This is a genomic window from Paucimonas lemoignei (assembly GCF_004342585.1).
In the GTDB taxonomy this organism is placed as follows: domain Bacteria; phylum Pseudomonadota; class Gammaproteobacteria; order Burkholderiales; family Burkholderiaceae_D; genus Paucimonas; species Paucimonas lemoignei.
Genome location: NZ_SLZQ01000001.1, coordinates 343,452 through 401,122 on the forward strand (window position 1 = coordinate 343,452; position 57,671 = coordinate 401,122).

Genomic DNA, 57,671 nt, shown 5'->3' on the forward strand with positions numbered 1-57,671 from the left:
TGCATAGTTCAAGCAGGCTGATTGCGTCGAAACTGCTGCCGGACAGTTCATCCAGATAACGACCGGCGCTATCCGCGAGAGATAGATTGCCGCGCGCATGCGCATATGCGACGAGCGTTGCGGTAAACACCTTGCTGACCGAGCCAATCTCGAAAAGCGTGTTTTTGGTGACCTTGGTTCCTGTCTCTTTCGAGGCTACGCCATATTGAAAGAATTGGCGCTTTCCTCCAAAAGTGATGGCAACGGCCATTCCCGGCACGTCGTTCTCCGCCATCACCGAATGGATAGTTGTATTGACAACTTTCTCGATAGCCGGGCGCTCAGCGGTCTTGCCGGCGAACGCATTCGCTGCAAGTAGCGCGACAGCAGTGGCGATGAGGCGATTAAGGCGCGATGGCATCGACGCGTTTCACCAGCAACTGGTCAATACGGTAGTGATCCACGTCGACCACTTCGAAGCGCATGCCGGCATATTCGACGCTGTCGGTCGGCTTGGGCACTTTGCGCAGCATGTACATCATGAAACCGGCGGCGGTTTCATAATTTTCCTCTTCAGGCAGCGATCCCAGGTCGAGCATGCGCTTCATGTCGGCCACCGGCGTGCTGCCGTCGACCAGCCACGAGCCGTCATTGCGCTGCAGGATCTGGTTATTGACTTCAATCGCGCTTCCCCAGTTGCCCATTACGGTCAGCATGATATCGCTGAGGGTAATCACGCCGACGACGAGCGCATATTCATTGATCACTACCGCGAAGGTTTCCTTTGTCGCGCGGAAGCGGTCGAGCAGCTCCGACAGGGTCAGCGAATCCGGAATGATCAGGACGGTACGGATGCTGGATTCATTCAGCTGGAACACCGACTGCTTGTTCAGGAGTCGCACCAGGATGTCTCTCGTATCGACATAGCCGATGACCCGGTCGATCACGCCGTCGCACACCGGGAACTTGGATAAAGGATACGAGGCGATCTTCTGGCGAATGCCTTCTTCGCTTTCGTTCAGGTTGAAGAAGACGACGTTATCCCGCATGGTCATCGTCGAGGTGACGGAGCGGGATTCCAGTTCGAAGACGTTCTCGATGAAATGCTGCTCCTGTTTCTGCAGCACGCCGGCCTGCGCGCCGGCTTCGACGACCGCTGATATTTCATCGAAGGTAATCCGGTCTTCCCGCGTCGTCTCGATACGAAACAGCCGGAACAGGAGGTTTGCCACCAGGTTGAGCGCCCAGGACAGCGGCCGGCAGATGCGGATGATGAAAAGTACGGGATGAATCACGGCGACCGCGATGCGTTCCGGCGCGATCATCGCCAGGCGTTTCGGCATCAGGTCGGAAAACAGGATGAACAGCGTGGTGACGAACACAAAGGAAAGCGCGAAAGCGATGTTTTCGGCGCCTGGGCCATCGTACACCGCCGATAGCCATTCCATGAAAAAAGGACGCAGCGCGCCTTCGCCCAGAATGCCGCCCAGGATAGCGATCGCGTTGAGTCCGATCTGTGACGTGGCAAAGAAGTCGGCGGATTGCGTCTGCAGGGCCATGACCTTCAGGGCGCGCTCGTCGCCGGCTTCGGCCAGCAGTTTAAGTTTGATCTTGCGGGCGCCGGCTAACGATATTTCGGTCAGGGAAAGAAAGCCGGCAGCAAGCACCAGTACCGCCAATAGGGAGAGATGTTGGAACAAGCTCACAAGGCACCTGATACAGTAATTTGGGTCATTTGAATTGACCTGGAACCGCGTCATCCTGATTCACCGCACAGAAGCTTGGCAGTCTTGCCGAAAGAATCTTGAAGAATGGATAACGCGCCTATTACTTTAACATATGGCAAGTGTTTGAGTCGGTGGGCCAGGTCGAGCGCTATGTTTTATATGACAAATTTCCCCATGGTTTTATACCCATGTCTGCTTGCAGCTTCCCCATGCGAGCAGGCTTTGGCGCCAACCGTATGATTACGCCATCTGCTTCGGATGCAAATAGTTCGCATCCGAAGTAAAATGGCCGGTGATGGAAACCTATGACCAAACACTAATGGCGCTGACTATGGCGTTGACGCAAGTTTCGCGCTCCTATAAATCTGCAGCCGACAAGTTCGCGGCCGGCTACGAGTTGTCGCAGGCAACCGTGTGGCCGGTCATCATGATTGCCCGCCTTGGCGGTTGCGTGCGGCCCGGGCAGCTGGCTGATGCGCTGGGACTGGAGCCCTCGTCGATTGTGCGTTTGATCGACCACCTGGTTGACGCCGGCCTGGTCAAGCGCAGCGAAGACGCCAGCGATCGCCGCGCCAGAGCCCTCAGGCTGACTAGCGAAGGCAAGCGCCGGGCTGTGCAGCTGGAAAAAGCATTGGTCATCTTTCGACGTGAATTATTCCAGGGGATGCCGGAGTCGGACGTCAAGGCCTGTCTCAGGGTTCTGCATTCGCTGGGCGCGGCAGTTGATGGTTATGAGGCTAGAGCGAACGCCAAAGGCGCATAACCTATGAGCTGGCCCAACCGGAATGAGCTGATATATTCGCTGAAATGCTTTGCCGCGGCGATGCTCGCGCTGTACATCGCCTTGCGCATCGGCTTGGCGAGGCCGTTCTGGTCCATGCTGACAGCTTATGTCGTGGCCCACCCGCTGTCAGGCCCGGTGCGTTCGAAGGCGGTCTATCGCGTTGCCGGCACCTTCGTCGGCTCATCGATGACCATCGTCATGGTGCCGCTCCTGGCGAATGCGCCCGAAATCCTGTCCCTGGCTTTGGCTTTGTGGGTGGCGGGATGCCTGTATGTTTCTTTGCTGGACCGTACGCCGCGTGCCTATGCGTTCATGCTCGCCGGCTATACAGCTGCGTTGATCGGCTTTCCCGCCGTGATTGATCCCGCCACCATCTTCGACGTGGCGCTGGCCCGGGTCGAGGAGATCATGCTCGGCATTCTCTGTGCCACGGTGATTCACAGCCTGTTCTTTCCTCGCAGTCTAGGCCCGGTGCTTGCGAGGCGGCTTGAGCGAGCCGTCATTGATGCCAGAAAATGGATGCAGGATGCATTGCGGGGCGCATCGCAGGATGGGGAATCACGCGACCGCGGCAAGCTGGCGGCGGACATTACCGAGCTGCGCCTGTTGTCTACCCATCTGCCGTTCGATACCTCGCATCTGCGCTGGACGTCGAGTGCCATCGGCCAGCTGCATGACAGGCTGTCGGCACTGGTGCCCCTGTTGTCGGGGGTTGAAGACCGCGTGCGTGAGTTGCGCAAGATTCATCCCGAGTCGCTGTCAGGCCCATGGAGCGCGGCACTGGAGCAGGTAGAGCAGTGGGCGCTGCAGGATGCGAGCGATCTGGCAAGCGATGCTTCCCGCGCCGCGGAACTGCGCGACACCATCCTTGCGCTCGCGCCGCCAGTCAATGCCGATACGACCTGGGAAGAGGCGATGAAGATCAATCTGGCCGTGCGCCTGGTTGGATTGACATATGCGTGGCAGGAGTGCCGCCAGTTGCGGCATGAAATCGAAGCCGGGCTGAAGGGACATCCCGTGGCGACGAAGGAAGAGCGCATACGCCTGAGTCCTAGCGTGTTGCATCGGGATCGCGGCATGGCCTTGCTTTCCGCCGCGGCGGCAGCGATTGCCATCATGGCTTGTTGCGCATTCTGGATCGTTACCGCCTGGCCCCTGGGTTATGCGGCCGCCATGATGGCCGCCGTGTTTTGCAGTCTCTTTGCGACCCAGGACGATCCCGTGCCCGGAATGAAGCTATTCATGCAATTCACGCTATGGTCGATTCCGATGTCGGCGCTGTACTTGCTGGTCATCCTTCCAGCCGTACATAACTTCGAATCGTTGTTGCTGGTATTGGCGCCGCTTTATATCGTGCTGGGCGTGTTGATTGCGCGGCCGAGCACCGGAGGAAAGGCCATGGCCTTCCTGTTTGGCGTGTCCGGGACGCTTAGCATGATGGACACGGGCACGGCGGACTTGGCATCTTTCCTCAATTTCACAATCGGGCAACTTGCGGGCATTGGTGCCGCCATGTTGTTTACGCGCTTGTTGCGCACGGTGAGCGCAGAACATACGGCCCGCCGCTTACTGCGTGCCGGGTGGCGCGAGCTTGCCGGCCTTGCGCGTTCGGCGCGCCCGCCGTCCGTGACCGAGGTTTCCGCGCGCATGCTTGATCGCATCGCATTGCTCACGCCACGGCTAGCCATGGCGCCTGTCCATGAAAATCTTGTCGCAGTGGATGCGTTGAGGGACTTGCGCGTCGGCCTGAATATGACGCAGTTGATAACGAGCCCTGAGGAAATCCGCCGGCGGCTGCCGATTTTGCATGTTTTGCTAAATAGCTTGTCCGAACATTTTCGGACCATGCCTGATCGACCGGCAGCGGCTGAGCCGGGTTTGCTCGATAAGCTGGACGAGGCGCTGCAGGAAACTTGCGCCCTGGCCCAGCGCGACATGGTGGCGGCGCTGGTCGGCATCCGGCGGGATTTGTTCCCGGACGCCCGGCCATATCAGATGGCATCGGCAGTGGAGAAAGGACTATGAGCGGCGAGTTTAACCTGTATGGCTTGTACGTGCCCTGGCTGTTGGTGCAATCGCTGCTGGCCCTGGCGCTTTCCCGAGGCATGTCGTGGGTTCTGGCGCGTCTCGGCTTTTACCGCCTGGTCTGGCACCCGGCACTGTTCGATGCGGCGCTGTTCGTTCTTATTCTGGGCGCGCTGGTATTTCTTTCTTCGACCGGATTTTATTAAATGGCGAGCAAATTTTCTCTAGCGGCGATCGGCCGAATTTCGGTAACTCTGTTACTAGTGGCAGCAGCAATTCTGGTGGGCCAGCGCCTCTGGCGCCACTATGAGGTCGAACCGTGGACACGTGACGGAAGGGTAAAAGCCTATGTCATCCAGATCGCGCCGGACGTGACCGGTCCGGTTGTTGCCGTGCACGTGCACGACAACCAGCAAGTCAAAGCGGGCGATGTCCTGTTTGAAATCGACCGCGCGCGTTTCGAACTGGCGCTGCGGCAGGCGGAGGCCTCGGTACAGGGCGCGCGCGCCACCCTGGCGCAAGCCCAGCGTGAAGCCCGCCGAAACGCTCAATTGCGCGACCTGGTAGCGCAGGAAGTGCGCGAGCAGGGACTGGCGAAAGTGGATCAGGCGCAGGCGCAGCTTTCCCAGTCGCTGGTCAACCTCGAGACGGCCAAGCTGAATCTGGCGCGTACGCGCGTCGTCACGCCGGTTAATGGCATTGTCACCAATCTCGATTTGCGGCAGGGCGCCTATGTCACGGCCTCTCGTCCGGTGCTGGCGCTGATTGACAGCGATTCATTCTACGTAGAAGGATATTTCGAGGAAACGAAGCTGCCGGCGATTCATGTCGGTGACCGCGTATCTGTGTCGCTGATGGGGCAAAATGACGATCTTTCCGGGCATGTCGACAGTTTTGCGGAAGGCATCGTCGATCGTGACCGCAGCACGGGGAGCAATCTGCTGCCGAACGTGAACCCGACGTTCAACTGGGTACGGCTGGCGCAGCGGATTCCCGTGCGGATTGCCATCGACCGCATTCCGCCGGGCGTGCGCCTGGTGGCAGGGCAGACTGCTACCGTCAAGGTGCTCGCAGGCAGCAAGGAATCCCGACAGGCGCCGAAGGATGACGCGAAATCATGAGGAAACCCTTCATCTTGCGATGGCTTGTCTGGCGCACGCTGTGCGCTGTGGTTCTGTGTGCCGCCGCGACTGCCTGCACCGTGGTCGGCCCGAACTATCATGTTCCGGAAAATGCAGCCATCCATCGGAACGCCGCAGCCGCCGGATTTGATGCCGGCAAGGAGACATCCTTCTCGGCGAATCCTTTGCCGCCAAAATGGTGGCAGCTATATCGCGATCCGAAGCTCGACAGCTTGATCGAGAAAGCCTTCGCCGCCAATACCGACTTGCGCATCGCCGCCGCCAATCTGGCGCGCGCGCATGCAGCACTTGAGGAAGTGGCCGACGCGCGCAATCCTGTCATCACCGCCAACGCCGGACCGAATTATGGCCGCGAGTCCGGGGCAGCCCTTGGTTCGCCCGTGCCTTTGCCCAATCAGGGAGGATACGATGTTGGCGCACGGGTGTCTTACCAGGTCGACTTGTTCGGCAAGATCGCCAGGGCGGTCGAGGCTGCGCGTGCCGACGAGCAGGCGGCGCAGGCTGGCCGTGATCTGGCGCACGTGACGGTGGCAGCCGATACTGCCCGCGCGTATGCCGATGTCTGCTCGACCAATCGGCAAATGAGCGTGGCCCAGCGATCCATCGATTTGCAGAGCAAGTTTGTCGGGCTGACGGAAAAAAGCGTGCGAGCCGGGCGCGGCAGCCCGCTTGACGTCAGCCGGGCACGCGCGCAGCTCGAGCAGTTGCGCGCCGCCTTGCCGCCGCTACAGTCGCAGCATCGGGTCGCGCTTTACCGGCTTGCGGTGCTGACCGGCGAGGTGCCGGGCACGATCGGCAGGGATATTGCCGAATGCCGGACTCCGCCGCGCCTGAATACGCCAATTCCGGTTGGCGATGGCGCCGCGCTGTTGCGGCGGCGCCCGGACATTCGGCAGGCCGAGCGCGCGCTCGCCGGCGCGACTGCGCGCATCGGCGTGGCGACGGCCGACCTGTATCCCAGCATCAGCCTTGGCCTTTCCGCCGGCAGCACCGGCCTGCTATCGCAATTCGGCGCGGCCAATGCATTCCGCTGGAGCCTGGGTTCGCTGATCAGCTGGACTTTGCCAATGACCGGTCCGGCACGCAGCCGCATCGCGCAAGCGGAAGCGGGGAGCGAAGCGGCGCTGGCGCGTTTTGATGCGACTGTTCTGAATGCCTTGCGTGAAACCGAAAGCGCGCTGACAGTCTATGCGCGCGGACTGGATCGCAATGCGCGTCTGAGATCCGCGCGAGACCAGAGCGCGCTTGCTTCGCAACAGGCTCACAAACTATACGACTACGGACGCACCGACTTTCTCACGGCGCTCGACGCCGACCGCAGCCTGGCGAATGCGGAAAGCGCGTTGGCGTCGTCGGATGCGCAATTGGTGGCGGACCAGGTCGCACTGTTTCTTGCGCTGGGTGGGGGCTGGGAATCGGAATCCGGGTTACAAGAGTAATATATTTGCCAACCTCGCGTCCAACCTCGCCAGGGAGGGGATGCCGCGCTAGACGGCGAACTCAGGAGTGTTATTGATGAGTCTATTCCGCACCAAGAATATCGATGCCATGCTGGCAGTGGCTAGTGACGATGGCCTGAAAAAGGTGCTCGGCCCCGTGGACCTGGTGATGATGGGCATCGGCGCCATTGTCGGCACGGGCATTTTCGTGCTGACCGGAACCGGTGCGCTGACAGCCGGCCCGGCACTGACAGTGTCGTTTCTCATCGCCGCCGTGGCCTGCGGATTTGCGGCGCTGTGCTATGCGGAGTTTGCTTCGACGATCCCGGTGTCGGGGTCCATCTATACCTACAGTTATGCCGTGCTGGGTGAAATCGTCGCCTGGATCATCGGCTGGGACTTGCTGCTGGAATATGGGCTGGCCACGTCAGCCGTGTCGGTCGGCTGGTCGGGCTATTTCCAGTCGCTGCTGGCGGGTTTCGGCCTGAACTTGCCGGCCGCGCTTACCGCCGCGCCGGGAGCAGTGCCGGGCGTCGAGACGTTCCTGAACCTTCCCGCCTTCCTGGTCATGCTGACGATTACCTGGGTGGTGTCGTACGGTGTGCGCGAGTCCGCGCGGGTCACCAATCTGATGGTGATTATCAAGGTCAGCGTGGTACTGCTGTTTATTGCCGTCGGCGTCTGGCATGTGAAACCGCAAAACTGGCAACCGTTTGCGCCCTTCGGCGCGACAGGCGTGTTCAATGCTGCGGCACTGGTGTTCTTTGCCTTCATCGGCTTCGACGCGGTTACGTCCGCTGCGGAAGAAGTGCGCAATCCGCGCCGCGATATGCCAATCGGCATCATCGGCTCGCTGGCGGTGTGTACGATCCTGTACATGGCAATGGCCGCGATCATGACAGGCATCGTGCCGTTTGCCAAATTCGCCGGCGTGGACCATCCGGTTTCACTGGCACTGCAGTATGCCGGTGAAACCTGGGTGGCGGGCTTCGTAGACCTCGGGGCGATCGTCGGGATGACGACGGTGATCCTGGTGATGACCTATGGACAGACCCGCGTCATCTTCGCGATGTCGCGCGATGGACTGCTGCCCGAACGGCTGTCGTCGGTGCACCCGGTGCATGCCACGCCTTACTTCGCGACCTGGACGGTGGGTGTCGTGTTCGCATCCATCGCCGCTTTCGTGCCGCTGAATGTGCTGGCCGAGCTCATCAACATCGGCACGCTGGCGGCATTTTCGCTGGTTTCCATTGCCGTGCTGGTCTTGCGCCGCACGCGCCCGGATCTGCCGCGGGCATTTCGGTGTCCGGGTGGCGCGGTGGTGCCGGCTTTATCGGTCGCATTCTGCGTATTCCTGATGGCGCATCTGCAGGCGCTGACGTGGATAGCCTTCCTGGTCTGGATGGCGATCGGGCTGACGATCTACTTTCTGTATGCCCGCCGCAATGCTGTTTTACATAACCATGGCGGTTGATGTTGGCGGGAATAGTGCCTGACCAAGCTGTCATCCGGTGAGGGAAGATGTCAAGGCCTCGTCAAATCGGCATATTGCGGATGCTTGCGGACAAAACTGGCGATGAAGCGGCATGCTGGATTTAACTTCATTTGATTTCTCCTGAGATCGTTCAGCGCAAGTCTTGCCAACTCGTTCCCGTAACCTTTCCCTTTGTACTCATCCAGTACTTCGGTATGGGTAATCGTCATTGTATTGCCCGAAATTTGATAGTGAGCCGTACCGACCAGTTTATCGTTCGCCAGCAGCTCCAGGCGGTGGGCTACGGTATTGTCTTTCAGTATGGTGCCTTCCATGGTTCTCCAATGGGTGTTTCAGGTGGATGCAGTCGATCAGGAAATGTGACCAAATGCGTCTGAAGCTGGCTACTCGTACACGTCAGAATCGGCGTTGCGTATAGAAATTTGCCTGCCGCCGTGCTCGTCGCCTTCTTATCAGATAGCGTACCGCCAGGAAGACAATGCCCAGCAACAAAAGAGCCCCATATGGATTGCCTTCCGGCTGTCGAGCCTGTGGAGCGGCATTCGATTGCTGATTGTTATTACCGGTCTCGTCCGTCCAGTCGCCGCTGGCACCGCTACTCTGGGCCGCGTTATCTCGTGAGATCAAAGAGCCCAAGCCCATGCCTATCAATGCTCCGGTGAAGAAGCCGCCGAATCCGCTGTTGGCCTGCCTGCGAGGCGGCGGAGCTGGCACTGCCGGTTGCGCGGACTGAGGACTTGCTACGGGCGGAGCAGGCTGTCTTTGTTGGACCGGCGGTGCCGGTTGCTGGCGCTGCACTGGTGGCTGCGGCGCAGCGCGTTGCCGCATCATCTGCGAACTCCTGCCGAATGATCTGCCACCTCCAATGCGCCTGGCGTAGGATTCCGGCACGAGAAGGGTCAGCGCCGCGAAAATCAAAAGGAATTTTGCAATGGAGGCTCGCATCACTTGAATCCTGTCTATTTATTCCTTGATGCATGACTTTGTCTATTTCTTGGAGAGGCACCCTCTAAAAACGTTCTGGAAAATATGCGTATGTTCAGCACTGAGAATGACGGGATCGAGTGGACGGCTAGCTGAGTCGAAGAAATGAGTGTAGCCGGCAAAGAGCAAGAAAATTCCGTTTCGCAACCAGCGGAAATCAAGCTTGATATTTGTTATATTTAATAACTTTTTGTCCGAATTTTTTTGCCAGCCAGAAGGGGGAATGCTGTGCGCCTAGCCGACTTCATTCTTGATCAACTTGATGCCATCCTTTCGGAATGGGAGGACTTCGCACGTACAATGAAGCCTGCGTCGCTCACCATGACAAGCAAGGAGCTGCGAAACCACGCTTCGATCATGCTCAAGATCATTGCAGAAGATCTTCGCACACCACAGACGCTGGATCAGCAATTATCCAAGTCGCGCGGAGACGGAACCCGGACAACAGAAACCGACGCCGGCGAGCAGCATGGCATTGCCCGGCTGGAGTCCCGGTTCACGATAGAGCAGCTCGTTTCGGAGTATCGCGCTTTGCGTGCCAGCGTCCTGCGTCTTTGGGCGGAGTCGAACAAGTCACCTCGTGTGGCAGATATCGAAGACATCACCCGATTTAACGAATCAATCGATCACCTCCTCACCGCTTCGATAGTGAGCTTTGCGCAAGCAACAAGACGTGCGGCGGAATTGGAAAAGCAGCGCAAGGATGAATTTCTGGCGATGCTGGCGCATGAGTTGCGCAATCCGCTTTCCCCCATCAGCGCAGCCGCGAGCTTGTTAAAAGTCGCCAAAAACGACGTGGCAATGACGGTTAACGCCAGCAATATCATTGCGCGGCAGGTGTCGCATATGGCGACCCTGATCGACGACTTGCTGGACGTGTCGCGCGTCACGCGCGGCATGGTGAATTTGAACATGGAACTGTTCGACATACGCCGGATTATTGATGCAGCCTTAGAACAGATAGAACCGCAAGTTCGGGCCAAGCGCCATCAGTTAACCGTCTCAAGCATTTCCGGGGACGCCATTGTACGGGGCGATATGAAGCGCCTGGTGCAAGTCTTTGCCAATCTCCTGGGGAATGCCGTCAAGTATACGCCGGAGGGAGGCCTTATCCATCTGAGACTGAAGCTGAACAAGGAACAGGTATTGGTGACGGTGGAGGACAATGGCATCGGCATGTCGCCTGAGTTCGTTCCGCACGTCTTTGACCTGTTTGCGCAGGCCGAACGCACATCGGACCGCTCCGCGGGCGGCCTGGGCTTGGGGCTGGCACTGGTAAAAAGCCTGGTGGAGCAGCACGAAGGAGAAGTCAGCTGCGTAAGTGGGGGCGTAGGTAAAGGCAGCCAATTTACCGTGTGCCTTCCGCGCCAGTCTGGGCATGAAAATCAGCTTGAACGGCGCAGCATGCCGCGCGAACAGGTTGCCGCCGGCAAGGCGTTGAAGATCCTGGTGGTGGACGACAATATCGATGCCGCGCAGTCGCTCAGCCTGCTGTTGTCATCATCCGGGCATCAGGTCTTAACCGAGCATCAGGCATGGCCTGCACTAGAGGCGGCGAGAACGGAGAAGCCTGACGTATGCATTTTGGATATCGGCTTACCCGACATGGATGGTACCGAACTGGCGCGGCAGCTGCGTGCATTTCCGGAGACCGCCAAAACCTTTCTCATTGCGTTGACCGGGTATGGTCAGCCCCAAGATCGTGAGGATGCGCTGAAGGCAGGTTTCAATCACCATATCACCAAGCCGGTCAATTTCGCCAACCTTTTGAGTTTGCTTGCTTCCGTTCCTTCGGCATGATTGATAGCTGGTGCCGATCATCGTGAAACTCGCTTTATTTCAGGTTCAATCGAATCCCCAATTTGTCGCGCCGGGATTTCAATATGTAACATTTTCTCTCAACTGATTTTGGCAGAGGTACCATGCTGCTTTAAGCTCGCGGTACGTCATGAAAAAATCAGCATCTCTCTCCATCCTCGTTGCAATAGTGTTATCGGGATGTGGCGCGCTAGCGGCGCCATGCCGAGTGACCAGCGCCGCGATCAAGATCATTCCGGTGGTAGGTCATGCCGCGGCACTTCCTACGGATGCGTGCGCGGCAGTCATCGATCCTTGAAATGAAATTTATGCAGCGTCGCGAAAGAGATGGCGCGGTGCCGGCCAGTCACTTTCTCAGCTGGCGAACTCGATGAAATGGTTCACGAAAGTTTCGGGATTCTCGAACTGCGGACTGTGACCGGCATTCGGGTACAGCTTGAGAACAGAATCCGATATGTTCGCGTGGACGTATTCGGCCACTCGGGTTCCGTAAAAGCGGCTCGCGTCGCCGTATATGAGCAGCGTCGGCACGCTGATGGCCGGCAGAACATCGCGGTAATCGTTGGTGGAGAGGCTCTGCCAGGCAACGATCCAGGGTTCCGCCGCAAACGTCCGGAAGGCTTGGCGCCGCGCCTCGAGCATGGCTGCGACCGCCGGATTGTCGGTGATTCCGTCCCGGCTACGCTTGATCAGCTTGTCGATCGCCGTATCGGCGAAGTTGCGGCGCAAATCGGCGATGAAGGCCTCATTGTCTTCTTCCGTATAGCGGCCATACAGCCCCAGGTTCCAGTCAGCGGAGGTGAGCAGCCTGGGCGACTGGTCGATGATGCAAAGCCTGGACAAACGCTGGTCGCCGAATTGCCGGATATATTCCCATGACGTGAGGCCGCCCATCGAATGTCCCATGAGAACAGGGCGCTCCAGCTCGAAAGCATCCAGCAAGTTCTGCACGTCGCGCGCCATGCGTTCAAGCGTCGCATTCGTCGCGGCAGCCTGGTAGGGGCGGGCTTCCCAAACGTAGCAGGTGAATCGCTCCTGCAGGCGCTTCAATATCGTTTGCCAGTCTTGCCAGCGGCCGGTCCACCCGTGCAGGATGACCAGGGCCGGGCCGCTTCCTGCTATGTGCAGCGGAATGCGCATGCCATCGTCTGCAATAAAGTGCTCAGGCGTGCCAGCATTTCTTGTCAATTCGATCTCCTTCAGGTTTCTTCATGAACGGCATCATGGCATTGCTATAGCGCCGGAATCAAGCCGTTTTATTTGCAGGCCGTATCGGTGTTTGCGAGTCTGCGCTTGGCCGATAAAATTTTGTCATGTGTTGGTTGTACATAGCCGTCTGGCAAAAACACATTCGCTCATCTATGAAGCCGCGCAAGCTTTCCTCGACTAGGCGAAACTCAACGCCTTGAATCTTCTCAGTCGAACTGACTGCATCGCAGCGATCGCGCCGGCAAAGCGCGTATTTGCCTATATTTAAGCCGGAAAGTTTCTATGGCTCAGGCATTCAGTCGGCAAGCCGTACTACTGATTAAACTAGGCACCATCGCCATCTCCATTTTTTGGGTCGCGGCAGTTTTGCTGTGGCGATGGGCAATCTCCCCTGCAGGAGGTGTCAATGACGCTATCGCACAGCCGATCCGCTTCAGCCACAAGCACCATGTCGGCGACGACGGTCTTGATTGTAGGTATTGCCACACGTCGGTCGAGAAGGCGGCGTTTGCCGGCATGCCCTCCACGCAGATTTGCCTGAGCTGTCATTCGCAATTGTTTCTGGATTCACCTGCGCTCGCTCCCTTGCACGATAGCGCGGGCACGAACAGGCCGATTCATTGGAACAGGGTGCATGACCTGCCGGACTTTGTGTATTTCGACCACAGTATCCATGTCAATAAAGGCGTTGCCTGTGTCGAGTGCCACAGTCGCGTGGACCAGATGCCATTGACACGGCGAACCGCTTCGCTCGAGATGCAATGGTGCCTGAATTGCCATCGCAGCACCCGGCAGCATATTCGCCCGTTCAGCGAGGTATTCCTGATGCAGGACCAGAAACCGCTTTCACGCGAAGAGATCAGGCAACTCTCAGGCATCTATCAATTGCAAAGCGAGCGCCGCCTGACGGATTGCTCTACCTGCCACCGCTGATGCCATGGATAAGAAGCGGACGATTCCCCTGATTCCGGAAGATCATGGCACGCACCTTCCCGGACGACGTGCTTTTTTGAAAGTGATGGCGGCGTCGGCTGCGCTGGCGAGCGCAGCTTGCAAAGGCCCGCCGCTGGAGCAGATCGTCCCTTATGTCAACATGCCGGAATTGCTCACGCCGGGGCAGCCGACGTTTTATGCCACGGCTTTCATGCGGCGTGGCAGGGCGCATGGCGTACTTGTCGAAAGCAATATGGGAAGACCGACCAAGGTCGAAGGCAATCCTCATCATCCCGCCAGTCTCGGGGCGACCGATGTGTTTGCCCAAGCGTCTGTCCTGCAGCTATGGGACCCGGACCGTTCCCAAACCGTGTTTGAAGGCGAATCGCTATCGACATGGGAGGCGTTTCAACATGTTCTGGCGCAAGAGCGCGCCGGATGGGAGCGTAACGGTGGCGAAGGCTTGCGCATCCTGACTGGTTCCGTCACTTCGCCGACCCTGATTGCGCAATTGAGTGCGCTCCTGCGGCGATATCCGAAGGCTGCATGGCATGTTTACGAACCGCTGCATGATGATCGTGCCATTTTGGCGTCACGCCAGGCTTTTGGAAAAATAGTCGAGCCCCTGTATCGCTTCGATCGCGCACAGGTTGTCGTCAGCTTCGATGCCGATGTGTTCGGCGACTGGCCGGGAAGCATCCCCTATGCGCGCGCCTTCATGCGCAACCGGACGGCCCGGCAGGCCGCATTCTCCAGCAGGGTGTATGCCATCGAGACGACGCCGACTTTGACCGGCGCAGTGGGCGACGAACGGCTCGCCTTGCCGCCGGCCGATATCGAGCGCCTCGTCTGGCGGGTTGCCGCCGCGCTTGGCGTACCCGGCATGGGCCCTGCATCGGCAGAAATCGAAAAATGGGCCCAGGTCCTGGCAAGACAACTGGATACGCATCGTGGCCGTTCGCTCATTGTCGCAGGCGGCACGCTGTCACCGGAGACCCGGACGCTCGTGCATTTGCTGAACGCTCGCCTGGGTAACGTCGGCAATACCGTGTCGTACATCGATGCCGTTGATAGTCCGGCTGAGCCACATGTCGAATCGATTTCGGCGCTGGTGCGGGATATCCATGATGCGAAGGTACGCAGCCTGATTCTCCTCGATACCAATCCAGTCTATAGCGCGCCGGCGGACCTCGCATTCGGCAAGGCTTTGTCCCGAGTGCCGTTTTCCGTGCACCTTGGCTTATATCGCGACGAGACCGGCCGTGCCGCCACGTGGCATTTGCCGCAAACACATTGCTATGAGCACTGGAGCGATGGTCGTGCCTTTGATGGCACGGCAAGCATCGTCCAGCCGATCATCGCCCCGCTGTATCAGGGGCGTTCGTTGCATGAAGTCGTGGAATTGCTAGCCGGTCAAAGCCGCTCCGGCTATAGCCTGGTGCGCGGCTACTGGCAGGACAGACAGGGCAAGCTGGGCAATGCCAATTTCGAGCAATTCTGGCAGACCGCTTTGCGTACCGGCGTTGCTGAACGGAGTTTTTCCCCTTTGCGTGTGCGAGTTCCCGCTATGCCGCCTTTGCCTGTCCTGGTTGACGGTACGACCTTGCAGGCGGTGCTGGTTGCGGATGCGTCGGTTGGCGATGGCGCGTTTGCAAACAATGGCTGGCTACAGGAATTGCCGCGGCCCTTTACCAAGCTAACCTGGGACAATGCCGCGCTGATCGGCTCGGCGACCGCGAAAGCGTTGAAAGTGGAGACCGGCGACGTGGTGCGCTTGCGTGCTCCCGGGCAGCCGCAACTGCAAATCGAGGCGCCGGTCTGGGTGCTTCCCGGACAGGCTGACCTGGTCGTCACGCTACCGGCGGGCTACGGACGCCGTGCCGCCGGTAGCGTGGGCGATGGCGTCGGATTCGACGCCTATATGCTGCTGACCACTGCCGCTGCAAACCAGACGTTTTCTTTATTGATCGAAAAAACAGGGCGGCGACACGAGTTCGCCACGACGCAAGGGCACGCGACGATGGAAGGCCGAGATATCGTGCGCTGGGCGACGCTTGCGGCATACAGGCAAAATCCGCGCTTCGCGACCGATGTCGAGCGCGAGCGCACGCCCGAGGTTTCGCTGTATCCCGAATGGACCTACGACCGCTACAAATGGGGCATGGCCATCGATTTGAATGCCTGCATCGGCTGCAATGCCTGCACGATTGCCTGCCAGGCTGAAAACAATATACCCGTGGTCGGCAAGGATGAAGTGATGCGCGGGCGGGAAATGCACTGGATCCGGGTCGACCGCTATTACATCGAATCATCCGGCAAGCAGCGTACCGTTTTTCAACCCGTGCCTTGCATGCATTGCGAGAAAGCTCCGTGCGAAGAAGTCTGCCCGGTCGGCGCGACAGTCCACGACAGCGAAGGCTTGAATGTGCAAGTCTATAACCGTTGCGTCGGCACGCGCTTTTGCTCCAACAACTGTCCTTACAAGGTAAGGCGTTTCAACTTTCTGCAGTTTTCCAATCAGAAGGTGGAGAGCCTGAAGGCGGCGCAAAACCCCGAGGTGACGGTACGCATGCGCGGCGTCATGGAGAAGTGCACCTATTGCCTGCAGCGCATCACGCGCGCCAGGCTCGAAGCGGAAAAGCTGAGGCGTCCCCTGCGCGACGGCGAAGTGGTGACGGCCTGCCAGGCGGTGTGTCCGACCGAAGCCATCGTATTCGGCGACTTGAACGATCCGGACAGCCGCGTCAATCATGCCAAGGCATCGCCTCTGAATTACAGCTTGCTTGCCGATTTGAACACGCGGCCGCGTACCACCTATGCGGCGCGCATATTCAATCCGGACCGGGAGTTGGAGTGAACACGCCACGCAATCCGCCGCCGCCTCCTGTTTCCAAGGATATCGGTGTCCTGCGCGCCGGCTGGAGCTATGCCAGCGTGTCGGACAAGATCGCGGATTCGGTTCTTGCCCGGCCCGTACGGTGGCCGTGGCTGACGGCGTTTCTGTTCACCTTCGCCGGAGTCCTGGTGTTCATAGGTGCGACCGCGTACCTGTTTACGAAAGGCGTGGGCATCTGGGGCGTAAACATTCCCGTTGCCTGGGGATTCGCCATCGGTAATTTCGTGTGGTGGATCGGGATCGGTCATGCCGGCACATTCATTTCCGCGATCCTGCTCTTGCTGCGGCAGAAGTGGAGGACGTCGATCAATCGCTTCGCCGAGGCGATGACCTTGTTCGCGGCAGGCATCGCCGGGATTTTTCCGATCCTGCATCTGGGGCGCCCCTGGTTTTTTTACTGGCTGGTTCCTTATCCGGATGTGATGAATGTCTGGCCGCAGTGGCGCAGCCCGCTGGTGTGGGACTTCTTTGCCATCAGCACCTACCTGCTGGTATCTCTCATGTTCTGGTATGTCGGCCTGATACCGGATCTGGCGACCTTGCGCGACCGCGCCGGCGTGGCACCGGCCAGGCGAACCAGTCAGTTCATTTACGGCTTGCTGGCGCTCGGCTGGCGCGGCGAGGCGCGGCACTGGGCGCGCTACGAGACTGCCTATCTGCTTCTGGCCGGCCTGGCGACGCCGCTTGTGGTCTCCGTGCATACGGTGGTGTCCTTCGATTTCGCGGTCGGCAATACGCCTGGATACCACTCGACCATCTTCCCGCCGTATTTCGTCGCCGGCGCCTTGTTTTCCGGCTTCGCCATGGTATTGACGCTTGCCATTCCGCTGCGCCATTTCTACGGCTTGCAGGACTTCATCACGCCGCGCCATCTTGCTAATGCCGCCAAGGTATTGCTGGCAACCAGCCTGATGGTGGCGTACGGCTATGCGGCGGAAATCTTCACCGCCTTTTACAGCGGCGATGAATTCGAGCGCTACATGACGGTCAATCGCTGGGTCGGTCCTTATGCGCCGCTGTATTGGTTCATGCTTGCCTGTAATGTGCTCACGCCGCAATTATTGTGGTGGCGGGCCGTGCGTCACAGGGTCTGGCTATTGTTTGTGATTAGCCTGGTCGTCAATCTCGGCATGTGGATGGAACGCTTTCTCATCGTCGTGACCAGCCTGCATCGCGATTTCCTGCCTTCCGCCTGGGGCATGTTCTATCCGAGCGTGTGGGACGTGCTCCATCTGCTGACATCGATCGCGCTGTTCGTGTGGCTGTTCCTGCTGTTCGTGCGGGTTCTGCCGGCGATCTCGATTGCGGAAATGCGCAAGCTCGTGCGTGAAAGCGCGGGAGAAAGCCCATGAGCGCACATGGCATGCTGTTCGAGTTCAGCACGGCGGACGATTTGATAGCCGCCGCCAGGCGCGCACGCCAGGCCGGCTACCTGCATGCCGAAGCCTACTCGCCGTTTCCGGTGGAGGGTCTGGCCGATGCGCTGGGTTTTTCACGCAACCGCGTGCCGCTGGCGACTTTGTTGGGCGGCATTGTCGGCGGCGCCGCAACGTATTTCCTGCAATGGTATACGGCGGTGCACGATTATCCCGTCAATGTCGGCGGACGGCCCTTGCATAGCTGGCCCTCCTTCATCCCGGCGACATTCGAGATTACCGTGCTGGGGGCCGCGATTGCCGCTGTCATCAGCATGCTGAAGATGAATGGCTTGCCGCGCCTGCGGCATCCCTTGTTCGAAGTGCCGGAATTCGATCTGGCTACACGCAATCGCTTTTTTCTCTTCCTGCCGGCTGCTGACGGTGTGTACGACGCTGACCACGCCCGGCGCATCATGAGTGATTTGTCGCCATTGCTGGTACGCGAGGTGTCGGCATGAAGGCAATTCTTTTTCTTGTCCTGCTCCTGGGCTTGTGCGCTTGTGAAAGGGCGATGCAAAACATGTATGACCAGCCGAAGTATAAGACGATGGGGAAGAGCGAATTGTTTGCCGACGGCGCATCGGCGCGCACGCCGCCGGCGGGCTCTGTTCCACAGTCTACGGGAGCATTCGCCGGCACGTCGAGCGGCCGCCTCGGCGAGGAAAACCTCCGGCGCGAAGCGGAGGCGGCCGATGCGCAGGCCATTCCTTATCCGGTCACGCAGCAATTGCTGGCGCGCGGACGCGAGCGCTACGGCATTTATTGCATGCCGTGTCACAGCCCGGTTGGCGACGGCGATGGCTGGATCACGCGGCGCGGCTTTCCGCATCCGCCTTCGTATCATATCGATCGGCTGCGCCAGGCTCCGGACAGGCATTTATTCGATGTGATCACCAACGGCTACGGCATCATGTATCCCTATGCGGATCGAGTCGACCCTTCCGATCGTTGGGCAATCGTCGCTTATATCCGTACGCTGCAGCTCAGCCAGAATGCCGTCGTGTCGACCTTGCCTGCCGATATGCAATCGCAATTGGCCGCGAGAAGAGGAGGGCAAAGATGAGTTTCAGATTACCTCGAAGCGCGGCTGTGCTGGTCCTGGTACTGCTGGCAGTTGCGGCGGCGACTTGGCTGCGCCCAGGCATGATGCTCGGCGCGTATCTGACTGTGTGGTGGCTGTGGATGGGAGTCATGCTGGGCGCGCTGGCCAATGTCTGGCTGCATAATCTGACCGGCGGCGCATGGGGCGAAGCCATCCGCCAGCCGCTCCTGCACTTGTCCAGCAAGGTCTGGATCGCGGCGCTGCTGTTTCTGCCCGTGTTGCTCGGCACGTATGAACTGTATCCCTGGGCCGCCCATGCCGGCGAACCATCCGGCTGGGCCGGGGAATTGTCCGCGCCCGCTTTCAAGCGCACCTGGCTGACGCCGACTTTCTTCTACGGCCGCAGCATTGCCTATCTTGCAGTCTGGTCCGGTCTTGCATACTTGAGCCGGCGCGCCGGCCTTGCCAGGTCCAAGCCGTTTTCTGCGCTGGCCTTGCTCGCATACGGCCTGACTTCAGGCCTTGCCGCGGTCGACTGGGTGATGTCGCTCATGCCGCTGTGGTACTCCAGCGTATTCGGCTGGCTGGTCAATGCCGGGCAAATGTTGGGCGGCATGGCTTTCGGCGTCGCCGTCGTCACGCGTTCGCGTACGCCGCCGTCGGTAAACGTGTCGCGCGACCTGGGCAACCTGCTGCTCATGTACATCATGCTGTGGGCATATCTCGCCTTTTCGGAATTCCTGATTATCTGGGCCGAAAACCTCCCGCATGAAATCGCATGGTATGTGGCGCGCCGGGACTTGCCCTGGCTCGCGGTCGCTTGGGCCCTTGCGCTGGGCATGTTCCTCATTCCGTTATTGTTGCTGCTGTCCCGCGCGCTCAAGCAAACCCCGGTGGTATTGGGATGGATAGCCTCCGCCTTGCTGTTTATGCAATTCATCAATACCTGCTGGCTGGTTTTGCCGTCGCTGCCTATGGCGGCAATTCACTGGCTCTGGGCTTTGCCTCTCACCGCTGCGCCATTCGCTGTGCTCGCGGCGGCTTCATGGCGCGCCAGGAAATTGCCAGCGCATGACAATCGAGCGGGGTTGCATCATGCCTGAAGCGGAAGAAAAGGATGCCATTCACGTACGGGCCATGATGTGGGCGGCGCTTGCCATCATCGTCACCCTGGCGCTTGCCGCGTTTGCCGTCTACTTCGCCTGGGTGATCTGGCGTTCGCCGGCGGTGCCGAATGTGCCCAACGCGCCAATGGATTTCAGCGTTGCCGGCGCCATGCTCGAGAGCGCGCCGCAGCGCGACTATGCATCCTATCTGGCCGAAAAACAAAGAATGCTGACCAGTTACCAGTGGGTCGATGAGCAGGCCGGTATTGCCCGCATCCCGATCGAGGAGGCGTTGCGGCTGATGGTGGAGCGCAGCGGTCCGCAGGCGGCGCAAGGAGGTCGGCGATGATGCGCTGGCTGATTGCCCTGTGCCTGGGATGGCTGACGATGGCTGCTGTGGCCACTCCGCTGGCATTGCCGCCGGCGCCTTCTGCTACCGTCACTCAGCATCTGCAGCGACAGTTGCCGCTCTCGCTGGTGTTCCTCGATGATACGGGCGCCCCTGTATCGCTGGGCGAATTGTTCAGGCACGGCCCGGTCGTGATGATGCTCGGGTACTATCGTTGTCCTAATCTCTGCAGCACGCTGATGGAAGATGCGCTGCAATCGCTCGCTAATGTGCAGCTTCCGCGCGGCACTTACCGCATCATCGCGGTGAGCATCGATCCGAGTGAAACCTCGCAAGTCGCTGCTGCGAAGAAGATCGGGTATTCGCGCATGCTGGGCGAACAGGCGCGCGACCTGTCGCTGTTGACCGGCGACGTGGACGCCATCGCGATACTGGCGCAGGAAATGGGTTTTTCCTATCGATATGATGCCCGCACGGGCCAATATATCCATCCTGCCGGATTGCTGGTCGCCACGGCGGACGGGAAAATTTCCCGCTATTTCATGGGCGTCGATTTTCCGGCCCGCGATCTGCGTCTCGCCTTGACGGAAGCATCCGACGGCCGCATCGGCGCGGTCACCGATCGACTGGCGCTGTTATGTTCGCACTATGATCCCGCGACGGGCCGGTACAGCGTGGCGGTCATGCGCATCGCCGGTTTCGTAAGCCTTGCAGGGTTAGCTGGACTGGCAGCATGGCTGTGGCTGCATGGAAGGAGCCGCCAATGAATACGGCGTTCCATTTGCTGCCAGCGGCCGCTTCGAGCGCCGCTAACCGTTTCGACTTGCTGATGCTGACCCTGGTGCTCCTGACCGGCACGGTTGCCTTTGCGGTGGCCTTCCTCATCGTATGGTTTTCCATCCGCTATCGAAAGGGCTCGCGGGCCGACCGCAGTCATGCGCCCACAACCGGCCGACGCATTGAGGTCGCATGGGTCATCGTGCCGTTGATGCTGTTTTTATGTGTCTATGCCTGGGCTGCCTACGATTACCTGCAGCTTTACCGCATTCCGTCCAATGCCATGCCGGTGTTCGTGGTGGCCAAGCAATGGATGTGGAAACTGGAGCATGGCAACGGCCGGCGCGAAATCAGCGAACTGCACGTGCCGGTCGGTCAGCCCGTGCGCCTGGTGATGACTTCTCAGGACGTCATCCACAGCTTTTTCGTGCCTGCCTTTCGTATCAAGCAGGATGTCTTGCCGGGACGTTACACCTCGATCTGGTTCACGCCGACGCAGCCGGGAGAATTCACGCTGTTTTGCGCCGAGTATTGCGGCACCGAGCATTCCGTCATGCGCGGGCGCATCGTCGTGATGCCTCCCGCCGAATTCTCGCGCTGGCTGGCGCAAGGTGCCGGTCATCCGGGCATGGCCGCGCGCGGCTTCGACCTGTTCCGCCAATTCGGCTGCAGCGGCTGCCACGCCTCGGGATCTGCCGTGCATGCTCCGGATTTGAACGGCTTGCTAGGCCGCACCGTGCATCTTCAGGATGGCAGAAGCCTGGTCGCCGATGAAAACTATGTCCGTGATTCGATTCTGCTTCCCAAAAAGGATGTGGCGGCTGGTTACGAACCGATCATGCCTTCATTCGCCGGGCAGATCAGCGAAGAAGACTTGATGGCCATTATCGAGTTTCTAAGGCAGACTGGAGAAAACGATGCCGCGCGAATCCGCTGAAGCTGCAGGCAATTATCTGACCGAAGGATATAGCCTGCGGTCCTGGTTGACCACGCACGACCACAAGCGCATCGCGCTGTTGTACATGGCATCCATCACCGCGTTCTTCTTCATCGGCGGCGCCGCGGCAACACTCATCCGCCTGGAACTGGCGACGCCGCCGGGAGATCTGGTGTCGCATGATACCTACAACAAGCTCTTCACCATGCACGGCGTGATCATGGTGTGGATGTTCCTGATTCCATCCATTCCTTCCGCGCTGGGGAATTTCCTGATGCCGATGATGATCGGCGCGCGCGACCTGGCGTTTCCCCGCTTGAACCTGCTGAGCTGGTATGTATACGTGGCAGGGGGATTGTTTACGATTGCCGCCCTGATCGCGGGCGGGGTCGATACCGGCTGGACCTTCTATACGCCTTTTTCCACCATGTTTTCCAATACCCATGTGATCCTGGTGCTGGTCGGCGTCTTCATTGTCGGATTTTCCTCGATCCTGACCGGGCTGAACTTCATCGTCACGGTGCATACCATGCGCGCGCCGGGCATGACCTGGTTTCGCTTGCCGCTGTTCGTCTGGGCTAATTACGCCACCAGCATCATCCTGGTGCTGGCCACGCCGGTGCTGGCGATGACACTGCTGCTGATCGGACTGGAGCGCTTGTTCGGGGTCGGCATCTTCGACCCGGCGCTGGGCGGCGACCCCTTGCTGTTCCAGCACCTGTTCTGGTTTTATTCGCATCCCGCGGTCTACATCATGATCCTGCCGGCGATGGGCGTGGTCAGCGAGATCGTGCCATGTTTCTCCCGCAAGCGGATCTTCGGCTACCGGTTCATGGCGTATGCGATCCTTGGCATCGCGGTGATCGGATTTCTCGTGTGGGGACATCACATGTTCGTTTCCGGTCAGTCGCCTTATGCGGGGATGGTGTTTTCCCTGTTGAGCTTCCTGGTGGCGATTCCGTCCGCCATCAAGGTGTTCAACTGGACCGCCACCCTGTACAAGGGGTCGATCACATTTTCGGCGCCGATGCTGTACGCGCTCGGCTTCGTCGGCCTGTTCACCATCGGCGGCATGACAGGATTGGTACTGGCATCGCTCGCACTGGACGTACATCTGACCGATACCTATTTCGTGGTCGCGCACTTCCACTACATCATGGTGGGCGGAGCGGTGATGGCATACTTTGGCGGCATCCATTTCTGGTGGCCGAAAATCTCGGGCCGCATGTATCCGGAAATCTGGGGACGCATCGCCGCGCTCATCATCTTCTTCGGATTCAACCTGACATTTTTCCCTCAGTTCCTGCTGGGATATGAGGGCATGCCGCGCCGCTACCATACCTATCCTGAAGGATTCCAGGTACTGAATATCCTGTCGTCGGCCGGCGCTTCGATCCTCGCGGTGGGATATCTGCTGCCGCTGGGCTACTTCGCCTGGTCGGTTTTCTATGGCAAGCGCGCGCCGGACAACCCCTGGCAAGCCACCGGTCTCGAATGGCAAACCCCGTCGCCGCCGCCCAAGCATAATTTCGCGCAAACGCCGCAGGTGGATAAGGACGCTTATCTCTACGAACCGCAAAGCGGATCGCAGGTGGCGCAATGACTACGCCGGCAACCGCCGTCCCAGTGCAATTTGATAGCCATGCGCAAAGAGAGCGCGCCGTCACGGTCGGCATGTGGGTATTCCTGGCCTCCGAGTTGATGTTCTTCGGCCCGATGTTTTTCGGCTACGTCTATTGGCGTTTTACCTATGCGGAAGGTTTTGCCGCCGCCAGTCGCCACACCGACATCCTGCTGGGTACGCTCAACACTGCCGTGCTGCTGACCAGTAGCGCCACCATGGCCTTGGCTGTTTCCTGGCGCCGCGCCTGCCTGAACAAGCGTGCAGCACGCCTGCTATGGCTGACCGCGTTATTGGGAGTGGCTTTCCTGGCCATCAAGGGAATGGAATACGCGCATGAATTCCGCGAACACCTTTTTCCCGGCGCCGATTTTCGCTTTCATGGGCCGGAAGTCGCGGCGGGGCGCATTTTCTATTGGCTGTATTTCGCCATGACCGGGTTGCATGCGCTGCATCTTTTCATAGGCATCGTGCTGGTATCGACTTTCGCTTTTGCCTTGCATCGCGGTAAGGACCAGTTTGCCGATACGGCCACGATCGACATCGTCGGACTGTACTGGCATTTTGTCGACCTGGTATGGATTTTTCTTTACCCGGATTTATATCTTGTCGGACGGAGTGGAGGGTAGACAATGGATATCAAGCGGGAAAGCAGGCGGATCGCCGCGGTCTGGCTCGCCTTGCTGGTCTTGCTTGCGCTGACAGCGGCCAGCGCCTATCTGAAACTGGGCGCGGCCAACAGCGTCATCAACATGGCCATCGCGCTCGTGAAGGCGGCGCTGGTAGCGGTTTTCTTCATGCATTTGCGCGGCAGTCATGCGTTGGTTCGCGTGATCGCCGCGACGGCATTGTTTACCCTGGCATTGCTGTTTGCGGTCAGCAGCACGGATTATGCGACGCGCATGGTCTTTCGGGCACCGTTGCAGGCGCCCGTAACAGGCGGGAGATAAGGCATGACAAAAAAAATCGCGGTGGTCACCGGTTCATCCGGCGGGATTGGCCGCGCCACCGCCATAGAATTCGCCCGGCATGGATGGCGCGTCGCCTTGCTGGCGCGCGGCATGGATGGACTGGAAGGCGCGCGCCGGGATATCGAGCAGGCAGGCGGTGAAGCGATGATTATTCCAACCGACGTGGCCGACCAGGCCCAGGTCGAGGCTGCCGCGGAACGCATCGAGAGTCAGTGGGGACCGATCGATGTCTGGGTCAACAATGCCATGGCCACCGTGTTCTGCGATTTTCTTCGCATTCCGCCTGAAGACTTCAGGCGCGCCACGGAGGTGACTTACCTTGGCACGGTGTGGGGCACGCTGGTAGCACTGAAGCGCATGCAGCCGCGTAACCGGGGCGCCATCGTCCAGGTGGGTTCCGCGCTGGCATACCGGTCGATTCCGCTGCAGGCGCCATACTGCGGCGCCAAGAGCGCGATTCGCGGCTTTACCGACTCGCTTCGGTCGGAATTGATCCATGCAAGGAGCGGGGTGCACTTGACGATGGTGCAGCTCTCTGCGTTCAACACGCCGCAATTCGATTGGGGGCGCACCTGCCTGCCGGACCAGCCCAAGCCGCTTGGCAAGATATTTCAGCCTGAAGTCGCCGCACGCGGCATCTATTACGCGGCGACACATCGCAGAAGGGAGTTATGGGTCGGCTGGCCGGCGGTCAAAGCGATACTCGGCACGTTCGTCCTGCCGGGTTACCTGGACTATAAGCTGGCTTTCGATGCTTACGAAGGCCAGGAATCCGACAAGCCGGTATCGACGAGCCGCCGTGACAACCTGTATCAGCCCGTACCCGGCGATCATGGCGCACATGGGCGATTCGATGATCGCGCGCTTCCATCCAGCGCGCAACTTTGGCTGAACTTGCACCCTCGGGTCCTGGCCGGCGGACTGCTTGTGGTGGTCGTGCTAATCGTCCTGGCGCTCATTGTCTGACGCTTGATCCGGAACTGGCGTTTCCGCTTCCGGATGAATTTCCCTTAATTTCCCTTGATTTCCCTTATGCAGGTGATTTTCAGTGAATTGATCGCCATTACGCCGGGCAGCTCCTTGCGCACGTCGGAGACGCGTGCGCCCGCTTTGAACGTCGCTTCCTTGTCTGCGAATCTCGCGCCTTCGTAGATGGTCAGGCTGGCGTTCGGGCCGACAAGGATGCTGCGCATGCGCGGCTTCCAGTCCACGCCAACCGGCGTATGCAAGTCGGCGATTTCCATCGGTCCCGCGATGGTCAGGTCATTCTGGCCGCGAAACTGGGGCAGCTGGAACAGGCGCGCCCAGCATCCTCGCGTCAGCGCCGGCTCGGTTCGCATTTCAGTCGGCGCAATGATCACCAGTGGACTCAAGACGGGCGGCTGCAAGGCAGCGCCTGCAGAACCGGCAGTCTTTGCTGAATCGGCGGCGAAGGCGGCGACGGGCAGGAGAGCGGCAGCGACGAAAGTGGAAATATTGATGCGCATTGACTTCATATATCCTCCGATTACAGGTTAGTCCATGCCGTAGGCAATGGTAGACAACAATGCCAGTTCGGCCTGGCGCGAATCGAGCCGCGTGTGCTGGACCACTATGGGAACATCGGACTCCAGGACGACGGCGTAGTCGGTCCCGCGCGGAACAGGCTCTGGATCGTGCAAGTCGTTAAACCGCAAGTGCAGGGTACGGCGGGCATTGACCGCCACGCGATACGGTCCGGCCGGTTCGCGGTCTTTGAAGAAGATCGTGATGGCAACATGCGCGTCGCTGTTGCCCGTATTCAAAATGCAAGCCGCTTCATGGCTCTGCAGTTCGCGGCCGGCGCCCGTGCTGCCTGGCGGGATATAGCCATCCGCGATCGCCCAGCGATGCTTACCGATCGCTTCCATGGCTGGCCTCTCCTTTCTGCGGCTGTCGAATCGCCATCTGCAATACCTGGGCAAGATGCAGTGGCTTTGCCTGAGTGGATTGCAGGATTTGCTCACGGCAGCTAAAACCGTTGGCAATGATCAGCTGATCGCCTGCCGCATTGCGCACGGCCGGCAATAACAAGCGCTCGCCGCAACGCATGGAAACATCGAATTTCGCTTTCGTGAAACCGAACGATCCCGCCATGCCGCAGCAGCCCGAATCCAGCACATGGAAATCCAGCCCGAGACTTTTCAAAACGGATTCTTCCGCATCCATTTTCAATACCGACTTGTGATGGCAATGGCCATGCACGATAGCCGGGCGATCAATGCGGGAAAAATGCTGCATCTTGTCCTGCAGGTATTCGCTCAACAGGAAAATCTGCTTTTCCAGCCGCTTGGCCTGTTCGTTATAGGGGAACAGGTTGGGCAATTCTTCGCGAAACACCGATACACACGCAGGTTCAAGCCCGACGATGGGCGTGCCGTCGCGAATGTCGTCTGAGAGCGCGCGCATCACCGCCTGCAAATATTCCCGCGCGCGGTCCAGCATCCCGAATTCGTACAGCGGCCGGCCGCAGCACAGGTGGATGCGCGGGACAATGACCTCGCAGCCGACATGTTCGAGCACTGCCACTGCCGCCTTGGCGATTTCCGGGTGAAAGTAATTGTTGAAGGTGTCCGCCCACAGGATAACGCGCCTGCCACCCGGCCTGGGTTGCTTCCTGCCGAACCACCTGGCGAAGGACTCCGCCGCAATTGGCGTGATGCGTCGTTGCGGGGCGATGCCAATCGCTTTTTTTGTCAGCGCGTCAAATGGCGCCTGTTGCGTGAAAAAATTGGCCAGCCTGGGCATCGCCGAAGCCAGCCTTGCCCAGCGGTCGATCAAGCCGAACGCATAAGCGGAGGCAGGACGCAGGCGGCCGTCGTAATAATGCGCCATGAATTCCGCCTTGTAGGTTGCCATGTCGACGCTGACGGGACATTCCCCCTTGCATCCTTTGCATGACAGGCACATATCGAGCGCTTCGTGCACCGATTCATCCTTCCAGCCGTCGCGCAGCACTTCGCCCTTCATCATTTCAAACAGCAGATGGGCCCGGCCGCGCGTCGAATGCATTTCCTCGCCGGTCGCCATGTAACTCGGACACATCGTTCCACTCTTCTTGCGGCACTCTCCGACGCCCACGCAGCGCAACACCGTGCGCGAGAAGTCGCCGCTGTCGCTGGGATAATGAAAGTGCACCGGTTGCGCCGGCGGGTTGTAATGCGTGCCGAGCCGCAGGTTTTCATCGGCGCGATAAGCGCCAATGACTTTACCCGGATTCATTTTCCAGTCAGGGTCCCAGATGTTCTTGAAGTCGCGGAAGGCTTGCATCAGCGTGTCGCCGAACATGATGGGCAACAGTTCGGCCTTGGACTGGCCATCGCCGTGTTCGCCCGAGATGGAGCCTCCCAGGCTGGTCACCAGATGCGCCGCCTCGTACAGAAAATCGCGGAATTTGGCGATTCCCGGAGCGGTCTCCAGGTCGAAATCGATGCGTGTATGCACGCATCCCTGGCCGAAATGGCCATACAAATCGCATTCATAGCCGTACTTTTCAAACAGGGCGCGCAGCTTGCGCAAATACTCGCCCAGCCTTGCCGGCGGCACCGACGAATCTTCCCAGCCTTCCCAGGTGATCGGCTTGTTCGGCACGTGCGCCGTCGCTCCCAGGCCGGAATCACGCACCTTCCAGATATGCCGCTCGATCTGCGGATCGTCCACCAGCTTCATCGAAGGCGGGTTCCCGACATTCTCTAATGCTGCCATCAGCCGTTTGGCCTGACCGTCCGAATCCGCCTTGTCCGTGCCGCCGAACTCGACGATCAGCCAGCCTTGGCCACTGGGCAGCAATTCGACGTCTTCCGGATGAATATGCATGGCTTTCATGTCTTCGATCAGCCGGTCGTCCATGCCTTCGAGCGCGATGGGCTGGTGCCGCATGACTTCGGGAACATGGTCTCCGGCCTGGTAGATATCCGGATAGCCGAGCACCAGGAGGGAACGGACGGGCGGACTGGGAAGCAGGCGCACCTTCGCTTCCAGGATCACGACACAGGTGCATTCCGAGCCGACCAGCGACCTGACGATACTGAAACCGCGCTCCGGCAGGAGGGCGGCCAGGTTGTATCCCGAGACGCGGCGCGGGATATCGGGAAAGCGCGTACGAATCTCGTCGGCATAGCGGTCGCGCAAATCGCCCAGCCTGGCGAGAATATCGGCGCAGCGCTGTTTTCCCTCGGCAGTCGCGGCACGTAGTTGTTCATCGCCGCCGCCAATGGTCATGCGCGTGCCATCGTACGTGACGACGTCGAGCTCGATGATATTGTCGACGGTTTCGCCGCCCATCACCGAATGCGGCCCGCAGGAATTATTCCCGATCATGCCGCCCAGGGTGTTATGGGTATGGGTCGCCGGATCCGGCGCGAAGGTAAGCCCATGCCGTTCGGCCGCATCGCGCAAGTCATCGAGCACGCAACCTGGTTGCACGCGGGCCGTTCTTTGCCCCGTGTCGATAGCCAGAACCTTGTTCAGGTACTTGGAGAAATCGATGACCACGGCCACGTTGCAACACTGACCGCAAAGGCTGGTGCCGCCGCCGCGAGACAGGATCGGTGCGCCATGGCGATGACAGATCCGGACGGTCTCCACCACATCTTCCACGGTTTTCGGGATGACGACGCCGATCGGCACCTGGCGGTAGTTGGAGGCATCCGCCGCATAGAGCGCGCGGCTGCCCCCATCGAAGCGGACCTCGCCTTCGATCACTCTCCTTAATTCCGCTTCCAGCGCCGACATGTCGACGGCTTCCGCGGACGCCGATGCCGGATTGGAGCCGGAGCCTGCTAGATTCTGTAGCATTCTGCGTCACGCTCCTTGAATTCGATGCCCAGGCCGGGCCGGCTCAGGTCGGGAAGCAGCTGCCCGTGTACAGGCGTGACTGCGCCATCGAACAGCATGCCTTCGATGCGCGCATGGTCGTGAAAATATTCGAGATGGATGGCCGGACGGGCGGCACAGCACAAGGGCAGGTGCAGGGCCGGCGCGCAATGGCTCGACAAGGGCACATTAAATGCCTCGCAGAGCGCGGCGACGCCGAGGAAGCCGGTGATGCCGGCGCAGCGCGAGGCGTCCGCCTGTAATACATCCACCGCCTGCGCCCCCAGCATGTGGCGGAAGTAGGAAAGGTCGTAACCATACTCGCCCGCGGTTACCGCCATGCCGGGCGGCGCCCGGTCGCGCATCAGACGCAAGCCTTCGAGATCGTCCGAGGATACCGGCTCTTCGAACCAGGTCACGCCCAGTTCAGCAAACTTCCAGGAAAATGCCAGCGCCTGCTTGCGCGTATAGGCGCCGTTGGCATCGACGAATAGTTCGGCGGCTTCGCCGATTGCCGTGCGCGCCGCTCGCGCTCGTTCCAGGTCGGCGCAGGGATTGCGCCCGATTTTCATTTTCACCCGGCCGATGCCGTCTGCCACCCAGCCTTCCATTTGATTCCTCAGTTGTTCGTGCGAATAACTGGTAAAGCCGCCGCTGCCATACGCCGGGATTGCCTGCCGTGCCATGCCAAGCAGTGAAGCCAGAGACAGGTCGAGCATCTTCGCTTTCCAGTCCCACAGCGCGGCATCGACTGCGGCGATCGCCATCGAACAGATTCCGGGCCGGCCAAGATTGCGGATGACATGCGCCATGTCATGCCAGCGCGCGTTGGTGGCCAAGGCATCCTTGCCGATCAGGCAAGGCGCCAGCTTGTCATGAATGAGTACGGCGGTTGCGCGGTCGGCATAGGTATAGCCGATTCCGACCTTGCCTGCCGCCGCGACTTTGACCAGTACCAGGATGGTCGAGTCCCAGGCGTAGGTGCCGTCCGACTCCTCGCTTTCCGTCGGAATCCGATACGCGAGCGTGGTGAGCTCAGCGATAGGCGTGTCCGGCTTCATCGCTGTTCTCAAGACTTCGCCTGCGATGGCGGAAACAAGCCATCCCACACTTCCTTGAACGAGTCCGTCACCATCGCCAATGCATCCGGATCGCCATGGATCAGCGCCGACAGGTAAGCCTTGGCCTGCTTGGACGAGACATGCGGCGGAATGGGCGGCACGTTAGGATCGGTCACCATTTCGACCACGGTAGGAATTTCCGACGCCAGTGCAGTGGCCCAGGCTTGCGCGACATCGTCGGCACGTTCGCAGCGAATGCCGTTCAGGCCTAACAGTTCGGCGTATTGCGCGTAGGGAAAGTTCGGCACCACCTGCGACTCCAGGAACCGGGGATCGCCCTCCATCGCCCGCTGCTCCCAGGTCACCTGATTCAGGTCGCCATTGTTCAATACCATGACTGTCAGCTTGCCGTTGCCCCATTCGCGCCAGACCTTGGCAATGGTGATCAAGCCATTGAGGCCATTCATCTGCATGGCTCCATCTCCCAGCAGCGCGATAACATGGCGGTCGGGATGGGCATACTTCGCCGCGATCGCATAGGGCACCGCCGGCCCCATGGTCGCCAGGCCACCGGAGAGCGAGGCCATCATGCCGCGCCGTATCTTCAAATCGCGTGCATACCAGTTGGCCGCCGAGCCGGAATCGCAGCTGAGAATGCAATTTTCCGGCAGTCGCGGCGATAGTTCCCAGAAAACTTTTTGCGGATTGATCGGATGCGCATTGTTATTGGCTCTCGCTTCGAGAACACGCCACCAGCGATCGACATTCGCGATGATGCCGTCTTGCCAGCCACGGTCCTGTTTTCGCTCCAGGTAGGGAATCAGGGCGCGCAAGCTGGCACGGCTGTCGCCCTGCAGGCACAGTTCCATCGGATAGCGCAGGTTCAGCATGCGCGCATCGATATCGATCTGCACGCCGCGGGCCTGGCCTTCCTTGGGCAGGAATTCAGAGTAGGGAAACGCGGAGCCGATCATCAGCAGCGTGTCGCACTCGTTCATCATGTCCCAGCTCGGCTTGGTGCCCAGCAAACCGATGGAGCCGGTGACATAAGGCAGATCGTCCGGCACGGCGGCCTTGCCCAGAAGCGCCTTGGCGACGCCGGCGCCCAGCAATTCGGCGACTTCGATGATTTCATCCGTAGCCCGGAGCGCACCGGCCCCGACCAGCATGGCTACCTTTTTTCCCGAAGTCAGTATTTCCGCCGCTGCCATGAGGCTTTCTTGCTGGGGAAGCAGCAATGGTGCGGTATAGCCGATGCCGGAATGGACGGTGCCATGCTGGCGCGGCGGTGTTTCGACTGCCGGTAAATCCTGTACATCGTTTGGAAAAATCAGGCAAGTGACGGTGCGTTCATCGCGGGCAATCCGCACGGCGCGGTCAACCAGGTGGCGCACCTGTTCAGGCATGGAAACCATGTGCACATACTCGTGCGCCACATCCTTGAACAAGGAAATCAAATCGACCTCCTGTTGATAATCGCCGCCCAGCGCCATGCGGTTCTGCTGACCAACAATGGCAACGACAGGCTGGTGATCCAGTTTGGCGTCATACAAGCCATTCAGCAAGTGAATCGCGCCTGGTCCCGAAGTCGCCATGCAGACGCCGACTTCGCCGGTGAATTTCGCATGCGCGCAAGCCATGAATGCCGCCAGTTCCTCATGCCCGGTTTGCACGAATTGCATGCCATTTTCAACGCGCCCGAAGGCGCCCATGATGCCGTTGATTCCATCCCCGGGATAACCGTACACGCGCCGAATTCCCCAACCCGACAATCGCTGCAAAAGAAAATCGCTGACCGTTGCCATGGAGTGCTCCTTTGCCAAGGCTTGAAACACCAAGTCACGCAATCCATGTGCCAGTCGTATCGTGCATGGCATGCAACTCGCATTAGAGCGAATTGTCATAAAAGAAAAATCTCATGCCGCAACTCGCCAGAATATGACCAGGCAAGATCGACGCTATCCTTCCATCGCTGATTACGCCTTCATCAGTGACTGCCACTGCACGGCCCTGGTCTCGAGGAACGGCTCCATCGACTGGTGCTGCATGCCGCGTCCCGATTCCGACAGTTGTTTCGGGCGGATCCTGGACTGGGATCACGGCGGATATTGTGCGATCGCGCCGACGACAGCGGATGTCAGCACTAGCCGCCGCTACATACCGGAGTCGATGATTGTCGAAACCTGTTTCCGCTCCACGGCGGGAGAAGTGAAGGTCGTCGACTTCTTTGTCATGGATAAACGCGCCGAAGAACAAGCTCCCAACCGGCTGGTTCGCATGATCGAGGGAATTCGGGGAGAGCTCGAAATACTGTCCGAGATCGTGCCGCGTTTTGACTTCGGCCAGATTATTCCCGCTGTAAGCGAGCAGGGCGACGGCACCTGGATGGCAATCGGCAGCAATCAAGGCCTGGTCCTTCATTCCGACCTGCCATTGGAAATCGTGAAACACTTCGGCCTGCGGGCTGCAGTGTCGATCAAGCGTGGACAAAAGAAAAGCTTCATCTTCAGCTTTCTCCCGCCCGACCAGGCCGATCGCGTGCCACCGCAGCCGAACGTCACGGAAGTCGCCATGGCGGGATACCGGAGCACCGTGAGCTGGTGGCGCGACTGGGTCCAGCGGATGCACCCGCCATACAAACTGGACGAGGCCACCAAGCGCTCGGCCATGGTGCTCAAGGCGCTGACGTTTGAAAGAACCGGTGCGATCATTGCGGCGCCGACGACGTCGCTGCCTGAATGGATAGGCGCCGGAAGAAACTGGGATTACCGCTATAGCTGGGTCCGGGATTCGGTGTTCACGGTATATACCCTGAACGGCCTCGGCTATGCGGACGAAGCCGAGCGGTTTTTGCAATTCATTCAGCGCTCCTCAGCCGGCAGCGCTGAACAGCTGCAGATCATGTACGCGGTGGATGGCAAGCGGCGCCTGACCGAAGTGGAATTGCCCTGGCTGGAAGGGTATCGGCGCTCGCAGCCGGTCCGCATCGGCAACTTCGCCGCCAAGCAGCATCAACTGGACGTCTACGGCGAAATACTGGAACTGGCATCGATCTGGAATGCCGCCGGCAATGAGGTCGATCTGCGCTATTGGGAATTTCTGACCGATGTCGTCAACGGCGCTTGCCGGCATTGGGCTGAGCCGGACTATGGCATCTGGGAATTTCGCGGCGAGCCGCGCCATCACGTTCATTCGAAGGCAATGTGCTGGCGCGCCGTGAAGCAGGGCATCGCCATCGCCGAGGGATGCGGCTTGCCTGCGCCGCTGGATGACTGGCAAAGCACCTGCGATCAGATCCGCCAGGCGATCGACTCGCAGGGCTACGATCGCGAAAGCGGCACCTTTGTCCAGGCATTCGGCAATACGCATCTCGATTCGTCATTACTGCTGTTGCCGCGCATCGGGTTTGTCGAGTATGACGACCCGCGCATGCTGCGTACGGTCGATGCGATTTGCATGAAGCTGAATCGCGGCGGCTTGCTGCTTCGCTACGATTCGCCCGACGGCTTGCCGGGCAAGGAGGGCAGTTTCATTCCCTGCACATTTTGGCTGGTCAGCTGCCTGGCCTACCAGGGGCGACTGAAAGAAGCCTGGGAATATTACCGGCTTGCCGCGCGTTGCTCCAATGATCTCGGCCTGTTTTCGGAAGAATATGATGCTTCCTCGGCGACCATGCTGGGAAATTTTCCGCAGGGTCTTACGCATATCTCGCAAATCCGCGCGCGGCTGGCACTGGAAGGAAATGGCGACTTGCTCCGGCACGGCATATCCAAAAATGACAAAACTTTGTAAAAACTACATTTGCCCAAATGTGTTTTCCCTATTTCATTTTGTTGAGGATGATTGTCGAATTTAGCAGGCGCAACGCGATGGCGACTGCTGCCTCCGAGAGTGGTGAATAAGGGGATTCAATTCAAGCGGATCGGCTTGCATTGAAGCGAATTTTGAATGATACGTGTACGGCAACAAATCACTGCATATGAACACGCTGGACATAAACAGGCCGTCAGATTCCTTAAGTGAGAATCGAGATATGTCGCCGCAGTCCATGGCTTTACGTAACTTGCGCATCGTCATTCGCGCGGCGCAACGGCACTCGGCATGGATCGAAAAGCAATGCGGCGTCAGCGGCGCGCAGTTATGGGTCATGAAAGAGCTGGCAGAGACGTCGGGCTTGCGCATCGGTGAGGTCGCGGAGCGGCTGTCGGTGCATCAAACGACGGCAAGCAATCTGGTGGAAGGCTTGTGCAAGCGGGGCTTGATCCGCAAACAGCGAGACCAGGCAGACCAGCGCATCGTGACGCTGGCATTGACCAGGGATGGAAATGTCCTGATGAAAAAGGCGCCGAGTCCAGCACGGGGATTTCTCGCCGAAGCCATTCAGAGAATGGATCGCGACGGACTGGCACAACTGAATCAAGGCTTGCAAGCGCTCATTGTCGCGGCAGATAACGGCGACGAAGATCTTGGCCTGCAACTTTTTCCTTTCATGCACTGACCTTTTGATTCGTCAAAGCGACCCATGCAGGCGCTGGATAAGCTCATCCTGATCGATTGATATCGCACTCTGCAAACCGCAGGCTCGCAAACATGCGGCGTCACGCGGAGTCACTTCTTTACAGGATAGCGCGCTGCAATGACGAACGTCGCCTTTGGACGCCAACGAGGTATGACTGCCAACGCGTGCGCCACTACGTTTTTACCGGTCCACATCGGTATCTACCCGCATATGCAAGGCCGCAGAAATCATTCCAATCGAGAAAGTTCAATACAAAAAAGAAAGAGTTGATTTCACGCAATGGACTCCAGGCAAGCGGCCAGTATCGTAGTTAGCAATGTTCGTTGAGCCATTGCTCATTTCGTCCCGACTAAATACCAACCTTCTTCTCATTTCAGGAGCATTTTTATGAACGCCCGTGTATTGCTGGTCGCCTCCGAAGCCGTGCCGCTGGTCAAAACCGGCGGGCTGGCCGACGTCATTACCTCCCTGGCGGCGACCTTGCGCGAGCACGGCTCCGAGGCAACCATCCTGTTGCCCGCCTATCCTGGCGTCGCCGAAGGCGCCGGTCCGCTACACGAAGTCGGCCGCTTGCCTGATCTGCCCGGCGGCTCAGGCGTGCTGCTGCAGGGATGCATACCCGACAGCAGCGTGCCGGTGGTATTACTGAAGACGGCGGGCTTCGACAGGCGAAGCGCCAATCCTTATGTCGATGTGGACGGCAGCGAATACACGGATAATGCGCTTTGCTTCGCCGCGCTGGCCCAGGCCGCGGCCGAAATCTGCGCCGGCAATACCCAGCTCGCCAGGCCGCACGTCGTGCATGCGAACGACTGGCATGCCGCCCTGATCCCCACCTACCTGAAGCTGAAGGGCATTCGCGATGTCGGCACGGTCCTGACGATCCACAACTTGGCATTTCAGGGCAACTATCCGCTCGACGTGGCGCCGGCGCTCGGCATCCCGCCTGAAATGCTGGGGCCGGACGGGCTGGAGTTCTGGGGCCAGCTCAGTTTCCTCAAGGCCGGCATCCTGCATGCCGACCGCATTACCACTGTCAGCCATTCCTATGCGCGCGAAATCCTGACGCCACGCTTCGGCCATGGCATGGAAGGCATTTTGAATGCACGCAAGCAGGATTTGCTGGCGATCGCCAATGGCGTGGATACCGAGACCTGGAACCCGGCCACCGATGAACTGATCGCCCGCCGCTTTACGCCGGACGATTTGCGCGGCAAGAGCGCCTGCAAGCGTGAACTGCAGCAGATGTTCGGCTTGCCGGTCGATCCGTTTGCGCCGATCCTGGCGATGGGCAGCCGCATCACCCATCAAAAGATGGCCGACGTGGCGCTGGCCGCTTTGCCGCACATCCTGAACCGTCACCCGCGAGCTCAGCTCGTGGTGCTCGGGCGAGGCGACCGCGCGTATGAACAAGGCTTGTTCGAACTGGCCGGGCAATTCCCGTCGCGCATCGGCCTCTTCATCGGCTATGACGAGCATCGCGCGCATGCATTGCATGCCGGCGCCGACATGCTGCTGCATGGCACGCGCTTCGAGCCGTTCGGCCTGACGCCGCTGTACTCGATGCGCTACGGCACCATCCCGATCGCCTCGCGGGTGGGCGGCATGATCGATTCGATCCCCGACGCCGGATTGAAAGGCGCCGTGCCCAATGGGGCATGCGGCGTGCTGTTCGACGGCGAGGAAGCGGCGGACATGGCGGGCGCGGTCTCGCGTGCCTTCGAACTGCATGCGGCGCCCCGTTCATGGCACACCATGCAATGCAACGCGATGTCCGTCGATTTCTCCTGGGATGGCCCGGCCGAGCAATATATCAATGCATATGCGGCAGTCGCTGCGCCGTCTGCGAAGAGCCTGTTCGTCGCAGCCAGGAAGCCGGCCACGCCGCCGACCGCAGCTGCAGTTTCCCCTGCAACTGTGCCGGTACGGGAACTGCAGCCGGCGTTACAGTTCATGACGGTCTGATTCGGCCATTCTGCGATTCCGCGCTACTCAGCGCTCCCTTGTGAAACATTAAGGCAGCGCCGGAAACAGCTTTCACACGCCGGTGTCTGTCTAGGGAGGCCGGCGCGCCGCCGGCAGTGCAAACGAGGAGAACACCCGCATGTTTTTCGAAATTCCGGACCGCCTGCAAGCCGGGCGTCCCTATCCACTCGGCGCCAGTTTCGACGGCACCGGCGTGAATTTCGCGGTCTTTTCCGCCAATGCCGAACGCATCGATCTCTGCATCTTCGATTCCGCCGGGCGCAAGCAGATCGCTTGCCTGCCGCTGCCGGATTGCACGGATGAAGTCTGGCACGGCTATCTGCCCGAAGCCGGACCGGGGCTTTTATACGGCTTTCGCGCCCACGGCCCGTATGAGCCCAACCGCGGCCATCGCTTCAATCCGCACAAGCTGCTGCTCGACCCTTACGCAAAATTGTTGTCGGGACCATTGCGCTGGGCTGACGCCTTGTTCGGCTATCGAATCGGTTCGAGCAAGGGCGACCTCAGTTTCGACCGGCGCGATAGCGCGCAGGCCATGCCGAAGGCAGTGGTCGTCGAAGATTCGTTCAACTGGGGCGACGACAAGCGTCCGCAAGTTCCCTGGGCCAAGACAGTCATCTACGAGGCGCACGTGCGCGGCATTTCGATCCTGCGCGAGGATTTACGCAGCGACTTGCGCGGCACCTTTACCGCGCTGGCCAACCCGCGCTTCATCGAGCACCTGCACAAGCTGGGCGTGACCACGCTCGAACTGCTGCCGGTGCAGGCGTTCATGCAGGATCATTTCCTGCTGCAGCGCGGCCTGGCGAATTACTGGGGCTACAGTCCGCTATCGTTTTTCGCGCCCGAGCCGCGCTACATGTCGGCCGGCGGCCTGAACGATATCCGCATGGCGGTGCGCCGGCTGCACGCGGCCGGCATCGAAGTCATCATGGACGTCGTCTACAACCACACCAGCAGCGGCAACGAGATGGGCCCGACCGTCTGCTTCCGCGGCCTCGACAACGCCAGCTATTTCCGCCTCGTGCCGGGCAACGAGCGCTATTACATCAACGAGACCGGCTGCGGCAATACGCTCAATATCTCGCATCCGCGCGTGCTGCAGATGGTGATGGATTCGCTGCGCTACTGGGCCGAGTCCTTCCATATCGACGGCTTCCGCTTCGATCTGGGCGCGACGCTCGGCCGCGAGGGCACCGGCTTCGACCCGGGGTCCGGGTTCTTCGACGCGATCCTGCAAGACCCGGTGCTTTCCCGGCTAAAGCTGATTTCCGAGCCCTGGGACTGCGGTCCCGGCGGTTACCAGCTCGGCAACCATCCGCCCGGCTTCGCCGAATGGAACGACAGGTTCCGCGATGGCGTGCGCCGTTTCTGGCGCGGCGATCCCGGCCAGCGTGCCGACCTTGCCGCGCGCTTGTCCGGTTCCGCCGACGTATTCAACCGTCGCCGCCGCAAGCCCTGGGCATCGGTCAACTTCGTCACCGCGCATGACGGCTTCACCCTGCAGGACCTGGTGAGTTACAACGAGAAACACAACGAAGCCAACGGCGAAAACAATAACGACGGCCATTCCGAAAACCTCAGCAACAACTGGGGCGTTGAAGGGCCGACCGATGATGTCGGCATCATCGAATTGCGCGAGCGCGTCAAACGCGCCTTGCTGGCGACGATGATGTTTTCTCAGGGCACGCCGATGCTGGTCGGCGGCGACGAGTTCAGCCGCACGCAGAAGGGCAACAACAACGCCTATTGCCAGGATAATGAAATTTCCTGGGTCGACTGGAATGCTGCGGCAACCCCGGATGGGCTGCTCCTGACCGATTTCGTCGCCCGGCTGGGGCTCCTGCGGCACCGCTTGACCACGTTGCAGGCCCAATATTTCATGCACGGCGAGGAAGTCGCGCCGGGCGTGCCGGACGTCGCCTGGTTCGATGAGCGCGGGCAGACCTTGTCGCCGGAGGCCTGGCAAAATCCGGATGCCCGTGCGCTGATGGTGCAGCGCGCCAGCCTCGACGAGGCTGGACGGCTCGAACGCATCCTGATTCTGATTAACGGCGGGCATGATGCGCTGACCTTCCTCGTGCCCGAGGCGGAGGAACCTTGGCAATTATTGGTCGACAGCGCCGAACCGGCGAGTGAAGTGCGTACGCTGCAGCCCCCGGAATTGCCGGTGCAGGGTCATAGCGTAGTGCTGTTGGGTAATTGGATACCGAAGGAACTGCGCTCACAGTTGGGAATCAGATAATAAGAATGTTATTCGGTAACGGCCCTACAGGTCGTTGCCAAGCAGGTCCAGATCAAAGAGCGTCAATGCAACAAGAAATTTCCTGTTGGAAGTGTTGCCTGTTTGATTCCTGGCAATTTCTTGCAGGATATGACGTGTTCTCATTGACCTATTGCCGTTGAAATATTTTCTGAGGTTAAGCATCTTGAAAGCAATGATTCTCGCTGCCGGAAAAGGCACACGGGTACGCCCGCTCACTTACGATCTTCCCAAGCCGATGATCCCGATCCTGGGCAAGCCGGTCATGGCCTACATCGTCGAACACCTCGCGCAATGCGGCGTGCGCGACATCATGGTCAATGTCAGCTACCTGCACGAAAAGATCGAAAGCTATTTCGGCGAAGGCAGCCAGTTCGGCGTGCGCATCGGCTATTCCTTCGAAGGTTATGTCGACGATACCGGAGAAGTGCATCCGGAAGCGCTCGGCTCGGCCGGCGGCATGAAGAAGATCCAGGAGTTCGGCCGCTTCTTCGACGACACCACGATCGTGCTGTGCGGCGACGCCATCATCGACCTCGACATCCAGGCCGCGATCGACGAGCACAAGCGCAAGGGGGCGATCGCTTCCGTCATCACCCGCGAAGTGCCGTGGGATAAGGTGTCCGATTATGGCGTCGTGGTGGCGGATGAGAACGGCAAGATCAAGCAGTTTCAGGAAAAGCCGAAGCGCGAGCAGGCGCTTTCCAATATGGCTTCCACTGGTATTTACATTTTCGAGCCGGAAGCGATCGACCTGATTCCATCGGGCGAAGTATTCGATATCGGCTCCCAGTTGTTCCCGCTGCTGGCGGAGAAGGGCTTGCCTTTCTACGCGCAAAAGCACGATTTCCAGTGGCTCGACATTGGCAGCGTGAAGGATTACTGGAGCGTGCTGCAAAGCCTGATGACCGGCGAAGTACCGGGCATGGATGTGCCGGGCGAGCAGGTCAGGGAAGGCGTGTTCGTCGGCCTGAATACCCGCATCGACTGGGAAGGCACGACCTTCGAAGGACCGGTCTACATCGGCGCCGGCTGTCATATCGAAGCCGGCAGCAAGATCGTCGGCCCGACCTGGATCGGTCACGGCAGCCATATCTGCCAGGGCGCCGAAGTGGTGCGCAGCATCCTGTTCGAATACACGCGCGTGCTGCCGGATGCGCAGCTCGATGAAGTGATCGTCTGTGCCGACTACAGCGTCGACCGGTCCGGCAATATGTCGCGCATGTCGGAGGCCGACACCGGACTGACCAATGCCCGCGACCGCCGTTTTCTGCGTCGCGTGCAAGACAGCAAGGAAGGCGCGGAAGCCGTGCTGCAGCGCATGAACGCGGGCTCTTCGACCCAACTGGTTGCATAGGCCACGCTCTGATCCGGACTGGCTGCTTCCCGAATCAAATCGCCGCACGCAGAAACACGTGCGGCGATTTTTTGCGTCCTGACCGCTTGTTAATAAATTCAGGCTGCCTGCAGCAGCATGAAACCATTGATGCCGAGGTGGGCCGTCTGGTTGTCGAGTTCGGCGTGTTGCGCCAGTACCGCTTGCGTCATGCCGGGCGCCGGCACCTTAAGCGGCGTAGTTTCCATGTTAAAGAGGCACACCAATTCGCGGCCATCGCAATGACGGCGGAAGGCCAGCACGCCTTCGGGCGCATCCAGCAGCTCGATGCCGCCGCGTTCGAGCTGCGGCAGCGCGCGGCGCAGCGCAATCATGTCGCGCGCAAAGCGCAGCACCGAATTCGCCCGCGCTTCCTGGCTAGCCACGTTCAATTCCAGATGCTCGGCCGTGACCGGAAGCCACGGCTCGGCCAGGCTGAAGCCGCCGTGGATATGGTCATTCCACGGCATCGGCGTGCGGCAGCCGTCGCGGCCCTTGAATTTCGGCCAGAAGCTGATGCCGAACGGATCCTGCAACTTCTCGAACGGCACGTCGGCCTGCGGCAAGCCGAGTTCTTCGCCCTGGTACAGGCAGATATCGCCGCGCATCGAAAACAGCAGGGCCAGCATTTGCTTGGCAGTCTGTTCCGGGTCGCGGCCCTTGAGCCAGCGCGTTGCCACGCGCGGCTTGTCATGGTTGGACATGGCGTAACACGGCGCGGCAGGGGCATGGATGCTTTCTTCCAGGGTGCGGATCACCTTCGCCACGTAAGGGGCGCTGCTGTCGGGCTGCATCAATGCAAAGCTGTACGCCGAATGCAGGCGGTTGGCGCCAGTGTATTGCCCCATCAATTGCAAGGCATCGTGACCGCCGACTTCGGCCAGGCTGACGGCGCCGTAGTCATCGAGCAGGGCACGCACGCGCTCCAGGAAGGGCAGCATTTCCGGCCGTGCCTGGTCGTAGATATGCAACTGGAAGCCGTAGGGATGCAGCGCCGCGCTGGTGTCTTCGCGCGGCGGATTGTTACGCAGTTCCAGGTCCTGGAAGATGTGGTTGCAGGCGTCGAAACGAAATCCCGACACGCCCATGTCGAGCCAGAACTTCATCTCGCCGAGCACCGCTTCCTGCACCGCCGGATTGTGCATGTTCAGGTCGGGCTGGCTCGAAAAGAAGGAATGGAAATAGTATTGCCGGCGCTCGGCATCCCAGCGCCAGGCCGGGCCGCCGAACACGGAGACCCAGTTGTTCGGGGGACTGCCGTCGGGCTTGGGGTCGGCCCACAGGTACCAGTCGGATTTGCCGTTTTCCCTGGCGCGGCTTTGCTTGAACCAGTCGTGCTCTTCGGATGTGTGCGAGATCACCATGTCGACCATGACGCCCAGATCGGCGGCCTTGGCGTGCGCCATCAGGCGCTTGAAGTCGGCAAGGGTACCGAAGATCGGATCGACTTCGCGGTAGTTCGAGACGTCGTAGCCGAAGTCCTTCATCGGCGATTTGAAAAACGGGCTGATCCAGATCGCATCCACGCCGAGGCTTTTGATGTAGTCCAGCTTTGCATCAATACCGGCGAGGTCGCCGATGCCATCATTGTTGGAATCAAAGAAACTTCTTGGATACACCTGATAAATGATCATTACCGCCTCGCTCCTTTTTCCAGCACCGCTAACGATGCCCAGCAGAGATTGCTAAGCATTTTATTGCTTGTCGGAACAGTAGAGAGGATAACGGGAAAAACGTTCGACGCTTGTGCAGCTTATGCAACGCTTTTTTTCATTAAATGGCCGGATCGACAAGCACAAATGGTGAGCTTGATAACAAGGCGTGTGGGATTTGCATGTCAATCCGAGAACAATTTATCGGCTCGACAATCCATTTGAAAGTAGGCGCCCAATCGGTTTAACCCAAGCTGTCGCACCCTTGCTTAGAACGTGCTGAGAACAATGACAATATCGACGCCATTTATCCCCAAGATCTGTTCATTGCCGATATTCCCGCTAACTGGCGCCGAGGCGCGCAGCGGACTGGAGCAGCTTGACGCCGCTTTGGCGCGCGCCGCTGCGCTTGGGTTCGATCATGTGCTGCTGCCCGGGCCGATGGCGCAGGAAAGGGACATCAGGGAAATCGCGCAGGCCTGCGCGCGCCGCCAGTTGGCTCTGCTGGTGGACCTCGATATCGCCGGCGTTGCTCCGGATGACGCCTTGCTGCAGACCCATGCGCACTGGTTTGCGGCACCGGGGCAGCAGGACGACTTGCCGGACCCGCGCTATCCGCAGGTGGTGCCGACGCGTCAGCATTACCGTTATACGAAGTCAGAAGTGCAGGAAGAAATCCGCGCTTACTGGAGCGAGCGGCTACTGGACTGGTCGGAGCAGGGTGTCGTGGGATTTCGCTGCATCGACGTGGCCGGCGTACCTGCGGAAGTATGGAAAGATTTGATCGCCAACGTCAGGGCGCAGCAGCCGCAGGTGCGTTTTCTGGCCTGGACGCCGGGCTGCACGCCGGCGCAACTCGATGCGCTGGTCGGCTGCGGGTTCGATGCCAGTTTTTCGTCGGCGGCCTGGTGGAATTTCCGCGCGCACTGGATCGAGGAAGAGCATGCGCGCTTGCTGCGCGTCGCGCCGCCGATTGCATTTCCCGATGCGCCAGGGCAGGCGGTTGCAGCGCGTGCGCCGGGCGCCGAGCAACCGGAGACGGTCGCTACGGTGTTTCGCCGCGCGCTGCAGTTGGCTGCGGCAGTCGGCAACGGCTGGCTGATGCCGCTCGGGTTCGAGCAGGGACGGTCCGGCGAACAGGCGCCACCGGGAGCAGGAATCGATCTGTCTAGCGAGGTGGTCGCCGCCAACCGTTTTGTCGATGCACATGGCGCGAAGCTGTATGGCGCGACGCTGCGCCTGTTGTCAGGCGCGGATGCGGACGCGGCGATTCTATTGCGCAATCCGGCGCCGGCAGCGTTCAAGTCTGGCGCGGAGCCGGCGGAGGCGTTGCTGGTACTGGTCAATGCAGGCATCGAGCGCCCCGCTATGGTGCATGAACGCCAGTGGCTCGCGCACGCCGAAGGCCTCGTGCCGCAGCGCCGCCTGTGGCCGCAGCCGGATCAGGATGCCGCCGAAGGGAGCAATGCCGTGCCGCAGGTCCTCTGCCTGGAGCCGGGGCAATTGCAGGTGTTCGAAGCCGGCAGGCTGGCGCCGATATTGCTGCCCGCGCCACGTGGCAAGCAGGCGGTTGTGGCGGCAGCGAAGATGCCGCGCGTTGCCATCGAAGCGGTATCGCCCACGGTCGACGGCGGGCGCTTTGCCGTCAAGCGCGTGGTCGGCGATTGCGTGACCATCGAAGCCGACGTGTTTACCGACGGGCATGAGAAGCTCGCAGTGGTGTTGCTGTGGCGTCCGGCGGATGAAGCCGAGTGGCGCGAAGTGCGCATGCACGCGATCGGCAACGATCGCTGGGCAGCCAGCCTGCCGCTCACCCGCCTGGGCCGCCACCTGTTCGCGGTCGAAGCGTGGCGCGACGTGTTCGCGACCTATCGCGACGAACTGGAAAAGAAGACCGGCGCTGGACTGAACGTGAAGGTCGAACTGGAAGAAGGGCGCCTGCTGGTCGAGCAGGCGGCGGCTTTCGCCATGGAACAGGATAAAAAGGATCTCGCGGCCACGCTAGATACGCTGGCCAAGAGCCTGAAAGTGCCCGTTGGTCGCGGCCAGCACTCCGACGCGGGCAATACAGCGCAGACGAAAGAGCGCGACACCGAGCGAATCGCTGCTTTGTTGTCCGAGCCCGCATGGGAAGCGATGCGCGCCGCCGACGCCAGGCCGTTTGCCGTCAGGAGCGACATTTTCCGCATTGACGCCGAGCGGCGTGCTGCGCGTTTTTCGAGTTGGTACGAACTGTTTCCGCGCTCGCAAAGCGGCGACCCGCACCGGCATGGCAGCTTTGACGACGTAATCAAGCGTCTGCCAGCCATCCAGGACATGGGTTTCGATACGCTGTATTTCACGCCGATCCACCCGATCGGCAGGAAACACCGCAAGGGCCGCAACAACAGCCTCGACGCCGGTCCCGACGATCCGGGCAGCCCGTACGCGATCGGATCGAGCGAGGGCGGGCACGACGCGATCCATCCAGAACTCGGCACGCTGGAAGACTTCCGCCGTCTGCGCGACGAGGCAGCGCGCCACGGCCTGGAGCTGGCACTGGATTTCGCCATCCAGTGCTCGCCCGACCATCCGTGGCTCAAGGAACACCCGGACTGGTTCGCCTGGCGCCCGGACGGCACCATCCGCTATGCGGAAAACCCGCCGAAAAAATACCAGGACATCGTCAATGTCGATTTCTACGCCGACGGCGCAGTGCCTGGCCTGTGGATCGCGCTGCGCGACGTCGTGCTGCTGTGGGTGAAGGAGGGCGTGCGGGTGTTCCGCGTCGATAATCCCCACACCAAGCCGCTGCCGTTCTGGGAGTGGATGATCAATGATATTCGCGGACGTTTCCCCGACGTGATCTTCCTGTCCGAAGCCTTTACGCGGCCGAAGATGATGTACCGCCTGGCCAAGGCCGGCTACTCGCAGTCCTACACCTATTTCACCTGGCGTCACACCAAGGCGGAATTCATCGAATACCTGACCGAGCTGACGACAACCAATGTGCGCGAATACTTTCGCCCGCATTTCTTCGTCAATACGCCGGACATCAATCCTTACTTCCTGCAGCGCTCCGGCCGCCCGGGATTCCTGATCCGCGCCGCGCTGGCTACCACGCTGTCGGGCCTGTGGGGCATGTACAGCGGCTACGAGCTGTGCGAGGGAACGCCGGTGCCGGGCAAGGAAGAATACCTGGATTCGGAAAAGTACGAGATTCGTGCCTGGGACTGGCATCGGCCCGGCAACATCATCCGCGAGATCACGCAACTGAACCGCATCCGCATCGAGAACCCCGCGCTGCAATCGCATCTGGGCGTGCGTTTCCTGCAGTCTTCCGACGAAAATATCCTGTATTTCATCAAGTCGAGCGAGCCGTTCGAAGCCGGCCAGACCCTGGGCGACAACGTGGTGCTGGTAGCGATCAATCTCGATCCTCACCAGGCGCATGAAACCGCCATCGAAGTGCCGCTGTGGGAATTAGGCGTGCCGGATGAAGGCGAAATCGAGGTTGACGATTTGGTGGGAGGAGGCCGGCTGAGCTGGCGCGGTAAGCGGCAGCAGCTGCGGCTCGATCCGATGATCAATCCGTATGGAATCTGGCGGGTGCGCCGGAAAGGGGGCTGATGATGGAACGTCGCAAAACATTGCGTCCGGCCGCTGCGGCTGGTGTGGCCCCGGGACCACGCTTTCAGGAAGATCCGCAGTGGTATAAGGATGCGGTCATCTACCAGGTGCACGTCAAGTCATTCTTCGACTCAAATAACGATGGCATTGGCGACTTTGCCGGCCTGATCCAGAAGCTCGACTACATCGTCGACCTGGGCGTCAACACGATCTGGCTGTTGCCGTTCTATCCATCGCCGCGCAAGGACGATGGTTACGACATCGCCGACTACCGAGGCGTGCATCCTGATTACGGCACGATGCAGGATGCGCGCCGCTTCATCAATGAAGCGCACAGGCGCGGCCTGCGCGTGATCACTGAACTGGTGGTCAATCACACGTCCGATCAGCATCCCTGGTTTCAGCGGGCACGCCATGCCAAGCCGGGATCGGCGGCACGCAACTTCTATGTCTGGTCGGATAACGATAACGCTTATGCCGACACGCGCATCATTTTCTGCGACACGGAAAAATCCAACTGGACCTGGGACCCGGTCGCCAATGCGTTTTTCTGGCATCGATTCTATTCCCACCAACCGGATCTGAATTTCGACAATCCCCAGGTCTTGAAGGAGGTGCTGGCGGTGATGCGCTTCTGGCTGGACATCGGCGTAGACGGCCTGCGGCTGGATGCGGTGCCGTATCTGATCGAGCGCGAGGGCACGTCGAACGAGAATCTGCCGGAAACACATGAGATTCTGAAGAGGATCCGCGCCGAACTCGACCGCAGCTATCCCGATCGCATGCTGCTTGCCGAAGCCAACATGTGGCCGGAAGACGTGCAGCAGTATTTCGGCGACGGCGACGAGTGCCACATGGCGTTTCACTTCCCGCTGATGCCGCGCATGTACATGGCGCTCGCGCAGGAAGACCGCTTCCCGATCACCGACATCCTGCGCCAGACGCCGGAAATTCCGCCGAACTGCCAGTGGGCGATCTTTTTGCGCAACCATGACGAGCTGACGCTGGAAATGGTGACCGACAAGGAGCGCGACTACCTGTGGAATTTCTATGCGTCGGAAAAGCGCGCACGCATCAATCTCGGCATTCGCCGGCGCCTGTTGCCGTTGCTGGAACGCGACCGCCGCCGCGCGGAACTGCTCAACAGTTTTCTGTTATCGATGCCGGGCACGCCGGTTTTGTACTACGGCGATGAAATCGGCATGGGCGACAATATCCATCTGGGTGACCGCGACGGCGTGCGCACGCCGATGCAATGGGCGCCGGATCGCAACGGCGGTTTTTCCCGCGCCGACCCGGCGCGATTAGTGCTGCCGCCGATCATGGACCCGATCTACGGTTATCAGGCGGTCAACGTCGAAGTCCAACACGCCGATCCGTATTCGCTGCTGAACTGGACCCGGCGCCTGCTGGCGGTGCGCAAACAGCATTGTGCATTCTCGCGCGGTACGCTGAAGATTCTGTATCCGGCCAACCGGCGTGTGCTGGCTTACCTGCGTGAAGCCGACGGTACGTGCGAAGGTAATCTCAACGACCATATCCTGTGTGTGGCGAACGTGTCGCGCTCGGCGCAGGCGGTCGAACTCGACCTGGCGGAGTTCGCCGGACGCGTGCCGGTCGAGATGATCGGTGGCTCGGCCTTCCCGCCGATCGGCAAACTGCCATATCTGCTGACGCTGCCGCCATACGGCTTTTACTGGTTCCTGTTGACGACCGAAGCGAGCATGCCGAGCTGGCATACGCCGGCGCCTGAACCCTTGCCGGATCTGGCGACACTGGTGCTGCGGCATGGCGTGAATGAGATCATGGAAGCATCGGCGCGCACGACCCTCGAAAAAGAAGCGCTACCGGCCTATCTGCCGAAGCGCCGCTGGTATGCGGCCAAGCAGGAAAAACTGCTGTCAACGCGCATTGCGCTGGCAACATCGCTGCCGGTATCGCACGCCCGACCGCACGTGCTGCCGACCATGCTCGCTGAGATCGAGACACACACCGGCAAGGGAACCCACCGCTACCTGCTTCCGCTGGGCTACATCCGCGAGGAAGACATTGTTACTGCCTTGCCGCACCAGCTCGCCTTGTCGCGCATCCGACGCGGACGCCACGTCGGCCTGCTTACCGACGCGTTCGTGATGGATTCCTTCGCCTATGCGGTCGTTGATCTGATGCGCAGCGGCGCCACGATCGCGGGCGACGATGGCGAGATCCGCTTCATGCCGACCGATGCGCTGGCCGAGGTCGAAGTCAAGGCGGAGCCGGAAATCCGCCGCATGTCGGCGGAGCAGTCGAACAGCTCGCTGGTGATCGGCGACACGATGGTGCTCAAGGTAATCCGGCGCATGACGGCCGGCATCCATCCGGAAGCAGAAGTCAGCCGCTATCTCACCGTGGCCGGCTTTGCCAATACGCCGGCAATGCTTGGCGAAGCCGCACGCATCGCTGCCGACGGCACCTCTTACACGATGATGGTGATGCAACGTTTCATCGACAATCAGGGCGATGCCTGGCAATGGACGCTGGACACGCTGGAACGCGTGATCCAGCACAGCGTGGCCGGTGATGTGACCGAGGCCGCTGATGTGTCAACGGAGATATCCGATCCGCACGCTGACTTGATCGATCTGGTGAGCCTGCTCGGCAGGCGCCTCGGGGAAATGCACGTGGTCCTGGCGGCGCCTACCGAGGATGCGGCATTCGCCCCGCAGGTCACCGACGAGGCCGATGCAAAGGCCTGGGCTGACGCGGTCAAGCAGCAGCTGGAAGCCGCGTTCGCGGTGTTGAGAAGCAAGCGAGAATGGAGCAGCGAAGACGAGGCGCATCGTGTCGCCAACCTGATCGGGCAGCGCGAGGTGCTGCTGCGCAGGGTGGGGGAATTGGCTCTCGAAGGAATTGGCACACTGCGCATGCGCACTCATGGCGACTTCCATCTCGGGCAGGTGCTGGTCGCGCAAGGCGACGTATATATCGTCGATTTCGAGGGTGAGCCGGCTAAGTCGCTGGAAGAGCGGCGCCAGAAGAGCAGTCCGATGCGCGATGTGGCCGGGCTCATGCGCTCGTTCGACTACGTCGCGGCATTCTCGCGACACGCCGGCATGGGCGATCTGTCGGAAGCCGACGAACTGCGCAAGCAACAGATTCTGCGTGATTTCGCGCCTACTGCGCAGACCACCTTCCTCGAGGCCTACCGGCAGGCAATCGCCGGCAGCCCGGTGGCATTTTCTGCCGCAGCCGAGCAGGCGCTGCTCGATCTCTTCATGCTGGAAAAGGCCGCTTACGAAGTCTGTTACGAAGCCGCCAACCGCCCCAGCTGGGTCGCCGTGCCGGCAAATGGCCTGGCGAAGATCGCCAACGCCTTGCTGAAGCACGCTGACGGAGGCATTGCCGATGAATGAGCACAGTTTGAACGACTCCGGCTTCACGAACAATGCATTACACAGGATTTTGGCATGAACCACACGATTAACGATCCAGCCATCGACGTCGACCGGCAGAAGCGCGATGCGCTGCTGGCCGGCCGTCTGGCCGATCCGTTCTCTTTCCTCGGGCCGCATCGCATCGGCGACAAGCTCGTCATCCGTACTTTCCAGCCGGGCGCCCGTGCTGTCGATATCGTGCTGCCGGGCGCGGGCATCAGCGATCATGGCGAGCTGGTGGAGTCGTTGCTCAATCTCGACCAGAGCGGCTTGTTCGTCAGCAGCGCGCCGATGCTGGCGGCGGATCAGGCTTACCTGTTGCGCATCACCTGGCCGGCTCCGGAGGGCGGCGAACTGGTGCAGATCACGGAAGATCCCTATCGCTTCGGCTTGCTGCTCGGCGAGCTCGACATGCATCTGCTGGGAGAAGGGACGCATCGCGAGCTTGGGCGCTGTCTGGGCGCAAATCCCATGACGATCGACGGCGTGGCAGGCACGCGCTTCGCCGTGTGGGCGCCGAATGCGCAACGCGTATCGGTCGTCGGCGACTTCAACCAGTGGGATGGCCGGCGCCATCCGATGCGCCTGCGCATGGAAACCGGCGTGTGGGAATTGTTCATTCCGCGTCTGGGCGCGGGCGCGCGCTACCAGTTCGAGATCGTCGGCATCGATGGCAACGTCCTGCCGCTCAAGGCCGATCCGGTTGCACGTGCCACCGAAGCGCCGCCATCCACCGTGTCGATAGTAGCGCCGGCGACGCCTTTCCAGTGGACCGATGAGCAATGGATGCGCGACCGCTCCCGCCGCCATTCGCTCGATGCGCCCTTATCCATCTATGAAGTGCATGCCGGTTCCTGGCTGCGCAATCCGGAAGAGGGCGGCCGGAACCTTAACTGGCACGAACTTGGCGACCGTTTGATTCCATACGCGCTCGGCATGGGCTTCACGCACCTGGAATTTCTGCCGATTATGGAACATCCCTTCGGCGGCTCCTGGGGTTATCAGCCGCTCGGCCTGTTCGCGCCGTCGGCACGCTTCGGTACGCCGGCGGCATTCGCCTCCTTCGTCGACCGTTGCCATGCCGCCGGCCTCGGCGTCATCCTCGACTGGGTGCCCGCGCATTTCCCGTCGGATGAGCACGGCCTGGCCCGCTTCGATGGCACCGCGCTGTATGAACACCAGGACCCGCGCGAAGGCTACCACCAGGACTGGAATACGCTGATCTATAACCTCGGCCGCAAGGAAGTTTCCAGCTTCCTGATCGCGTCGGCGCTGGAGTGGCTCGAGCATTTTCACGTCGACGGCCTGCGCGTGGATGCGGTGGCATCGATGCTGTACCGCGACTACAGCCGCAAGCCGGGCGAATGGGTGCCGAACGTTCACGGCGGGCGCGAGAACCTGGAAGCAGTCGCGTTCCTGCGCGAACTGAACCAGGTGGTGCGCCAACGCTGTCCTGGGGCGTTGATGATCGCCGAGGAATCGACCGCCTGGCCCGGCGTCTCCGCGCCGGTGGAAGAGGGCGGGCTTGGCTTCACCCACAAGTGGAACATGGGCTGGATGCACGACTCGCTGCACTACGCCTCGCTCGATCCTCTCTACCGCAGCCACCATCACAATGAGATGACCTTCGGGCTGGTGTATGCCTTCTCGGAAAAATTCGTGCTACCGATCTCGCATGACGAAGTGGTGCACGGCAAGGGTTCGCTGCTCAACAAGATGCCGGGCGACGACTGGCAAAAGCTCGCCAACCTGCGGGCATACCTGGGCTTCATGTGGACACATCCAGGCAAGAAGCTCTTGTTCATGGGGTGCGAATTCGGGCAAATGAGCGAGTGGAATCACGACGGCTCGCCGCAATGGGACTTGCTCGACCAGCCGGCGCACCGCGGCGTGCAGCGGCTGGTGCGCGACCTGAACCGCCTGTATGAAGGCGAACCGGCGCTGCATGAACTCGACTGTTCGCCGCAGGGCTTCGAATGGGTGATCGGCGATGACGCCGCCAACAGCGTGTTCGCCTTCCTGCGCAAGCCGGCCTCGCAAGGCGCAGCGCCGGTGCTGGTGGTGGTGAACATGACGCCCGTTGTGCGCCATGGTTACCGTATCGGCGTACCTGCATACGGTCGCTCGCCGACGGTCTGGCGCGAACTCCTCAACAGCGATGCCGAGGTCTACGGCGGCAGCGGCGTGGGCAACGCCGGCGCCGTCAATAGCGAACCGCATCCTGCGCATGGCCAGGCGCAGTCGATCCAGCTATCGCTGCCGCCGCTGTCTGTGCTGGTATTTAAACCCGAGGGCTGAGGTGAGCACGGTGGCGCGCACCCTGCCGGCGATGCAGCCGGGCTCGGCCTATCCGCTGGGCGCCTGTTATGACGGCGCCGGCACCAACTTTGCCGTGTTTTCCGCCCATGCGGTGAAGGTGGAGTTGTGCCTGTTCGACGCCAGCGGCCGCCACGAGGTCGCGCGCTACACGCTGCCCGAATGCACCAACGAGATATGGCATGGCTACCTGCCGAACGTTCATCCTGGCACCCTCTACGGCTATCGCGCCTACGGCCCTTACCGGCCGGAAGACGGCCACCGCTTCAATCCCAACAAGCTGCTGCTCGACCCGTATGCGCGGCAGCTGCATGGCGCCGTGCGCTGGAGCGATGCGCTGTACGGCTACCGTTACAATTCGCCGCAGCGCGACCTGTCGTTCGATCGGCGTGATAGCGCGCCCAACATGCCCAAGGGCGTGGTGGTCGACAGCGCATTCAACTGGCACGGCGACGCCCCTCCCAGCGTGCCGTGGGAAAAGACGGTGATCTATGAAGCGCATGTGCGCGGCCTTTCGATGCGCGCGCCGCATGTGGCGCCCAAAGAACGCGGCACCTTCGCAGCGCTGGCCAATCCTTACCTGATCGAACATTTCACCAGGCTTGGCATCACCGCGCTCGAACTGCTGCCTGTGCACGCGATCCTGCAAGACCGCCGCCTGGTCAATGCCGGGTTGTCCAATTATTGGGGCTACAACACGCTGTCATTCTTCGCGCCGGAGCCGCGCTATCTAGCAGATGGCACGCTCAATGAAATGCGCCATGCGATCCGCCAGCTGCACGCCGCCGGCATCGAAGTCATTCTCGACGTTGTGTACAACCATACCTGCGAAGAAAGCGAGTTGGGGCCGACCCTGTCATGGCGCGGGCTCGACAATGCCACCTACTACCGTCTGCATGCCGGCAATTACCGTCATCTGGTCAACGATACCGGCTGCGGCAATACCCTGGCCCTATCGCATCCGCGCGTGATCCACATGGTGATGGATTCGCTGCGTTACTGGGTGCAGGAGTTCCATGTCGACGGTTTTCGTTTCGATCTCGGCGCCACGCTCGGGAGGGAGCAACACGGCTTCGATCCAGGCGCAGGCTTCTTCGACGCCATGATGCAAGATCCCGTGCTCTCGCGGGTGAAGCTGATTTCGGAACCGTGGGACCTCGGGCCAGGCGGTTATCAGGTCGGCAACCATCCTGCCGGCATCGCCGAATGGAACGACCGCTTTCGCGACCATGTGCGCTGCTTCTGGCGCGGGGACGTTGCCATGCGCGGCGCGGTCGCAGCTCGGTTGCTTGGTTCGGCCGACATGTTCAATCACCACCGCCGCCGTGCCTGGAGCTCGATCAATTTCGTCACGGCGCACGATGGCTTCACGCTCAACGATCTGGTCAGCTACAGCCAGAAATACAATCTAGCCAACGGCGAAGACAATCGCGACGGCAGCAACGATAACAAGAGTTGCAACTGGGGCGTCGAAGGGCCGACCGGCGATGCCCAGGTCAACGCGACCCGCGACAAGATCCGGCGGGCGATGCTGATGACGCTGATGTTTTCCAACGGCACGCCGATGCTGCTCGGCGGCGATGAATTCGGCCGCACGCAACATGGCAATAACAATGCCTACTGCCAGGACAACGAACTGTCCTGGTTCGACTGGAGTTTGCTGGAGACGGATGCCGGGCGCGCGCTGTTCGACTTCACGCGCCGCTGCATCGCTGCGCGCATGCGTCATGCGTCGCTGCGCGGCACGCGTTTTCTGACCGCAAGCTTCCGCACCCTGCAGGGCGTGCCCGATATCGGCTGGTTCGACGAGACTGGCCATGAGATGACGCAGGACCGCTGGAATTTCGCCGAGGGGCGCCTGCTGGCACTGCGCCGGCTGGCCAGCGAGCGGCATGCAGGTTCCGCAGGCTCCCCCGGCACGACAGGCGCGCTAGTCTCCGCCACGCTGCTGCTGTTGAATGCCTTTTCCGAAGACCGTGAATTCGTACTGCCGCAGCCGGTCATGGCGTGGCGCACCGTCATCGACGCCGCCGAAGCGGTCGGCACGACTGCACAAGATTTTGACCCATCCGGCGCGCGGCAGCCGAAGCGCAACCGCATCGTCGTTGCCGCGCACAGTGCCATCCTACTCGAGGCTGATCATGTCCACGCTCCCTGAACCTAATCGACCGCCCGTTCCGACCTGGCGCTTCGGCGCCGAACTCATTGCCCCCGACCAGACCCGCTTTCGTCTGTGGGCTCCCAGTTGCACGCATGCCAGCGTCGAAATCGAAGGCCGCGCCGCGCTGCCGATGACGGCCCGGGAGGGCGGCTGGTTCGAGGCCGTCGCCGATTGCGGCGCCGGCACGCGCTACCGCTACCGCGTCGGCGATCTCGCCGTACCGGATCCGGCTTCGCGCGCGCAGGCTGGCGACGTGCACGACGCCAGCCTCGTCTGCGACCCTGCAGCCTACCGCTGGAAGAATGACGACTGGCGCGGCTTGCCGTGGGAAGCCACCGTCATTTACGAGCTGCACCTCGGGACCTTCGGCGGCTTCGCCGGGGCGACGCAACGACTGGCCGAACTGGCCGAACTGGGTATCACCGCGGTCGAACTGATGCCGATCGCCGATTTCCCCGGGCCGCGCAACTGGGGCTACGATGGCGTGTTGCCGTATGCGCCTGATGCGGCCTACGGCACGCCGGATGAATTGAAGGCCCTGATCGATACGGCGCACGGCCTGGGGCTGATGGTGTTTCTCGACGTTGTCTACAACCACTTCGGCCCGGACGGCAATTACCTGGGCGCCTACGCCAAGGACTTCTTCCGCGACGATATCCACACGCCGTGGGGGCAGGCGATCGATTTCCGCAAGCAGCCGGTGCGCGACTATTTCACCGAGAATGCCATTTACTGGCTCACCGAGTTCCGCTTCGACGGCCTGCGCTTCGATGCGGTACACGCAATCAGCGAAAAGGATTGGCTGGTCGAGATGGCCCGGCGCGTTCGCGCGGCGGTGCCGGCCGGGCGCCACGTCCATCTGGTGCTGGAAAACGATGACAACTCTGCCAGGCTGCTTGCGCGCGAACCCCAGCGGTTGTTTGACGCGCAATGGAACGACGACTTGCATCATGCGATGCACGTCTTGCTGACCGGCGAGCGGGAAGGTTACTACGCCGGCTACATCGAGGATACGGCGCAAAAACTGGCGCGCGGCCTGGCCGAAGGCTTCATCTACCAGGGACAGGCGTCGCTGTTTCCGGGCGGTGAACCACGGGGCGAACCGAGCGGACACCTGCCGCCTACTTCGTTCGTGTTCTTCCTGCAGAACCACGACCAGATCGGCAACCGTGCATTCGGCGAGCGCCTGAGCGTGCTGGCTGACCCCAACGCCTTGCGCGCGGCAACCGCCTTGCTGCTGCTGTGTCCGCATATCCCGCTGATCTACATGGGCGAGGAAATGGGCAGCACCCAGCCTTTTCTGTATTTCACCAGCCATCCGAACCATGAACTGGCCGAAGCCGTGCGCAATGGCCGCCGGCAAGAGTTTGCGCGTTTTTCAGCATTCTCCGACCCTGCCAAGCGTGAGCGCATTCCCGACCCGAATGCCGAGCAAACCTTCCTGGATTCGATCCCCAAGCCGGCCAATGAGACCTCCTTCGCCTGGCGTGATTTCTACAAGAGCTTGCTGATCATTCGCCGCGAATACCTTGTGCCACGCCTTGCCGGCACGCGCGCGCTCGGTGCCGAAGTGCTTGGCCCGGCAGCGGTGAGAGCCCGTTGGCGCATGGGAGATGGCCGCGTCTTGATGATCGCGCTGAACCTCGGCGCCGAACCGGTGCGGATCGAATTCGAGCGCCACGCTGACGGCTATGGCGGCACCGTACTGTTTGAATCCGATGGTGTGCCCGATGCAGTTGCCGAAGGCCGTCTGCCGGATCATGCCATTCTCGCCGTACTGGAGCCTGCACAATGAATGAAGAATCGATACTACGGTTGGCGCAAGCCGCCGGACTGTCACGCGACTGGATCAATGCTGCCGGCCGGCCGATGCAGGTTGCGCCTGAAGCATTGGCGCGCATTCTGGAAGCGCTCGGATTTCCCTGCGCAAGCGAGGAGGATTGCCGCGATAGCCTGGCGCGCATTGCCGCGCTAAACGATTCGACGCAATTGCCGCCGCTGGTGACCAGCACCATCGGACGAGGCGTCACGCTGCCGCTGCCCGGACACCTGTCAGGTTCGGCGTACCGGATCATCCTGGAAAGCGGCGATGCCATCGACGGACATTTTCCGCATCATGCCGGCGTGATCGAGCTGCCGCCCTTGCACAGCGCCGGCTATCATCGCCTGCTGGCGGGCGATGGCGAAACCGTGCTGGCAATTGCGCCGCCGCGCTGCTTCGGCGTGGCAGACGCCTTGCGTGCCACCGCCCGCAGTGCAGGCACAGATATGCATACGGCACGCCTGTGGGGCCTGGGCGTGCAGCTGTACTCCCTGCGTCGCGCGGGTGACGGCGGCATCGGCGACTTCACCAGCCTGGCCAGGATGGCCGTCTCGGCTGCTTCGCACGGCGCCGGCGCGCTGGCGATCAGCCCGGTGCATGCGATGTTTTCCGCAGATGTTCATCGCTTCAGCCCCTACGGGCCGTCGAGCCGGCTATTCCTGAACGCGCTGCATATCGATCCGGCGGCGGTTCTGGGCAAGGAGGCGTTCGACGCAATCGTGGCCGAGATGGAGCCGCATGAAGCCGAGGCGCTGCACCGCGTGGAACAACTCGATCTGATCGACTGGCCGACAGCGGCGCAATTGCGGCTGAAGCTGTTGCGCGCACTGTACCGGCATTTTATTCAACAAGGCCCGAACATTGAGTTTGACGCGTTTCGCCGGCAGGGCGGCAATGCCCTGCGTGACCATGCGCGCTTCGAAGCGATCCATGCATGGCGGCTGGCGCACGGCGAGTCCGGCGACTGGCGTACCTGGCCGAGCGGCCTGCACGATCCGGCGAACGCGGAAGTCGAGCGCTTCGCCGCCGAGCATGCCGACGAAGTCAGGTTCCATGAATTCCTGCAGTGGCAAGCCGCCCGCGGGCTTTCCGCGGCACAGGCAGCCGCACGCGCTGCAGGCATGCCGATCGGCCTGATCGCCGACTTGGCTGTGGGCGCCGACAATGCCGGTAGCCAGGCCTGGAGCCGGCAGAGCGAACTGATCAACGGGTTGTCGGTCGGCGCGCCGCCGGACGCGCTCAATACGCGCGGTCAAAACTGGGGCCTGGGTGCATTTTCTCCCCATGCCATGAAGGCCAAGGGGTTTGGCGCCTATATCGAGATGCTGCGCGCGACTTTCGCTTATGCGGGCGGCGCGCGCATCGACCACGTGCTGGGTTTGTCGCGCCTGTGGCTCGTGCCGCAGGGGGCGTCGTCGGCGGATGGCGCCTATCTGCAGTATCCGCTGGAAGACTTGCTTCGCTTGATCGCGCTCGAATCGTGGCGCCACCAGGCGATCGTCATCGGCGAGGATCTCGGCACGGTGCCGCCGGGCTTCGACCGCACGCTGGCCGATGCCGGGTTGCTCGGCATCCGCGTGCTGCTGTTCGAACGCGACGCCGAGCGATTCCGGCGGCCGGAAGAATGGTCGGCGGATGCCATCGCCACCACCGCCACGCATGACCTGCCGACCATCGCCGGCTGGTGGCAAGGACGAGATATCGACTGGCGCAAGCAGCTCGACCTGCTGGAAGAAGGGCAGAGCGAGGACGAGGCGCGTGCGGCCCGTGCGAACGAGCGCGCGGCGCTGGCACAGGCATTGTTCGAGCACGCACCGCAGCAGTCTGCAGCGAATATGAGCAATGCGGACCAGGCGGATGCGGCGGTGGATGCAGCTGCGGCCTTCATTGCCGCGACCCCGGCGCCGCTGGCGTTGCTGCCGATAGAGGATGCGCTGGGACTGGTCGAGCAACCGAATCTGCCCGGCACCGTCGACACTCATCCGAACTGGCGCCGCCGACTGCCGCAG

The 57,671-nt window shown here is 60.6% G+C and carries 42 protein-coding genes (2 of these 42 cut by a window edge); 32 read left to right on the forward strand and 10 right to left on the reverse strand.

Translation table 11 applies throughout. The annotated features are described in order from the left end of the window. Both ampC and paeA read right to left on the reverse strand, forming a co-directional pair. Positions 1-400 carry the 5' portion of a class C beta-lactamase gene (ampC, locus tag EDC30_RS01530; RefSeq protein ID WP_132256627.1) on the reverse strand. 782 nt of this gene lie to the left of the window's left edge, so the window shows 400 of its 1,182 coding nt (coding positions 1-400); its start codon is at positions 398-400; its stop codon lies beyond the left edge, outside the window. Further along, on the reverse strand, positions 384-1,685 hold the full coding sequence (gene paeA, locus EDC30_RS01535) for a polyamine export protein PaeA (RefSeq protein ID WP_132256629.1): 1,302 nt from the start codon (positions 1,683-1,685) through the stop codon (positions 384-386). The genes ampC and paeA overlap by 17 nt, the downstream gene beginning before the upstream one ends. Positions 1,686-2,037: 352 nt before the next feature. Between paeA and EDC30_RS01540 the strand changes: the two genes are divergently transcribed. The 6 genes from EDC30_RS01540 (at position 2,038) to bcaP (ending at position 8,570) form a co-directional block, all read left to right on the forward strand. After that, the gene (locus EDC30_RS01540; protein WP_424446888.1) at positions 2,038-2,469 is read left to right on the forward strand and encodes a MarR family winged helix-turn-helix transcriptional regulator; all 432 of its coding nucleotides are present in this window, start codon (positions 2,038-2,040) and stop codon (positions 2,467-2,469) included. 3 nt (positions 2,470-2,472) lie between these two features. Continuing rightward, on the forward strand, positions 2,473-4,515 hold the full coding sequence (locus EDC30_RS01545; RefSeq protein ID WP_132256632.1) for an FUSC family protein: 2,043 nt from the start codon (positions 2,473-2,475) through the stop codon (positions 4,513-4,515). Next, entirely contained in the window at positions 4,512-4,721 is a 210-nt protein-coding gene (locus tag EDC30_RS01550) for a DUF1656 domain-containing protein (protein WP_132256634.1), read from the forward strand. The genes EDC30_RS01545 and EDC30_RS01550 overlap by 4 nt, the downstream gene beginning before the upstream one ends. Then, positions 4,722-5,636: an efflux RND transporter periplasmic adaptor subunit gene (locus EDC30_RS01555; protein WP_132256635.1), complete on the forward strand. Its 915-nt coding sequence runs from the start codon at positions 4,722-4,724 to the stop codon at positions 5,634-5,636. Beyond that, a complete protein-coding gene (locus EDC30_RS01560) occupies positions 5,633-7,096 on the forward strand; it encodes an efflux transporter outer membrane subunit (RefSeq protein WP_132256637.1) in 1,464 nt (487 codons plus the stop codon). The genes EDC30_RS01555 and EDC30_RS01560 overlap by 4 nt, the downstream gene beginning before the upstream one ends. Before the next feature lie 76 nt (positions 7,097-7,172). Next, the gene (bcaP, locus tag EDC30_RS01565) at positions 7,173-8,570 is read left to right on the forward strand and encodes a branched-chain amino acid transporter BcaP (RefSeq protein WP_132256639.1); all 1,398 of its coding nucleotides are present in this window, start codon (positions 7,173-7,175) and stop codon (positions 8,568-8,570) included. 50 nt (positions 8,571-8,620) lie between these two features. On the opposite strand, the gene EDC30_RS01570 is transcribed toward bcaP, so the two are convergent. Further along, on the reverse strand, positions 8,621-8,905 hold the full coding sequence (locus EDC30_RS01570; RefSeq protein WP_132256640.1) for a GNAT family N-acetyltransferase: 285 nt from the start codon (positions 8,903-8,905) through the stop codon (positions 8,621-8,623). A gap of 898 nt (positions 8,906-9,803) precedes the next feature. Between EDC30_RS01570 and EDC30_RS01575 the strand changes: the two genes are divergently transcribed. Next, a complete protein-coding gene (locus tag EDC30_RS01575; protein ID WP_132256642.1) occupies positions 9,804-11,375 on the forward strand; it encodes a hybrid sensor histidine kinase/response regulator in 1,572 nt (523 codons plus the stop codon). Between the two features lie 148 nt (positions 11,376-11,523). Beyond that, positions 11,524-11,691 (forward strand): DUF6726 family protein, encoded by a 168-nt coding sequence (locus tag EDC30_RS19940; RefSeq protein WP_341539852.1) that lies wholly within the window; start codon positions 11,524-11,526, stop codon positions 11,689-11,691. 56 nt (positions 11,692-11,747) lie between these two features. Here EDC30_RS19940 and EDC30_RS01580 read toward each other — a convergent pair whose 3' ends face one another. Then, complete coding sequence (locus EDC30_RS01580) at positions 11,748-12,581, reverse strand: alpha/beta fold hydrolase (protein WP_132256644.1); 834 nt, start codon at positions 12,579-12,581, stop codon at positions 11,748-11,750. 303 nt (positions 12,582-12,884) lie between these two features. Here EDC30_RS01580 and EDC30_RS01585 point away from each other — a divergent pair, with 303 nt between their 5' ends. From EDC30_RS01585 to EDC30_RS01645, 13 genes are read left to right on the forward strand one after another with little or no spacing between them, the layout of a single operon-like run. Next, positions 12,885-13,535, forward strand: coding sequence for a cytochrome c3 family protein (locus EDC30_RS01585; protein ID WP_132256646.1), 651 nt, complete (start codon positions 12,885-12,887; stop codon positions 13,533-13,535). Positions 13,536-13,539: 4 nt separating this feature from the next. Next, the gene (locus tag EDC30_RS01590; RefSeq protein WP_132256648.1) at positions 13,540-16,392 is read left to right on the forward strand and encodes a 4Fe-4S dicluster domain-containing protein; all 2,853 of its coding nucleotides are present in this window, start codon (positions 13,540-13,542) and stop codon (positions 16,390-16,392) included. Continuing rightward, positions 16,389-17,783, forward strand: a complete 1,395-nt coding sequence (gene nrfD / locus EDC30_RS01595) for an NrfD/PsrC family molybdoenzyme membrane anchor subunit (RefSeq protein ID WP_132256650.1) — start codon at positions 16,389-16,391, stop codon at positions 17,781-17,783. Before EDC30_RS01590 ends, nrfD begins: the two co-directional genes overlap by 4 nt. After that, positions 17,780-18,307, forward strand: a complete 528-nt coding sequence (locus tag EDC30_RS01600; RefSeq protein WP_132256652.1) for a DUF3341 domain-containing protein — start codon at positions 17,780-17,782, stop codon at positions 18,305-18,307. Before nrfD ends, EDC30_RS01600 begins: the two co-directional genes overlap by 4 nt. Beyond that, positions 18,304-18,912, forward strand: coding sequence for a c-type cytochrome (locus EDC30_RS01605; protein WP_132256654.1), 609 nt, complete (start codon positions 18,304-18,306; stop codon positions 18,910-18,912). The genes EDC30_RS01600 and EDC30_RS01605 overlap by 4 nt, the downstream gene beginning before the upstream one ends. Continuing rightward, positions 18,909-19,994, forward strand: a complete 1,086-nt coding sequence (locus EDC30_RS01610) for a hypothetical protein (RefSeq protein WP_207907191.1) — start codon at positions 18,909-18,911, stop codon at positions 19,992-19,994. Before EDC30_RS01605 ends, EDC30_RS01610 begins: the two co-directional genes overlap by 4 nt. Further along, positions 19,963-20,346 (forward strand): hypothetical protein, encoded by a 384-nt coding sequence (locus EDC30_RS01615; protein WP_132256655.1) that lies wholly within the window; start codon positions 19,963-19,965, stop codon positions 20,344-20,346. Before EDC30_RS01610 ends, EDC30_RS01615 begins: the two co-directional genes overlap by 32 nt. Then, entirely contained in the window at positions 20,343-21,113 is a 771-nt protein-coding gene (locus tag EDC30_RS01620; protein ID WP_132256657.1) for an SCO family protein, read from the forward strand. The genes EDC30_RS01615 and EDC30_RS01620 overlap by 4 nt, the downstream gene beginning before the upstream one ends. Next, positions 21,110-22,060: a cytochrome c oxidase subunit II gene (gene coxB / locus EDC30_RS01625; RefSeq protein WP_132256659.1), complete on the forward strand. Its 951-nt coding sequence runs from the start codon at positions 21,110-21,112 to the stop codon at positions 22,058-22,060. The genes EDC30_RS01620 and coxB overlap by 4 nt, the downstream gene beginning before the upstream one ends. After that, the gene (gene ctaD / locus EDC30_RS01630; protein ID WP_132256660.1) at positions 22,041-23,663 is read left to right on the forward strand and encodes a cytochrome c oxidase subunit I; all 1,623 of its coding nucleotides are present in this window, start codon (positions 22,041-22,043) and stop codon (positions 23,661-23,663) included. The genes coxB and ctaD overlap by 20 nt, the downstream gene beginning before the upstream one ends. Continuing rightward, on the forward strand, positions 23,660-24,310 hold the full coding sequence (locus EDC30_RS01635) for a cytochrome c oxidase subunit 3 (protein ID WP_132256662.1): 651 nt from the start codon (positions 23,660-23,662) through the stop codon (positions 24,308-24,310). The genes ctaD and EDC30_RS01635 overlap by 4 nt, the downstream gene beginning before the upstream one ends. 3 nt (positions 24,311-24,313) lie before the next feature. Then, a complete protein-coding gene (locus EDC30_RS01640) occupies positions 24,314-24,631 on the forward strand; it encodes a cytochrome C oxidase subunit IV family protein (RefSeq protein ID WP_243656607.1) in 318 nt (105 codons plus the stop codon). A gap of 3 nt (positions 24,632-24,634) precedes the next feature. Next, positions 24,635-25,618, forward strand: coding sequence for an SDR family oxidoreductase (locus EDC30_RS01645; protein WP_132256664.1), 984 nt, complete (start codon positions 24,635-24,637; stop codon positions 25,616-25,618). Positions 25,619-25,662: 44 nt separating this feature from the next. Here the strand turns inward: EDC30_RS01645 and EDC30_RS01650 are convergent, their stop codons facing one another. The 5 genes from EDC30_RS01650 to EDC30_RS01670 are packed head-to-tail and all read right to left on the reverse strand — an operon-like array spanning position 25,663 to position 32,351. Further along, positions 25,663-26,148 (reverse strand): hypothetical protein, encoded by a 486-nt coding sequence (locus EDC30_RS01650; RefSeq protein WP_132256665.1) that lies wholly within the window; start codon positions 26,146-26,148, stop codon positions 25,663-25,665. A gap of 18 nt (positions 26,149-26,166) precedes the next feature. Next, a complete protein-coding gene (locus EDC30_RS01655; RefSeq protein WP_132256667.1) occupies positions 26,167-26,541 on the reverse strand; it encodes a sensory rhodopsin transducer in 375 nt (124 codons plus the stop codon). Continuing rightward, positions 26,525-29,467 carry an FAD-binding and (Fe-S)-binding domain-containing protein gene (locus EDC30_RS01660; protein ID WP_132256669.1) on the reverse strand — a complete coding sequence of 981 codons (2,943 nt, stop codon included), beginning with the start codon at positions 29,465-29,467 and terminating at the stop codon, positions 26,525-26,527. The genes EDC30_RS01655 and EDC30_RS01660 overlap by 17 nt, the downstream gene beginning before the upstream one ends. Beyond that, the gene (locus tag EDC30_RS01665) at positions 29,452-30,546 is read right to left on the reverse strand and encodes an enolase C-terminal domain-like protein (protein WP_132257220.1); all 1,095 of its coding nucleotides are present in this window, start codon (positions 30,544-30,546) and stop codon (positions 29,452-29,454) included. Before EDC30_RS01665 ends, EDC30_RS01660 begins: the two co-directional genes overlap by 16 nt. Positions 30,547-30,554: 8 nt before the next feature. Beyond that, positions 30,555-32,351: a thiamine pyrophosphate-requiring protein gene (locus EDC30_RS01670; protein ID WP_132256671.1), complete on the reverse strand. Its 1,797-nt coding sequence runs from the start codon at positions 32,349-32,351 to the stop codon at positions 30,555-30,557. A 133-nt stretch (positions 32,352-32,484) separates the two neighbouring features. Here EDC30_RS01670 and EDC30_RS01675 point away from each other — a divergent pair, with 133 nt between their 5' ends. From EDC30_RS01675 to EDC30_RS01695, 5 genes are all read left to right on the forward strand, one after another. Next, a complete protein-coding gene (locus tag EDC30_RS01675) occupies positions 32,485-34,338 on the forward strand; it encodes a glycoside hydrolase family 15 protein (RefSeq protein ID WP_243656608.1) in 1,854 nt (617 codons plus the stop codon). A 256-nt stretch (positions 34,339-34,594) separates the two neighbouring features. Next, complete coding sequence (locus tag EDC30_RS01680) at positions 34,595-35,044, forward strand: MarR family winged helix-turn-helix transcriptional regulator (protein WP_243656609.1); 450 nt, start codon at positions 34,595-34,597, stop codon at positions 35,042-35,044. A 408-nt stretch (positions 35,045-35,452) separates the two neighbouring features. Beyond that, positions 35,453-37,030, forward strand: a complete 1,578-nt coding sequence (gene glgA / locus EDC30_RS01685; protein ID WP_132256676.1) for a glycogen synthase GlgA — start codon at positions 35,453-35,455, stop codon at positions 37,028-37,030. A gap of 139 nt (positions 37,031-37,169) precedes the next feature. Further along, positions 37,170-39,296 carry a glycogen debranching protein GlgX gene (glgX, locus tag EDC30_RS01690; RefSeq protein WP_132256678.1) on the forward strand — a complete coding sequence of 709 codons (2,127 nt, stop codon included), beginning with the start codon at positions 37,170-37,172 and terminating at the stop codon, positions 39,294-39,296. Between the two features lie 193 nt (positions 39,297-39,489). Further along, positions 39,490-40,671, forward strand: coding sequence for a nucleotidyltransferase family protein (locus EDC30_RS01695; protein ID WP_132257222.1), 1,182 nt, complete (start codon positions 39,490-39,492; stop codon positions 40,669-40,671). A gap of 98 nt (positions 40,672-40,769) precedes the next feature. Here the strand turns inward: EDC30_RS01695 and EDC30_RS01700 are convergent, their stop codons facing one another. Beyond that, positions 40,770-42,323: an alpha-amylase family glycosyl hydrolase gene (locus EDC30_RS01700; RefSeq protein ID WP_132256679.1), complete on the reverse strand. Its 1,554-nt coding sequence runs from the start codon at positions 42,321-42,323 to the stop codon at positions 40,770-40,772. A gap of 306 nt (positions 42,324-42,629) precedes the next feature. Here EDC30_RS01700 and EDC30_RS01705 point away from each other — a divergent pair, with 306 nt between their 5' ends. The 6 genes in view from EDC30_RS01705 to malQ are tightly spaced (at most 54 nt apart) and all read left to right on the forward strand, a layout consistent with a single transcriptional unit that may run on beyond the window. Beyond that, a complete protein-coding gene (locus tag EDC30_RS01705; protein WP_132256681.1) occupies positions 42,630-45,950 on the forward strand; it encodes an alpha-1,4-glucan--maltose-1-phosphate maltosyltransferase in 3,321 nt (1,106 codons plus the stop codon). Continuing rightward, positions 45,950-49,342: a maltose alpha-D-glucosyltransferase gene (treS, locus tag EDC30_RS01710; protein WP_424446889.1), complete on the forward strand. Its 3,393-nt coding sequence runs from the start codon at positions 45,950-45,952 to the stop codon at positions 49,340-49,342. The genes EDC30_RS01705 and treS overlap by 1 nt, the downstream gene beginning before the upstream one ends. A gap of 54 nt (positions 49,343-49,396) precedes the next feature. Further along, positions 49,397-51,661, forward strand: coding sequence for a 1,4-alpha-glucan branching protein GlgB (gene glgB / locus EDC30_RS01715; protein WP_132256684.1), 2,265 nt, complete (start codon positions 49,397-49,399; stop codon positions 51,659-51,661). Between the two features lie 10 nt (positions 51,662-51,671). Then, entirely contained in the window at positions 51,672-53,837 is a 2,166-nt protein-coding gene (glgX, locus tag EDC30_RS01720; RefSeq protein WP_424446890.1) for a glycogen debranching protein GlgX, read from the forward strand. After that, positions 53,821-55,635 (forward strand): malto-oligosyltrehalose trehalohydrolase, encoded by a 1,815-nt coding sequence (treZ, locus tag EDC30_RS01725; RefSeq protein ID WP_132256685.1) that lies wholly within the window; start codon positions 53,821-53,823, stop codon positions 55,633-55,635. Before glgX (EDC30_RS01720) ends, treZ begins: the two co-directional genes overlap by 17 nt. Next, on the forward strand, positions 55,632-57,671 hold the 5' portion of the coding sequence (gene malQ / locus EDC30_RS01730) for a 4-alpha-glucanotransferase (protein WP_132256687.1). The gene runs 78 nt beyond the window's last position; the window shows 2,040 of its 2,118 coding nt (coding positions 1-2,040); it begins with the start codon at positions 55,632-55,634; its stop codon lies off the right edge, out of view. Before treZ ends, malQ begins: the two co-directional genes overlap by 4 nt.

Excerpts from the sequence above, each read along its gene's own strand:
- EDC30_RS01585 (WP_132256646.1), top strand. The coding sequence starts at position 12,885 with ATGGCTCAGGCATTCAGTCGGCAAGCCGTACTACTGATTAAACTAGGC.
- EDC30_RS01660 (WP_132256669.1), bottom strand. The coding sequence starts at position 29,467 with ATGCTACAGAATCTAGCAGGCTCCGGCTCCAATCCGGCATCGGCGTCC.
- EDC30_RS19940 (WP_341539852.1), top strand. The coding sequence starts at position 11,524 with ATGAAAAAATCAGCATCTCTCTCCATCCTCGTTGCAATAGTGTTATCG.
- coxB (WP_132256659.1), top strand. The coding sequence starts at position 21,110 with ATGAATACGGCGTTCCATTTGCTGCCAGCGGCCGCTTCGAGCGCCGCT.
- EDC30_RS01705 (WP_132256681.1), top strand. The coding sequence starts at position 42,630 with ATGACAATATCGACGCCATTTATCCCCAAGATCTGTTCATTGCCGATA.
- treS (WP_424446889.1), top strand. The coding sequence starts at position 45,950 with ATGATGGAACGTCGCAAAACATTGCGTCCGGCCGCTGCGGCTGGTGTG.
- treZ (WP_132256685.1), top strand. The coding sequence starts at position 53,821 with ATGTCCACGCTCCCTGAACCTAATCGACCGCCCGTTCCGACCTGGCGC.
- EDC30_RS01640 (WP_243656607.1), top strand. The coding sequence starts at position 24,314 with ATGGATATCAAGCGGGAAAGCAGGCGGATCGCCGCGGTCTGGCTCGCC.
- EDC30_RS01545 (WP_132256632.1), top strand. The coding sequence starts at position 2,473 with ATGAGCTGGCCCAACCGGAATGAGCTGATATATTCGCTGAAATGCTTT.
- EDC30_RS01590 (WP_132256648.1), top strand. The coding sequence starts at position 13,540 with ATGGATAAGAAGCGGACGATTCCCCTGATTCCGGAAGATCATGGCACG.
- EDC30_RS01680 (WP_243656609.1), top strand. The coding sequence starts at position 34,595 with ATGGCTTTACGTAACTTGCGCATCGTCATTCGCGCGGCGCAACGGCAC.
- EDC30_RS01605 (WP_132256654.1), top strand. The coding sequence starts at position 18,304 with ATGAAGGCAATTCTTTTTCTTGTCCTGCTCCTGGGCTTGTGCGCTTGT.
- EDC30_RS01670 (WP_132256671.1), bottom strand. The coding sequence starts at position 32,351 with ATGGCAACGGTCAGCGATTTTCTTTTGCAGCGATTGTCGGGTTGGGGA.
- EDC30_RS01655 (WP_132256667.1), bottom strand. The coding sequence starts at position 26,541 with ATGGAAGCGATCGGTAAGCATCGCTGGGCGATCGCGGATGGCTATATC.
- EDC30_RS01635 (WP_132256662.1), top strand. The coding sequence starts at position 23,660 with ATGACTACGCCGGCAACCGCCGTCCCAGTGCAATTTGATAGCCATGCG.
- glgB (WP_132256684.1), top strand. The coding sequence starts at position 49,397 with ATGAACCACACGATTAACGATCCAGCCATCGACGTCGACCGGCAGAAG.
- EDC30_RS01665 (WP_132257220.1), bottom strand. The coding sequence starts at position 30,546 with ATGAAGCCGGACACGCCTATCGCTGAGCTCACCACGCTCGCGTATCGG.
- EDC30_RS01555 (WP_132256635.1), top strand. The coding sequence starts at position 4,722 with ATGGCGAGCAAATTTTCTCTAGCGGCGATCGGCCGAATTTCGGTAACT.
- EDC30_RS01695 (WP_132257222.1), top strand. The coding sequence starts at position 39,490 with ATGATTCTCGCTGCCGGAAAAGGCACACGGGTACGCCCGCTCACTTAC.
- EDC30_RS01560 (WP_132256637.1), top strand. The coding sequence starts at position 5,633 with ATGAGGAAACCCTTCATCTTGCGATGGCTTGTCTGGCGCACGCTGTGC.
- EDC30_RS01615 (WP_132256655.1), top strand. The coding sequence starts at position 19,963 with ATGACAATCGAGCGGGGTTGCATCATGCCTGAAGCGGAAGAAAAGGAT.
- EDC30_RS01600 (WP_132256652.1), top strand. The coding sequence starts at position 17,780 with ATGAGCGCACATGGCATGCTGTTCGAGTTCAGCACGGCGGACGATTTG.
- EDC30_RS01610 (WP_207907191.1), top strand. The coding sequence starts at position 18,909 with ATGAGTTTCAGATTACCTCGAAGCGCGGCTGTGCTGGTCCTGGTACTG.
- glgX (WP_132256678.1), top strand. The coding sequence starts at position 37,170 with ATGTTTTTCGAAATTCCGGACCGCCTGCAAGCCGGGCGTCCCTATCCA.
- EDC30_RS01675 (WP_243656608.1), top strand. The coding sequence starts at position 32,485 with ATGACCAGGCAAGATCGACGCTATCCTTCCATCGCTGATTACGCCTTC.
- EDC30_RS01540 (WP_424446888.1), top strand. The coding sequence starts at position 2,038 with ATGGCGTTGACGCAAGTTTCGCGCTCCTATAAATCTGCAGCCGACAAG.
- EDC30_RS01700 (WP_132256679.1), bottom strand. The coding sequence starts at position 42,323 with ATGATCATTTATCAGGTGTATCCAAGAAGTTTCTTTGATTCCAACAAT.
- EDC30_RS01650 (WP_132256665.1), bottom strand. The coding sequence starts at position 26,148 with ATGAAGTCAATGCGCATCAATATTTCCACTTTCGTCGCTGCCGCTCTC.
- EDC30_RS01550 (WP_132256634.1), top strand. The coding sequence starts at position 4,512 with ATGAGCGGCGAGTTTAACCTGTATGGCTTGTACGTGCCCTGGCTGTTG.
- EDC30_RS01620 (WP_132256657.1), top strand. The coding sequence starts at position 20,343 with ATGATGCGCTGGCTGATTGCCCTGTGCCTGGGATGGCTGACGATGGCT.
- EDC30_RS01570 (WP_132256640.1), bottom strand. The coding sequence starts at position 8,905 with ATGGAAGGCACCATACTGAAAGACAATACCGTAGCCCACCGCCTGGAG.
- ctaD (WP_132256660.1), top strand. The coding sequence starts at position 22,041 with ATGCCGCGCGAATCCGCTGAAGCTGCAGGCAATTATCTGACCGAAGGA.
- EDC30_RS01645 (WP_132256664.1), top strand. The coding sequence starts at position 24,635 with ATGACAAAAAAAATCGCGGTGGTCACCGGTTCATCCGGCGGGATTGGC.
- bcaP (WP_132256639.1), top strand. The coding sequence starts at position 7,173 with ATGAGTCTATTCCGCACCAAGAATATCGATGCCATGCTGGCAGTGGCT.
- glgA (WP_132256676.1), top strand. The coding sequence starts at position 35,453 with ATGAACGCCCGTGTATTGCTGGTCGCCTCCGAAGCCGTGCCGCTGGTC.